This window comes from Streptomyces sp. 11-1-2, assembly GCF_003595545.1.
Lineage (GTDB): Bacteria > Actinomycetota > Actinomycetes > Streptomycetales > Streptomycetaceae > Streptomyces > Streptomyces hygroscopicus_B.
In genome coordinates this window covers 3,562,930-3,620,204 of sequence record NZ_CP022545.1, presented here as the reverse complement: position 1 = coordinate 3,620,204, position 57,275 = coordinate 3,562,930, and the positions used below count along the sequence as shown (strand labels likewise).

The window sequence follows — 57,275 nt, the reverse complement described above, 5'->3', positions numbered from 1 at the left end:
ACGGTTTCACCGACGCCTCGGCCGCCCAGCGGCTGCTGGACGCGCCCGAGCTGGCCGCGGTGCGCAGCGATTCGGTGCTGTTGGAGGCGCTCGGCGCGACCGCCGACCCGGATCTGGCGCTGCTCGGGCTCGTACGGCTCGTCGAGGCGCTGCCCGAGGAGGAGGCGGCGAAGGGGAAGGACGGCGCGGGGGAGAACGGCGGGCAGCGGGCCGGTTCGCGGCAGGCGCTGCTGGACACCCTCGTCACCGCCAAACCGCTGCGCGACCGGCTGCTCGGGGTGCTCGGCGCCTCCGAGGCGCTGGGCGACCACCTCGCCCGCCATCCGGGGGACTGGCACGCCCTGGTGACGTATGAGTCGGTCGATCTGCATCCGGCCACCCCCGAGTTCGAGCGGGCCCTGGCCGAGGGGGTCTGGGGCGCGCCCGGGGCGGGGCTGCCCCGGGCCGACGCGTTGCGCGTCGCCTACCGCCGGGCGCTGCTGGCCATCGCGGCCCGCGATGTGTGCGGCACCATCGACATCACCCAGACGGCCGCGGAGCTGGCCGACCTGGCGACCGCGACGCTGCGGGCCGCGCTGGAGATCGCGGCCGAGGAGCAGCCGCAGGACGCCGCCGCCTGCAAGCTGGCCGTGATCGGCATGGGCAAATGCGGCGGCCGCGAGCTCAATTACGTCTCCGATGTGGACGTGATCTTCGTGGCGGAGGCGGTCGAGGGGGTCCAGGAGGACGAGGCGGTGCGGGCCGCCACCCGGCTCGCCTCCCGGCTGATGCGCGTCTGCTCCGATGTCACCGTCGAGGGCACCATCTGGCCCGTGGACGCCAACCTCCGCCCCGAGGGGCGCAACGGTCCGCTGGTGCGGACCCTCTCCAGCCATCTGGCGTACTACCAGCGCTGGGCCAAGACCTGGGAGTTCCAGGCGCTGCTGAAGGCCCGTCCGATGGCGGGCGACGCCGCGCTCGGCCAGGCGTATGTGGACGCCCTCGCGCCGATGGTCTGGCAGGCCGTCGAGCGCGAGAACTTCATCCCCGATGTGCAGCAGATGCGCCGCCGGGTGGTCGAGAACATCCCCGTCGCCGAGGTCGACCGCGAGCTCAAGCTGGGCCCCGGGGGGCTGCGCGACGTCGAGTTCGCCGTCCAGCTACTGCAGTTGGTGCACGGGCGGTCCGATGAGTCGCTGCGCAGCGGTACGACGCTGGACGCGCTCGCGGCCCTGGCCGCGGGCGGCTATGTGGGGCGCACCGACGCCGCCGCGCTCGACGCCGCGTACCGCTTTCTGCGCACCATGGAGCACCGCCTCCAGCTCTACCGGCTGCGCCGCACCCATCTGATGCCCGAGGGCGAGGCCGATCAGCGCCGCCTCGGCCGGTCGCTGGGGTTCCGCACCGAGCCGGTGACCGAACTGGGCACCGCCTGGCGGCGGCACGCCCGCGAAGTGCGGCGGCTGCACGAGAAGCTCTTCTACCGGCCGCTGCTGGACGCCGTCGCCCAGCTCCAGCCCGGCGAGATCCGGCTCAGCCCCAAGGCGGCCGGTCAGCGCCTCACGGCCCTGGGGTACGCGGACCCGGCCGGTGCACTGCGCCATCTGGAGGCGCTGGCGTCCGGTGTGACCCGAAAAGCCGCGATTCAGCGTACGTTGCTGCCTGTGCTGCTGGGCTGGTTCGCCGATTCCGCCGACCCGGATGCCGGGCTGCTGGGCTTCCGCAAGGTCTCGGACGCGCTCGGCAAGACCCCTTGGTATCTGCGGCTGCTGCGCGACGAGGGCGCCGCCGCCGAGAACCTGGCCCGGGTGCTCTCCGCCGGGCGGCTCGCCCCCGATCTGCTGCTGCGCGCCCCCGAGGCGGTCGCCCTGCTCGGCGACCCGGAGGGGCTGCGCCCGCGCGGCCGGGCCCATCTGGAACAGGAAGTGCTGGCCGCCGTCGGCCGCGCCGACGGCGCCGAACAGGCGGTCGCGGTGGCCCGCGGGGTGCGGCGGCGCGAGATGTTCCGTACGGCGGCCGCGGACGTCATCGAAAGCGCCCGGCTGGCCAACGGCGAGGTGCGCCCGACCGTGAGCTGGCCGCTGTCGGACGAGCGGACGCCGGGCCGGGCCACGGGACCGGCGGCGACGGCGCCCGCCGCCTCGCCGGGCAAGACCCCCGAGGTCCCCAGCGCGCTGCGGGAATCCGAACCCCATATGCCGGCCCGGCCCGCCGTCCCCGCCGTCTCCGCCGCCGAACCGCCCGTGGACGCCGCCGCGCTGATCGACATGGTCGGCGACGCCCTCTCCGATCTGAACGCCGCGACCCTCGCCGGCGCCCTGCGCGCCGCCGTCCGCGACACCTGGGGCGATGAGCTGCCGACCCGCTTCGCCGTCATCGGCCTCGGCCGCTTCGGCGGCCATGAGCTCAGCTACGGCTCCGACGCGGATGTGCTCTTCGTCCACGAGCCGCGCGAGGGGGCCGAGGAACAGGAGGCCGCCCGCGCCGCCTTCGCCGTGGCCAACGAGATGCGACGGCTGCTCCAGCTCCCCACCGCCGACCCGCCCCTGCTCATCGACGCCGATCTGCGCCCCGAGGGCAAGTCCGGGCCACTGGTGCGCACGCTGGGCTCGTACGCCGCCTACTACCGCCGCTGGGCGCTGGTGTGGGAGAGCCAGGCGCTGCTGCGCGCCGAGCCGATGGCGGGCGACCCCGGGCTCGGCCGGCGGTTCATCGAGCTGATCGATCCGCTGCGGTATCCGGCCGAGGGGCTGGGCGAGGACGCGATCCGCGAGATCCGGCGGCTCAAGGCCCGGATGGAGTCCGAGCGGCTGCCGCGCGGGGCCGACCCCACCACCCACGCCAAGCTGGGCCGGGGCGGTCTCAGCGATGTCGAGTGGACCGTCCAGCTGCTCCAGATGCGGCACGGCTGGGCCGAGCCCGGACTGCGCACCACCCGCACCCGCGAGGCCCTGGCCGCCGCCCACGCCGCCGAGCTGATCTCCACCGAGGACGCCCAGACCCTGGATGAGGCATGGGTCCTCGCCAGCCGCGTCCGCAACGCCGTCATGCTGGTCCGCGGCCGCGCAGGCGACACCTTCCCCACGGACGTCCGCGAACTGGCCGCCGTGGGCCGCTACCTGGGCTACGGCCCCGGCCACGTCGGCGAGATGCTGGACGACTACCGCCGCACCACCCGCCGGGCGCGGGCGGTGGTGGAACGGCTCTTCTACGACTACGAGAGCTGATACGGGGCCGGGGCCGGGCTGGGTGGCCCTTGGTGCCCAGCCCTGCCCCTGCCCCTGCCCCGGCTCACCCCTCCGCGGGCAGCGTGATGTGCAGGGGCCCGCAGCCGACGCGGTCCGCCTCCGCCGCGACGAAGCGGGGGAGGAGCGTACGGATCTCGGCACGGCTCCGGCCGCTGTCCGCCCGGATCAGGAAGGTGACCGGGCCGGTCTGGCACTCGGCCTGGAACATCCCCATGTCGTCGCGGACGAAGCCGTATCCGTCGTGCTCACCGGCCTTGATCGGCTCCTTGGCGCCGTCCCGGGACAGCCGCGCGTAGAGCATGGCCAGCCGGGGGTCCTCCACCGTCATCAGCCGCAGTTCGGGATGGTGGAAGAGCACCCGGCGGTCGCAGGTGCGCACCGGCCCCGCGCCCCGGGTCACCAGGGTGCGGCCCAGCGAGTCGCGCCCGTACCCGCGGGGGAGCGGCAGCCCCTTGACGCCGCACATGGCGTCCTTCTTCTCGTCCAGGAACCGCGGCGGCTCCGGCATCCGGCCGATCGGATCGGCGATGGTGCCCGTGCACCCCTTCTCGGTCATGTAGTGGTTGACCAACCTGACCACGGCACGCGCGAGTCGATCGCGGGCCTCCGTGTTGACCTCGTCGTCGTAGATCGTCCAGCCGGTCGCCAGGTCGATCACGGTCGGACCGCCGGTGACGTCCGCATCACGCGGCCGGCCGATGCAGCCGTCGGGCACCGCGAGCCAGGCCCGGGTGTCCGAGGCCATGCCCAGCAGTCCGCCGCCCAGCGGGGTGAGCCGCGCGGACAGGAACTCATCGGCCCACTGATCGCCCGCGCCGCCGAACCGGGTGTCCAACTGATGCGCCTGGACGGTGATCCGCGAGCCGTCCGAGGTCAGCAGGCATTGGCCGGACGAGCCCTCGGCGCCGGTGCGATCGCCGGTGATGGGCACCTCGGAGCTCTTGACGTCCGCTTTGCCGCCGACTTTGCCTTCGAACAGCGCCGCCGCATCGTCCCGGCTGAAGGCGCCCCAGCAGGCCCGGTCGTCCGCGAACGGACCCGCCTCGGCCTGCCAGGCCACGCCCGCGCCACCGAGCAGCGCCCCGGCGAGGACCCCGATGACGCCCGTGGTCACGGCCAGCCGCGGCCGACTGCCGGTCAGGCGCTGCCAGTGCCACCAGGGGCGGCGCCGCTCGTGCAGGGGCACGCGCTCGTCGCTCGTCCCGCTCTCGTCGCTGTTGTCGTTCTCGGAGTCGCTCATCGGTCGGATCCCCCAGGTGCGACGGGTGCGCAACCGAGGCGTCGCGCCACGGCGTTGGCGAAGGTGGCGAAGTACGGAGTCGTCTCGTGCAGCGACGGGGCGAGCATCAGCACGGTGAACGGGCGCCCCGCGCAGTCGGCCCGTACGACCTTGTAGCCGTCGGCGAAGACCCCCGTACCGCGCCAGCCGCGTGCGGGCGCCTTGCTGCCGGTGGCCCCGTCGAACAGCGCCGAGAGCCGGGGCTGGGCGACCATCAGGGCATCGAAGTACCGCCCGTCACCGCGTACCTGCCGCACCGAACAGGACTGGAGATCGCGGGTGACCGGGCCGACCTGGTAGGCGAGATCCTCCGCCTCCTTGCCCAGCTCCAGCCCCCTGATCCGGCAGGCGCGGGTGAAGAACGTTTCGCGGCTCTCGGGCAGCGTGAGCACGGGCGAGTCGACTTTGAGTGGTTTGTCCGGGGCGCAACCCGCCTTCTCCATCGCGTGGTTGGCGACCGCGACGAGCAGCCGGGCCACCGATGGGGAGCCGCCGAGCCCGGCGTCGCCGGGCATGGTGGAGTCGCTGTAGACGCTCTCCGCCGCCGAGTCGAGTGTGACCGCGGTCGGCCGCCCGTCGCGCGTATCGCACCCCTTGGGCAGCACCAGCAGCGCATGACCGCCGTCGGTGGCGCCCGGCAGCCCGTCGGGCAGCGGCATCGCCCGGTCGCCGAGATATCCGCCGATCCACTCCATGCGCCGCGCGGCGCCCTCGGGAGCGGGGCCGTAGGTGACCGTGACCTCGGTCCTCTCGACGACCTTGTCGCCATCGCTGCTGTAGCGCTCGGAGTGGAGCGCCACGGCGCACCGCCCGCGCGGCTGCCGCGGTGTCGGCGCGGTTTCCTTGGACGTACGGCTCGCGTTGTCCTCGTCCAGCGCCTCGCGGCTCAGAAAGTCCGGCCCGCTGTCCTCTTTCCAGGCACCCCAGCAGTAGCTGTCTTTCCCATTGAACGGCCAGGTGTCCGTGGCCCAGGTCCCGACCCCGGCCGCCACCAGCACCACGACGGCGCCGCCGACCAGAGCCGCCCGGCGGCGCGCGCCGCCCAACAACTTTTTCATTTACGCCCTTCCCCCGTGTGGCCGCCGATCCTACTCAGCGGCTCCGCACGCGGCGTGAAGGGGCCATGGCAATTCTGCAGGCGTCAGCGGCCGTTCGCGGCGGGCGGTTCGTCGAGCCGCACGGTGATGGTGACGCGGCCCTTCTCATCGACCCGGGCGACCCCGTGCCCGGTCCGGTCACTCCCGTCCAGATCCAGCGCTATCGGCCAGCCCTCTCCGGTGAAGTTGCGCCACCACAGCTTCCGTTCGGGCATGGCCACGGCGATCGTGACGACATCGGCGGCGCGCTGATAGGCGACCGGCGTACTGAAACTGCGCCCCGACCGCCGCCCCGTATACGTCACCACCGTCAGCCGCCCACTCACCCTCCGCCCCCACCGCGGAGAGGACCGCAGCCCGACCATCCAGGCGTTGAACCGGCCGGTGAGTCGCTTCGGAAGCGGACCTTTGTACCGCACGCAATCCTCCAGGTGCCGAGGGACAGGGGAACGTGGCGTCACGGTAGCTCCGCGGGTGGCGCACACCCGTCCCGTTGCCCTGAATTGAGAGAGGCGAGCCCCGAGCCCTCTCGCATGGCACCCGCGCCAGGGCAACTGGACTGCTTATGAACTCACCCCGTTGACCTGGAACCACACCGCCTTCCCGGGACCCGGTCCGTGGTGGCAGACGCCCCAGTCAGTGGCGGAACTGCCGATGATGAGCAGCCCTCGGCCGTTCTCGGCGTCGGCCGTGTCCCGGGCAAGGCCGCGCTGGGCGGGGAAGCCGGGGGCGTCGTCGCTCACGAGAACGCGCAGGGTGCCGTACGGTCCCCACTCGGCGTAGAGGGTGACGGGCGCCGAGCAGCCGCTGGTCCGGCAGGCGTTGACGGCGTTGGTGACGGCTTCGGAGGTCAGGAGCAGAGCGGTGTCCGTTAAATCGGTGCGGTTCGCGCTGCGCAGGGCGGTGCGGACGGCTTCTCGGGCGGTACGGACCCAGCCGGGGTCGGGCGGGAAGACGAGGGAGAAGTCGGCGCGGGGGAACTGGGCGCTCATGGTGATGTTGCCTCCTTCGGCCAACGGCCGTTGGGCGGACGCCGGTTGGGCGGTTCGGCTTCGACGGTAGAGATGTCGGTTTAGCTAGCGCAACCTAATGTCGGAAATTCCCTCTCCCGAGTGGACCGCTCGCCTCAAAAGCGGGCAGACTGCGCCTGATCCAGGAAGGGAGTCGCGCGATGGGGCTGCGGGCCAACTCGACCCAACGGCAACGACGGCTGGGTGAGGAGCTACGGAAGCTGCGCGAGGCGAGTGGCTTGTCCGCGACGGAGGCGGGAGCCCATGCGGGGCTCGGGCGAGCGCACATGAGTCACATCGAGACGGGTCGCACGGCCATCCCGGAGGAGAAACTACGGGCTCTCGCGGCGGCGTACGGTTGCACTAGCCATCCCTTGGTTGATGGGTTGTGCGAGTTGAGCCGGGCCACGGGTCGGGGGTGGTGGTCGTCCTACAAAGTCAGCCACAACGCCCGAGCCCTCGATCTCGCGGAGCTGGAGGCGAGTGCCGTGGCGCACCGCTCGTTCCAGTGGATGTACGTGCCAGGTCTACTCCAGACGGCGGACTACATGCGCTGCCTCTTCGAGAGCGGGCAGCCGGACAGCCCGAAAGTGATCGACGCAGGCGTTGAGTTCCGGCAGCGGCGACAGCACGTGCTGGTCGACGGATCGCAGCTCTTCCATGCGGTCATCCATGAAGCCGCCCTCCTGATGAAGTTCGTGCCCGGCGACGTCATGCGCCGCCAGATCGAGCACCTTGTCACGATGGCCGAGTTGCCTCACGTGCGCATTCAGCTGCTGCCGTTCAAGTCGGACGTCAACTCGACGACACCGGGAGCCCCTTTCAGCATCTTGGACAGTCGGGTCCCCGAACTGAGCACGGTCTATGTCGAGCATCCGGTCTCGTCCGTCTTCCTGGGGGACCGTGAGCACCTGACCCAGTACAACTCGGCCTTCGAGCACCTCAGCGCGGTGGCCCTGCCACCCATGGCCCTCCAAGGCGAACGCAAGTGCTATACCGAGAGGGATTCACTCCAGCTCATCCAGCACTTGCTGTACACCTTGTGAAGGGGAGCCCTGGGCATGTCCTGTTGGCGGAAGTCGAGCTTCAGCAGTGGTCAAGTCAGCGCGGAGTGCGTCGAGGTCGCGACGCCGTCTCCCGGTCTCATACTCATCCGCGAGAGCGATGACCCGGCGGCCATCATCACCACGGACCTGGTCCCATGGGCTGCCTTTGTCCGGGGGCTCAAGCGGGGCGATTTCGACCACCTATCGGGAAGCGCGTAACTGTCGTGGCCGCGTTCCGGTGCTGGGGCCGGTGGCACGATGCGGGTCTCGTCTCGCGCCTTCGGCGCCATTGAGCATGGGCGCGGGGGACGGGGGCGCGGGCCTCGCCGCCGGCCGACGGGCCGGTGGTGGTGGGCTCCGGTGGCGGCTCCTGTGGCCCTGGGCCAGGACCCGACCGGACTGACGGCCCCTCCGGGTACCCCTTCCGAAAGCGCTTGATCTGAAGCAACTAATTTGTCAAACGTTTTCCAGGGGGTACCCCACCCCCCCCGGCGGTCCGGCATCGGCCCAAGCCCCTGAGCACGGGAGCCGCCACCGGCCGTGCCACCCACGGCCCGCCGCCCGCGCCCCCACCCCCCGGACCCATGCTCAAAGGCGCCGAAGGCGCGAGACGAGACCGTCGGGGGGCGGGACGACGTGGACGCCCGACCAGATCTCGGCTTCCCCGGCGAGTTCCTCGTACGTGGCGCCGGGGAAGTCCGCCCGCTCGGCGCTCTGCCGAGGGCAGAGCGGCTGGGCCATTTCACCAGATTCGCGGCGGCTGTTTTTTCGGGAACCCCTCTGCCTGAGGCATGGGATACCTGGAGGAACCACCCCTGCGCCGTGCCTACGTCGGATTGATCCGGGATTACCTGGCACGCGTTGAAGCACGGGCGCACCGGACGGGGCTCCCGGCGTCAGGGTGAGCGCAGGTAGTTGTAGACCGTGGCGCGGGAGACGCCGAGCAGTTCGGTGACGACCTGGACGGAGTGCTTCACCTGGAGGAAGCCGCTGGTCTTGAGGGTGCGGACGAGTTCCTTCTTCGCGGGGGTGCCGAGGCTGCGCGGGGTCTGGCCGCGGGCGGCGGCGAATTCCTCGATGACGGTGCGCAGCTCCGCGGCGGTGCGGGCGCGGAGGGTTTCGGTGAGTGGCTGTTGCTGCTCATCGGTCCGGACGAGGTTGTTGAGGCTGCGGGCGACGCTTCCGAAGAGGGAGACGTCCAAGTTGAGGCAGATGGCGGCGACGTACTGGCCCGCGCCGTTCTTGATGCCGATCGAGGTGCTCTTCGCCGGGCGGCCGTCCGGGAAGCGGTTGGCGTAGTTCTGGACGATGTCGGGGAAGCCGGGGTCCTGGATCCGGGCCAGGCCCAGCTCGGTGGTGGGCTGACCCACCTCGCGGCCGGAGAGATTGCTCTCGATGGCGCGGATGGACTGGTCGGGGTTGCGCAGATCGTGGAGGACCACCTCGCACAGCCCCGGGAACATCCGGCCGATGGCGACCACGATCTTCTCGGCCTCGCGCAGCAGCAGCTCGTCCTCGGGTGTTCCCGTCGTCTCCTGAACCTTCTCCTCGGTCAACCGAAGAGCTCCGTCATCGTGGGCGCCGCCTTCAGGCCCGACCCGGTCAGCAGCACCACCGTGGTCTCCCCGGGACGGATCGCGCCCCGGGCCCGGAAGACCTCGATCGCCGCGGCCGCCGTCGCGCTGGTCGGCTCCGCGTACAGCCCCATCGCGGCCAGCCGGCGGACCGCCGCGGCGATCTCGTCCTCCGGGATGGCCGCCATGTCGCCGTCCGAGCGGCGGATGGCGCGCAGCACTTCGGGGAAGCGGACGGGCTCCCGGATCGCCGTGCCCTCGGCGATGGTCGGGGCGTGGTCGAACGGCACCGGGGTCTCGGTGCCCGCGCGGAACGCGGCGTGGAGCGGTGCGCAGTGGGCGGGCTGGGCCACGAGCAGCCGGGGGCGGCGGGCGATCTGGCCCGCGGCGAGCAGCTCGGAGAAGCCGAGGTCGCAGCCGAGCACGGTGCTGCCCGCGCCCGCCACGGTCACCACGGCGTCCGGCGCCGTGAAGCCCAGGTCCTCCCACAGCTCGTACGCCAGGGTCTTGGTGCCCTGGAGGAAGAAGGGGTGCCAGTTGTGGCTGGCGTAGTACGTATGGGCCGACTGGCGCAGCGCCTCCGCCGCGGTGGCGTCCCGGTCGCCGGGCACCAGCTCGACCTCGGCGCCGTACGCCCGGCTCTGGAGGATCTTCGCGGGGGAGGTGGTGGCGGGGGCGAGGATCCTGGCCCGGATGCCGGCCGCGGCGCAGTAGGCCGAGACGGAGGCCCCGCCATTGCCGGAGCTGTCCTCGATGACCTCCCGTACGCCTCGCTGGGCGAGGAGCGAGATCATCACGCTGGTGCCGCGGTCCTTGAAGCTGCCGGTGGGGCTGAACCACTCCAGCTTGAAGAGAATCCGATCCTCCCCCCAGTCCTTCTCGACCAGCGGGGTGCACCCTTCACCCAGTGACACCGGGGCGTCGATGCGCACCGGGAGGGCCGCTCGGTAGCGCCAGAGTGACCGGGCCCCGGTGTCCACCTGCTCGCGGGTGATGCCGGGCAGCGCGGAGACGGTGAGGGGAGCCCCGTCGTCACCGCACCAGCGGGGGTCGTCGATGGAGTACGTGGTTCCGGAGCGCTCGTCGACGTAGTGGGCTTCGGCTCGTGGTTCAGCTCGCACCTTGGATATTTTGTTTAGTTCTATATGCCCAGTCAAGGGCGGGGTGGCCGGCTCCAGCGGGTCGCGAGTGCGCTGCGAGAGCCGCTCAAGGGTGGGCGAACAGCCGTTCAAGCACCACCGCGACCCCGTCCTCTTCGTGGGACGGCGCCACCTCATCGGCTATCGCCATCAGATCCGGATGCGCGTTGCCCATCGCGACCCCGTATCCGGCCCAGCCCAGCAGCGGGATGTCATTGGGCATGTCGCCGAACGCGATCGTCTCCGCGGGGGTGAACCCCATCCGGTCGGCGGCCAGTTGCAGCCCCATCGCCTTGTCCGTCCCGGCGGGGAGCACCTCGATCATGCCCTTCTCGGAGTGGGTCACCGCGACCTCGCCCGCGCCCACCCGCTCCGCGGTCTCGGCGACCAGCCCGTCCGCCACCGTCCGGTGGCGCATCAGCACCTTCTCGATCGGCGCCGCCCACAGCTCCTCCCGCTCGGCCAGCCCCCACTCCGGGCGCATCCGGTCGGTGAAGCGGGCGGTGACGACGAAGCGGTTCTCGGGCGCCGCCGTCACCACGGCGAGCTCCAGCGGCCCCGCGCCCAATGCCTCCTCCGTGCGCTCCACCACCGACCGGGCCAGCTCCCGGTCCAGCGACGCCGAGACCAGCAGCCGGTCCGCGGAGGCGTCGTACAACTGCGCGCCCTGTCCGCACACGGCGAGCCCCCGGTAGCCGATCGCGACCAGGAACTCCCGGCAGGACGCGGCCGGGCGCCCGGTGGCCACCAGATGCCGCGCCCCGGCGGCCCGGACGAGGGCGAGCGCCTCACGGGTGCGGGGCGAGACCGTCAGATCCTTGCGCAGCAGGGTGCCGTCGAGGTCGGTGGCCACCAGCGGGAAGCGCGGCCGTCCGGCGGTACGGGGCCGGGGGAGCAGCACGCCCGGAGCGGCGACGGCGCCGGTGGCGGATACGGAGGAGGCAGGTACGGACGTGGATACAGAAGCGTCGGCGGTGTGCACGGTGGCCGGTGGTCCCTTTCGTCACGCTCATCGTGCTCATTCCGCGTCGATCAGCGCGACACATGGAGCCCCTGAACTCATGTCGACCCTTGACCTCATGTCGACCTTGCGGAACAGAGAATGGCGGCTCCGCCGGGGACGATCAAGCCGTGCAGATCACGGCCACCTGCTTCGGCAGCCGGTACGGCAGCGAGCCGTACCACGCGCACGACAGCACGAAACCGAAGGAGAGGCAGACGACCCCGCCGACCGCGTCCATCCAGAAGTGGTTGGCGGTGGCGACGATCACCAGCAGCGTGACCGAGGGGTAGAGCAGCCCCAGCACCTTCACCCACACCGGACGGGCCAGCGTGGCGATGGTCAGACCGCACCACAGCGACCAGCCGATGTGCATCGAGGGCATCGCCGCGTACTGGTTCGACATATCGGCGAGGTTTCCCGAGGCCATCGAGCCCCAGGTGTTGTGCGCCACCACGGTGTCGATGAAATGGCCGCCGCTCATCAGCCGGGGCGGGGCCAGCGGAAAGAAGTAGTAGCCGAGCAGGGCCACGCCCGTGGTCGCGAAGAGCGCCAGCCGGGTGGCGGCGTAGCGGCCCGGATGCCAGTGGTAGAGCCACACCAGCACGCTGAGCGTCACGATGAAGTGGAGCGTCGCGTAGTAGTAGTTCATGCCCACGATCAGCCAGCTGACCGAGTCGATCGCATGGTTGACGCCCCGTTCGAAGGCCATGCCGAGCCGGTGCTCCCACTCCCAGATCCAGCCCGCGTTGCGCAGCGCCTCCGGCCGCTGCTCCGGGACGGCGTTGCGAATCAGCGAATACGTCCAGTAACTGACGGCGATGAGGACGATCTCGAACCAGAGCCGGGGCCTTCTGGGCGTACGCAACCGGTCCATCAGGGTGTGGTGCGGCGCCCGTGCCGCATCGGTGTCCGCGAGAGGTGCCGGGGTGGCCATTCGGCCCGCCGTCGTCCTGATAGTCGCTCCACCCATAGGGCAACAGTCTGCCAGACGACGTCCACCCGCAGATCATCCCCGGCATCGGGTCTTGATTGCTTATGTCCTGATCCGGGGGTCCTCTATGGGGCGTATATGCATCTACGTCCCCCGGCCAGGGTCTAGGTCGCGCCCCCGGCCGCCCGGCCCCGCGCCTCAACGCCGTGGGCCGACGCCGTCGAGCCGCGCACCACCAGTTCGGGGAGGAAGACGAACTCGCTGGGCGGGGCCGGAGTGCCGCCGATCTCCTCCAGCAGCGCCCGCACCGCCGCCTGCCCCATCGACTGCACCGGCTTACGGATCGTGGTCAGCGGCGGATCGGTGAAGGCGATCAGCGGGGAGTCGTCGAAGCCGACCACCGAGACGTTCTGCGGGACCCCCAGACCTCGCTGCCGGGCCGCCCGGATGGCGCCCAGCGCCATCATGTCGCTCGCGCACACCACCGCCGTACAGCCCCGGTCGATCAGCGCGGTCGCCGCCGCCTGGCCGCCCTCCAGGGTGTACAGCGAATGCTGGATCAACTCCTCGGACTCCTCCGGGGAGAGCCCCAGCCGGTCCCGCATCGCCTGCTGGAAGCCTTCGATCTTGCGCAGTACGGGAACGAACCGCTTCGGCCCGAGCGCGAGACCGATCCGGGTGTGCCCGAGCGAGACCAGATGGGTGACCGCCAGCCCCATCGCCGCCCGGTCGTCGGGGGAGATGAACGGCGCCCGCACCTTTGGCGAGAAGCCGTCCACCAGCACGAACGGAACACCCTGGCCGCGTAGCTGGTCATAGCGCTGCATATCGGCCGAGGTGTCCGCGTGCAGCCCCGAGACGAAGATGATCCCGGCCACGCCCCGGTCCACCAGCATCTCGGTCAACTCGTCCTCCGTCGAGCCGCCGGGAGTCTGGGTGGCCAGCACCGGGGTGTAGCCCTGCCGGGTGAGCGCCTGCCCGATGACCTGGGCGAGCGCGGGGAAGATCGGATTCTCCAGCTCGGGGGTGATCAGTCCCACCAGCCCGGCGCTGCGCTGCCGCAACCGCACGGGCCGCTCATAGCCGAGGACGTCCAGGGCGGCGAGGACGGACTCGCGGGTGGCCGTGGCCACCCCCGGCCTGCCGTTGAGGACGCGGCTGACGGTGGCTTCGCTGACCCCCGCCTGGGCTGCGATGTCAGCAAGCCGTGCGGTCATGGAGTGGGACTGTACCGGTCGCGTGTCAGATTGCCCACCACGCGCACGAATCAGGCGGAATGCGTACGGTTCCGGCCCCGTACGAAAGCGGCGCCGACGACAGCAGGGCGCGCCCCGGGGCCGGCAGTTCGACCTCTTCCCCGAGCGTGTTGAGCGTGCACACCAGGCCCGGCCGGGAGAGCGCGAGCACCCCCGCCGGGGCCTCCAGCCAGTTCATCGGCCCGTCCCCCAGGCCCGGCAGCTCACGGCGCAGCGCGAGCGCGCCGCGGTACAGCTCCAGCGTGGAGCCGGGGTCGCCGGTCTGCGCTTCGACGGACAGCCCGGACCAGGCGTCCGGCTGGGGCAGCCAGCTTCCGCCGGGGCCGAAGCCGTAACTCTCGCCGGAGCGGGTCCAGGGCAGGGGCACCCGGCAGCCGTCGCGGAAGCCGTCCTGACCGCTCTGGCCGTCCTGCCCGTCGGGGGAGGTACGGAAGAAGGCCGGGTCCTGGCGCAGCTCGTCCGGCAGGTCGGTCACCTCGGGAAGGCCCAGCTCCTCGCCCTGGTAGAGGTAGGACGAGCCGGGCAGGGCGAGGGTGAGCAGGGCCGCGGCACGGGCGCGGGCGAGCCCCTGCCCCGGGCCGCCGTCGGCGTAACGGGTGGTGTGCCGGACCACGTCGTGGTTGGAGAGCACCCAGGTGGTGGGGGCGCCGACGGAGCGGGTCGCGGCCAGCGACTCGTCGATCACCTCGCGCATCGCGGCCGCGTCCCACGGGCACTTGAGGAACTGGAAGTTGAACGCCTGGTGCAGCTCGTCCGGGCGTACGTAGAGGGCCAGCCGCTCGGCGGTGGGCGCCCATGCCTCGGCGACGCCGATCCGGTCACCGGGGTAGGAGTCCAGCAGCCGGCGCCAGGAGCGGTGGATCTCGTGCACCCCGTCCTGGTCGAAGAACGGCAGCACCTGGGAGCCGATCAGCTTGGCCTGTTCGGTGCGGCCGATGTCGGGCAGCCCGGCGGCCTTGACCATGCCGTGCGCGACATCGATCCGGAAGCCGTCCACGCCCAGGTCCAGCCAGAAGCGCAGCACCGAGTCGAATTCGGCACGCACCTCGGGGGAGTCCCAGTTGAGGTCGGGCTGCTCGGGGGCGAAGAGGTGCAGATACCACTCGCCCGGGGTGCCGTCCGGATCGGTGGTACGGGTCCAGGCGGGGCCGCCGAAGACCGACTCCCAGTCGTTCGGCGGCAGTTCGCCCTGCGCGCCGCGGCCGCGGCGGAAGTGGTAACGGGTGCGGGCCGCGCCGCCGGGCCGGTCGGCGAGCGCCTCGCGGAACCATGGGTGCTGGTCCGAGCTGTGGTTCGGGACGACGTCCACGATCACCCGCAGCCCCAGCTCATGGGCGGTGCGCACCAGGTCGTCGGCGTCGCCGAGGGTGCCGAAGAGCGGGTCCACGGTGCGGTAGTCGGCCACGTCGTAGCCGCCGTCGGCCTGCGGGGAGGCGTAGAAGGGGGTCAGCCAGACGGCGTCCACACCCAGCCCGGCGAGGTGCGGCAGTCGCTCCCGCACCCCGCGCAGATCGCCGATCCCGTCGCCGTCGCTGTCGGCGAAGGACCGTACGTACACCTGGTAGATGACGGCGTCGCGCCACCATCCGGGGCTCTCGGACGGTCGCACCGGCTCGGTGGGAAGGGAGGTCGTGAGCTCCTGGGTCATGGCGCGAACGTAACAGCTCTGCAATGCCTTGCGGAAGAGCTTGCAGGGCGCGCTGGTGCCCTTGGCGGGGGCTCCGGTCGTGCTGTGGACGCATGTCAAGCGCCTGAGCGGGAGCGGAGCGGCTACCGCGGGGACACGCGGACGTAACGATGCCGAGCGCCTTGCAGAAATTTGCCGCAAGCTCTTTCGGCGGGCTTGCGGCCCTGTTACGTTCCTCCGCAACCCGGGGCCGCGACGGAGCGGCCGGCTTTGGAGGAGTTCAGATGCGACGTGGCATAGCGGCCACCGCACTCGTCGCGGCCATGGCGCTCGCGGCGACGGCATGCGGCGGTGACGACGGCGGCAGCGGCGGCGACAAGAAGTCCGGCGGCAAGCTCTCCGGCACCGTGACCTACTGGGACACGTCGAACGAGGCGGAGAAGGGCACCTACAAGGAGCTCGCCCTCGGCTTCGCGAAGAAGCACCCCGACGTCAAGGTCAACTACGTCAACGTGCCCTTCGGCGAGGCGCTGGCCAAGTTCAAGAACGCCGCGGGCTCCGGCGGCTCCGGCGCGCCCGATGTGCTGCGCACCGAGGTCGCCTGGACCCAGGACCTCGCCAACATCGGCTATCTCGCCCCGCTGGACGGCACCCCCGCCCTCGCGGACCAGTCCGACTATCTGCCCAAGGCCCTGGCGGGCGCCGAGTTCAAGGGCAAGACCTACGCCGTACCGCAGGTCATCGACACCCTCGGCCTCTTCTACAACAAGAAGATGCTGAAGGAGGCCGGGGTCCAGCCGCCCAAGGACTGGATCGAGCTCAAGGCCGCCGCCAAGAAGATCAAGGAGACGACCGGCAAGACCGGTCTGTATCTGCGCGGCGACGACGCCTACTGGTACCTGCCCTTCATCTACGGCGAGGGCGGCGACCTCCTCGACACCGGCGCCAAGCAGGTCACCATCGACGACGAGCCCGGCGTCAAGGCGTTCGCGTCCGCCCGGGACCTGGTCACCTCCAAGGCGGCGGAGACCGACGCCACCGATGGCTGGGACAACATGCAGAACGCCATCAAGAACGGCGACGTCGCGATGACGATCAACGGGCCGTGGGCGATCGAGGACACCCTGGCGGGCAAGGCGTTCAAGGACAAGTCCAACCTCGGTGTGGTCCCCGTCCCGGCCGGCAGCAAGGGCCAGGGCGCGCCGCAGGGCGGCCAGAACCTCACCGTCTACGCCGGGTCGAAGAACCTGGACGCCTCCTACGCCTTCGCCCAGTACATGAGCTCGCCCGAGGTCCAGGCCAAGACCACCGAGAAGCTCTCACTGCTGCCCACCCGCACCTCCGTCTACTCCAACAAGTCGGTCGCCGCGAACCCCAATGTGAAGTTCTTCAAGGCCGCCGTCGACAAGGCCGTCGAGCGCCCCTGGATCCCCGAGGGCAACAGCCTCTTCCAGGCGATCCTGGTGCAGTTCCCGAACGTCCTCACCGGCAAGACCTCACCCGAGAAGGCCGCCAAGTCGGCCGGTGACGCGTACCGCAAGCTCCTCAAGGGCGACTGGAAGTAGGGCCGGCGACGATGGCTGTCGACACCAGCCGGCCGCTGGACCCGGCCGCGGGCGCGAAGGGCGCCCGCGGCCGGGGCGGCCGGGTTCACAAGGATGGAACTCCGCCGCCGCGCGGCATCCGCAACGCACTGGCCCGCCATTGGTACGCCTGGGCCATGGTCGCGCCCGTCGTGGTCGTCATCGGGCTGATCATCGGCTATCCGCTGGTCCGCGGCCTCTATCTGTCGCTGACCGACGCCAACGAGGCCAATGTCGAGCGCACCATCGGGATCAACCACATCCCCGCCACCTACAAGACGGTCGGCCTCGACAACTTCAAGGCCATCCTGGAGGACCAGGTCTTCTGGGACCGGCTCGGCTGGACCGTCACCTGGACCGTCTGCTGTGTGGCGCTCACCTTCTCGATCGGCCTGGGCCTGGCCGTACTGCTCAACCGGCGGTTCGCCGGGCGCACCCTCTACCGGTCGCTGCTGATCCTGCCCTGGGCCGTCCCCGCCTTCGTCTCCGTCTTCGCCTGGCGGCTGCTCTACAACGAGAAGAACGGCATCCTCAACAAGGTGCTCGACGGCGGCGGGATCGACGCGGTGCCCTGGCTCAACGACCCCACCATGGCCAAGGCGTCGGTGATCGCCGTGAACATCTGGCTCGGGGTGCCGTTCATGCTGGTCGCGCTGCTCGGCGGGCTGCAGTCCATCCCCGGTGAGCTGTACGAGGCCGCCGAGATGGACGGGGCGAGCCCCTGGCAGCGGTTCCGCCACATCACCCTCCCCGGGCTGCGCTCGGTCAGCTCCACCGTGATCCTGCTGTCCACCATCTGGACGTTCAACATGTTCCCGGTGATCTTCCTGCTGACCCGCGGCGGACCCGGCGACGCCACCGAGATCCTGGTGACGTACGCCTACCGGCTCTCCTTCGTCAACAGCCCGCGCGACTTCGCCGGCGCCTCGGCCTGGGGTGTGCTGATCCTGCTCATCCTCATGCTCTTCGCGGTGGTCTACCGCCGTTCGCTCCGCAAGCAGGGAGAGGTGTGGTAGCCATGCGCGACCAACGACGCGGCCCGCTCGCCTCCGTCGGGCTGCACACGACGCTCGTCATCGCCTCCGCCGTCGCGGTCTTCCCGCCGCTGTGGCTGGTGGTGACCTCGTTCAAGCCCAAGAGCGAGGCGTTCAGCACCGATGTGGTGAAGAACCCGACACTGCGGAACTATCAACACGTCCTGGGCGACACCGAGTTCCTGACCTGGTTCGGCAACTCGCTGTTCATCGTGGTCATCACCACGATCCTGGGCGTCTTCATCGCGGCCACCACCGGCTACGCCGTCAGCCGCTTCCGCTTCCCCGGGATGCGCCCGCTGATGTGGCTGCTGCTGATCACCCAGATGTTCCCGGTGGCCATCCTCATCGTGCCGCTGTACAACATCATGTCGACGCTGGGCTGGCTCAACCAGCCGATCTCGCTCATCGTCACCTACCTCACCGTCGCCGTGCCGTTCTGCGCCTGGATGATGAAGGGCTTCTTCGACACCATCCCGGTGGAGATCGACGAATCGGGCCGGGTCGACGGCCTCAACCCGTTCGGGACCTTCTGGCGCCTCGTCGTCCCGCTGGCCAAGCCGGGGCTCGCGGTGACCGCGTTCTACACCTTCATCACCGCCTGGGCCGAGGTCGCCTACGCCTCCGCCTTCATGACGGGCGAGGACAACCTCACGCTCGCCGCCGGACTGCAGACCTTCGTCAACCAGTACACCTCCGACTGGGGCTCCATGACGGCCGCGGCCGTCATGATCGCCATCCCGGCGGCGCTGGTGTTCTCCTGGGCCCAGCGCCATCTCGTCGCGGGGCTCACGGCCGGAGCGACCAAGTCGTGACGAGCCCACCCGCGGCGGGGCCGCGGCTCGCCGATATCGCCGCACAGGCCAAGGTCAGCGAGGCCACCGTCAGCCGGGTGCTCAACGGCAAGGCGGGGGTGGCGGACACCACCCGGCAGCGGGTGCTCGCCGCCCTCGACGTCCTCGGCTACGAGCGGCCGGTGCGGCTGCGGCGGCGCAGCGCCGGGCTGGTCGGCCTGGTGATCCCGGAGCTGACCAACCCGGTCTTCCCCGCCTTCGCGCAGATCATCGAGCAGGTGCTGGCCGGGCATGGCTACACCCCGATCCTGTGCACCCAGATGCCCGGCGGCGCCACCGAGGACGAACTGGTGGAGCAGTTGGAGGAGCGCGATGTGGCGGGCATCGTCTTCATGTCCGGACTGCACGCCGACACCACGGCCGACCCCGCCCGCTACGCCCGGCTGGCCGGCCGCAAGGTGCCGTTCGTACTGATCAACGGCTACAACGAGCACATCCAGGCCACCTTCGTCTCACCCGATGACCGGGCGGCGGCGCGGATGGCCGTCCGCCATCTGTCCGCGCTCGGCCACCACCGGATCGGCCTCGCGGTGGGGCCCGCCCGCTACGTCCCCGCGCAGCGCAAGGTCGAGGGGTTCCTCGCGGCGAGCACCGAGCTGCTCGGCCGATCGCCCGGCGAGGCGGGGGAGTTGGTGCGGCATACGCTCTTCAGCGTCGAGGGCGGGCAGGTGGCGGCGGCCACCCTGCTGGACCAGGGCTGTACGGGCATCGTGTGCGGCAGCGATCTGATGGCGCTCGGGGTGATCCGGGAGGCGGCCCGGCGGGGGCTGCGGGTGCCGCACGAGGTGTCGGTGGTCGGCTTCGACGACTCCCCGCTGATCGCCTTCACCGATCCGCCGCTGACCACCGTCCGGCAGCCGGTGCAGTCGATGGCGACGGCGGCGGTGGGGGCGCTGCTTGAGGAGATGGCCGGAAACCCGGTGCAGCACACGGAGTTCGTCTTCCAGCCGGACCTGGTCGTCCGCGGCTCGACGGCCCAGGCGCCGCCTGCCGTTGACGGGTCAGCCGGCCGCCCGAGCGGGTGAACACCTCGGCCGGGAGATGACGGGTGTCGATCACATCTCTCCTGGCCGCCGCCTCCCGCACCACCCGGCGTGGCTGCCTGACGTTCTCGGGCCAGTCGTAGGAGGTCAGCGCGCGGGTCGCGGCAGGCCCGGGATCGCGTGCGCCCGCACACCACCACGTACCCTTTGGACCGGTTCCAGGACGCCCTGGACGACCTCGGCGCCGGACGGATCCGCGGGCGCGCCATTCTCGTCCCCTGACCGCCGACCCTGGAACACCGCCGGTCCATGCCAAGGGGCCGGCCGATCCGCGACAACGTGAGGAACCCCCAATGATCTTCATCACCGCGAAATTCCGTGTTCTGCCCGAGCATGCGGACCGGTGGCCCGAGATCGCCGGCGATTTCACCCGGGACACCCGCGCCGAGCCGGGCTGTCTGTGGTTCGACTGGTCCCGCAGTGTCGAGGACCCGGACGAGTACGTCCTGGTCGAGGCGTTCCGCGACGAGGAGGCCGGTGCGGCCCACGTCAACTCGCCGCACTTCAAGGCCGCGCAGCGGACCCTGCCGCCGCATCTCGCCGCGACCCCGCGGATCGTCAACATGAACGTCCCGCAGGAGGACTGGTCCCTCCTCGGGGAAATGGCCGTCGAGGACCGCGACTGATCCACTGATCCACGGCCGTCGAACCGATCCGACCGGCCGGGCGCGTGAGGCCCATTGACTGGACCCCCGGCCGGCCGGACCGGAGAACGTGGTTGAACGTAACACCGCCGCAATTGCTTGCGAAAGGTCTTGCAACTACAAAAACTCGCGAGTACGTTCCCGTCACCACCCCCCACTGACGTCTTGCAGCAAGAACCTTCAACTGGCCTTATGGGCATGGCGCGTTGCCGTACGAGGCTCAATCGGCACCCCCGAACTCCCCCCACGGAGGAACGATGGCCAGCAGCCGTATCCCCCTTGCCACCGCAATCGCCCTCGCGGCGAGCGCGGCGGCGCTCGTCGCCCTGCCCCAGACCGCGCGGGCGACACCGCCCGGTACCAAGGACGTCACCGCCGAACTCTTCGAGTGGAAGTACGACTCCGTCGCCAAGGAGTGCACCAGCACCCTCGGCCCCGCCGGATACGGCTATGTCGAGGTGTCGCCTGCCACCGAGCACATCCAGGGCGGCCAGTGGTGGACCTCCTACCAGCCCGTCAGCTACAAGATCGCCGGGCGGCTCGGCGACCGCACCGCCTTCAAGAACATGATCGACACCTGTCACTCGGCGGGCGTCAAGGTGGTCGCCGACGCCGTCATCAACCACATGTCCGCCGGATCCGGCACCGGCACCGGCGGCTCCTCGTACACCAAGTACGGCTATCCCGGGATCTACCAGGCCCAGGACATGGACGACTGCACCTCGCAGATCAGCAACTACCAGGACCGCTGGAACGTGCAGCACTGCGAGCTGGTGGGCCTGGCCGACCTGGACACCGGTGAGAGTTACGTCCGCACCCGGATAGCGCAGTACCTGAACGACCTGCTCTCGCTCGGCGTGGACGGCTTCCGCGTCGACGGCGCCAAGCACATCCCGACCGAGGACCTGGCCGCCATCAAAAGCCAGTTGAGCGACCCCGGCGTCTACTGGAAGCAGGAGGTCATCTACGGCGAGGGCGAGGCGGTCTCCCCGACGGAGTATCTGCCCAACGGCGATGTGCAGGAGTTCCGCTACGGCCGTGACCTCAAGCGGGTGTTCCAGGGCGAGAAGCTGGCGTATCTGAAGAACTTCGGCGAGGGCTGGGGCTATATGGCGAGCGGCCAGTCCGGTGTCTTCGTCGACAACTGGGACACCGAGCGCAACGGCTCCACCCTCACCTACAAGAACGGCGCCGACTACACCCTCGCCAACGTCTTCATGCTGGCCTGGCCCTACGGCTCCCCGGACGTCCACTCCGGCTACGAGTTCAGCGACAGCGACGCGGGCCCGCCGAACGGCGGCACCGTCGGCGCCTGTTACCAGGACGGCTGGAAGTGCCAGCACAAGTGGCCCGAGATCACGAGCATGGTCGCCCTCCGCAACACCGCCCGGGGCGCATCGGTGACCAACTGGTGGGACAACGGCAGCAACGCCATCGCCTTCGGACGCGGTGACAAGGCGTACGTGGCCATCAACCACGAAAGCGGCTCCCTCACCCAGACCTTCCAGACCTCGCTCCCGGCCGGCGGCTACTGCGATGTGCAGAGCGGCAAGGCCGTGACGGTCGACTCCTCGGGGAAGTTCACCGCCACGCTGGGTGCGAATACGGCGGTGGCCTTGCACACCGGGGCCCGTAGCTGCGGGTAGGCCGCGGCCTTCACCGACGGGCCCGGAGGCAAGGGGCTCCGCCCCTGGCCCGGGGGTTCCGGCTTGGGCCCGGGGGTCCGGCTGGGCCCGGGGCTCTGCCCCTGGGCTGGGCTCGGCCCGGGGCTCTGCCCCTGGGCTGGGCTCGGCCCGTCCCCCGTGCCCCGGCCTCGGGCCTCGGGCCCCGGGCACGGCCTCGGGTCTCGGGCCTCGGGTCTCGGGCCTCGGGTCTCGGGCCCCGGCCCCGGTCTCGGGTCTCGGGTCTCGGGCCTCGGGCCCCGGCCTCGGGTCTCGGGTCTCGGGCCCCGGCCTCGGGTCTCGGGCCCCGGCCTCGGGCCCCGGGCCCCGGCCTCGGGCCCCGGGCACGGCCCCGGGCCCCGGGTTCCGCCTGCCCGGCCGTCGCCCCGGGCATCAGGTACCGCACCAGGCCCCGGGCTCCGCCCCTGCCCCTGCCCCTGCCCCGGGCATCGAATCGCCCCCGACGTCCTCCCCGCTCCCCGGGCGGGGCCGGAGGCCGCCTCCGGCCCCGCCCAGGGAGCGGGGGCGGGGGCGCGGAGCCCGCACCACACCTCAAGGAGCCACCAGCCCCGTGAAACCCCCGAGAGCCACCCTCTTTCGCACCGCCGCCGCGCTCGCCACCCTGGCCCTGGGCGCGGCGGCCGTGCCCGCCGTATCGCAGACCGCCCGGGCCGCGACGCCCGCCACCGCGGAGGCGACGCCCGCCGAGGCGCAGTGGATCGACCGCGCCACCGTCGTGTGGAAAGCCGAGCACACCGCCGCGACCGTCGAAGAGCTGAGCTACGCCGACGGCGGTACCTTGCGGCTGACTCCGGCCTCCCTGACCGATGCCCAGAGGGCCGCCTACCCCCATCTGGCCGGGCGCCCCGCCTATCGCCTCGACCCACGCGACCGCGGCAAGGCCGCCACCGCGCTGCGCGGCCCGCTCGCCGCCGTCCAGCGCGCGGCCGACGACCACGACCACGTACTGCACCGCACCGGGGTGCAGATCCCCGGCGTCCTGGACGACCTCTACGCGGACCGGGCGCGCTCGGCCCGCCTCGGCCCGGTCTTCCACGGGGCCCGTCCCACCCTCTCGGTGTGGGCGCCGACCGCCCGGAGCGTGTCGCTCGACCTCGACGGGCGCACCGTCGCCATGCGGCGGGACCCCGGCAGCGGGGTGTGGAGCGTGACCGGCGGACCCGAGTGGCGGGACAAGCCCTACCGCTACCGGGTCAAGGTCTGGGCGCCGAGCGTCGGGAAGACCGTCACCAACGAGGTCACCGACCCCTATTCGACCGCTCTGACCGCCGACTCCGCCCGCAGCCTGGTCACCGACCTGGCCGATCCCCGGCTCGCCCCCGCCGGCTGGGCGTCGCTGAAGAAGCCCGCGGCCGTCCCGCTGCGCGACGCCCGTATCCAGGAACTGCAGATCCGCGACTTTTCCAGCGCGGACCGCACCAGCGCCCACCCCGGCCAGTACCTCGCCTTCACCGACCGCGACTCGGACGGGATGCGGCACCTCGGGCGGCTGGCCAGGTCCGGCACCTCGTACGTCCACCTGCTGCCCGCCTTCGACTTCGGTACCGTCCCGGAGCGGCGGTCCGACCAGGCCCGGCCCGGCTGCGAGCTGGCCGCCCTGCCCGCCGACTCCGACCAGCAGCAGAAGTGCGTGGCCGAGACGGCCGCGAAGGACGGCTTCAACTGGGGCTACGACCCGCTGCACTACACCGTGCCGGAGGGGTCCTACGCGAGCGACCCGGACGGCCCGGCCCGCACCCGCGAGTTCCGGCAGATGGTGCAGGGCCTGGCCCACGCCGGGCTGCGCACCGTCATGGACGTGGTCTACAACCACACCGTGGCCGCCGGGCAGGACGAGAAGTCGGTGCTCGACCGGATCGTGCCCGGCTACTACCAGCGGCTGCTGGACGACGGCGGCGTGGCCACCTCCACCTGCTGCCCCGGCACCGCGCCCGAGCACGCGATGATGGGCAAGCTGGTGGTGGACTCGATCGTCACCTGGGCCAGGCAGTACAAGGTCGACGGCTTCCGCTTCGACCTCATGGGCCACCACCCCAAGGCCAACATCCTGGCCGTACGCAAGGCCCTCGACGCCCTCACCCCCGCGAAGGACGGGGTGGACGGCAAGTCGATCATCCTCTACGGCGAGGGCTGGAACTTCGGCGAGGTGGCCGACGACGCCCGCTTCGTCCAGGCCACCCAGCGCAATATGGCCGGCACCGGCATCGCCACCTTCAGCGACCGGGCGCGGGACGCGGTGCGCGGCGGCGGGCCGTTCGACGAGGACCCCCGCGTCCAGGGCTTCGCCTCCGGGCTCTTGACCGACCCCAACGGGTCTCCCGCGAACGGGAGCCCGGACGAGCAGCGGGCCCGGCTGCTGCACGCCCAGGACCTGATCAAGGTCGGGCTCTCCGGCAATCTCGCCGACTACACCTTCACCGACACCGGCGGACGCCGGGTCAAGGGCTCCGAGGTCGACTACAACGGCTCCCCGGCCGGTTACGCCGCCGCCCCCGGCGACGCGCTCGCCTACGCCGACGCCCATGACAACGAAACCCTCTACGACGCGCTCGCCTACAAGCTGCCCGCCGCCGCCTCGGCCGCCGACCGGGCCCGGGCGCAGGTGCTGGCCCTGGCCACCGCCACCCTCTCCCAGGGCCCGGCGCTCAGCCAGGCCGGCACCGACCTGCTGCGCTCGAAGTCCCTGGACCGCAACTCCTTCGACAGCGGCGACTGGTTCAACGCCATCCATTGGGATTGCGCGTCCGGCAACGGCTTCGGCCGGGGACTGCCCCCGGCGGCGGACAACGAGCCCAAGTGGCCTTACGCCAAGCCCCTGTTGACCAACCCGGCGGTGCGCCCCGGCTGCCCCGAGATCACGGGCGCCTCGGCGGCCTACCGGGATCTGCTGCGGATCCGCACCACCGAGAAGGCGTTCAGCCAGGCCACGGCGGAGGGGGTGCAGAAGGCCCTGACCTTCCCGTTGTCCGGGACGGGGGAGACGCCGGGCGTCATCACCATGCGGCTCGGCGGGTTGGTCGTGGTCTTCAACGCCACCCCGTCCCGGCAGTCGCAGACCGTCCCCGCCCTGGCCGGGAGCCCGTACGCCCTCCACCCGATCCAGGCGCACGGCGCCGACGCGACGGTGAAGACGTCCCGGTACGAGCGCGCGAGCGGCACCTTTACGGTGCCCGGCCGTACGGTGGCCGTCTACGCGGCCGGGGGCTAGGCGGGGGCCCGGCGGACCGCGTGGCAGGGGCTGCGCCCCTGGACCCCGCCGGGGCTCCGCCCCGGATCCCGCTCCTCAATCGCCGGAGGGGCTGGATTGGCAGGGGCTCCGCCCCCGGATCCCGGGGTCCGGGGGCGGAGCCCCACCACGCGGCGGAGCCGCATATCGACGCTGCGGGAAGGGGCGGGGAGGGGAAAGCTCCGCCGGACACCCCCTAGCGCAACGGGCTCAGCCGGCCACCGTCCGTCAGCCGGGCCCTGAGGTCGGCGCGGGCACCCGCCTTGGCGGGGAGGGTCAGGCCGCGGCCGTAAGAGCGGCCCCGGACGCCGCCGGTGGCGACGATCCCCGTGACCTGACGGCTTCCGGCGGCCAGCAGATACCACCGGCCGGACCGCGCCTTCCACAGCACCCCCGCCAGCACCCGCGGCTCGCGCGGGCCGCAGGCGGGGGAGTTGTCGGCGCTGGAGACGACCGCACCCGCCGCGCCCCGCCGGGTGTCCCACGGCTGGAACTGCGCCAGCACCTTGCTGCCCGTGTCCCGCCAGGTGTCGGCGCGGGTGCACAGCCAGGCCGCGTGGCCGCCCGCCTCCGGCAGGGCCTGGGCGGCGAACCGCCAGGAGTTGACCGAGCGCACCCCTCGCCCGCGCATCATCGCCAGCCGGCACCCGGTCCTGGCCCAGCTCGCACGGGCCGCCCACCCCGCCACATCGCGCACACCGGCGCCGGGGGTGCCGTAGGTGAGCCGGGCCGGGGCCAGTTCGCCCAGGTCGGCCACGAGCCGGGAGCCGAACTGCAGCGCGGGCCAGCCACGGCAGGGCCGGAGCTGCGGAATGGTGCGCACCGGGTCGGTCACCCCGTGCCCGGTGCGGTGCAGCGGACGCGGCGCCCCGCCCGGGTGGAGCAGATCCCGCACCCAGGCATGACGTACCCAAGGGGCGGTCAGATAGCGGACGTTGCCGTCCGTGCGGCTGAGGACCAGTGCGGTCGAGGTGGCCGCGTCGGCCGCGTCCAGCCGGGCGAAGTCCAGCGCGGCCGCACCGCCCTCGCCCGCCTCCGCGTACCGCGCCACCCGCAGCCCGTCGTACAGCAGCACCACCGTGGCCTGGTCCACCTCGCCCGCGAACAGCAGCTGCGGCGGCCCCGAGGGCGGCCCGGACTGCGTGCCCATGGTGGCCGACACGCGCACCGAACGGCCCGGCCGCGCCCAGACGGCCAGCGCGCGGCGCAGCAGCGAGGTGTCCCGGACGCGGTCGCCGCGCGCGGGCCAGGAGGAGAAGCCGGCGCGGGACGCGGTGCGCCAGGCGTCGTGCGCGGCCCGCGTCAACCGCGCGGGGTCCAGGGCTCGTTCGGAGGACGGATTACGGGCGTACGAGGGCGCGGCCGCGCCGGTCGGCCCCCAGCCCCGCCCCGGCACGCCCAGCAGCGTCCCGCACACCACCAGCGCCACGACGGCCACCAGCACCGCGCGCACATGCTGACGGCGGCGCATCAGATCGGTGGGCCGCGCCTGGAGCGAACACGGGTCGAACTCCGGGGACTCCAGCAGTGATTCGTCCTGGCTGCCGGTCTGCTCCGGTACCGACTCCGCCTCGTCCAGCGCGGCCCGCGGGTCGGCGACCCCCGCGGTGCCCAGCAGCGCGCGCGTCGCCTGTTCGCCGAGCTGCTCCAGCTCCAGCAGTACGTACGCGGCGCGGCCGGGCCCGGACAGCTCCGACAGGGCACGCTCCAGGGCGAGTTCATCGGCCCCGCCGGAGCGCGGGAACAGCCGTAGCCCGAACACCTGCGGCAGTGCCGGGGGCCGCTGCCACCAGCGCCGCGGCCGGGCGGCGCGCAGCGCCAGACGCAGCACCCGCAGCCGCACATACGCATAGCCGGTGTCGGCCCCCGGGCCCTTCGTCCCGCGCTGCCAGGGCAGTTCGACATCGGGGTGCGGGTCCGGGCCCATGCCGTAGCCGCGGTTGCGGGGCAGCGCGCGCTGGGCGAGGGCGTGCGCCGCGAGCACCCGGCGGGTGCGCCCGATGCCCGGCGGCAGGATGAGATACGCGAGCCGCACCAGCCGCGGGTAGTGCTCGACGATGGCGGCCTCGGCCTGCTCGACGTCGATCAGGCCGGTGGTCTCGTCGTCGGGGGCGACTGTCGCCTGGTGCTGGTCCACGCTTCGTGAACGAGTGGCGGGCCGGGTTGGTCACCTACGGGTGTCCGGCGGGACTTGGCGCCTGCGGCCGGTTCCTTTCCCCTCCCGCCCCTTCCCGCGGCATCGGTATGCGCTCCGGCGCGTGGCAGGGGCTTCGCTCCTGGACCCCGGGCGTCGACGAGCCGACCGTCTGCGCCGTGAACGCCCGCACCGGCGGGCTGATCGCGTCGGCGCGCGGCGCGGCGGATGACCGGGCCAATGCCCGCGCCCATGCGGGCCCGTACGGCCGGGGTCCGGGGCGGAGCCCCACCACGCGGCGGAGCCGCATATCGATGCTGAGGGAAGGGGCGGGGAGGGGACAGCCCGCCGCAGGCGTCAAGTCCCGCCGGACACCCCCCGAGCCCCGCCCCGCCACTGACGCCAACCCGCTACGGCGTACTGGTCTTCCAGCCGCTGAACTCGACCGTCCCCCGGGCGCCCGTGCCGCCGTTCGCCGCCGTCATGAAGATCCCGGCGTCCTGCGCGGCCGTCGCGCCCGGCGCCGTCACGGTGGCCACCTTCCGCCAGGTCGTGCCGTCGTCGGTGGACAGCTCGCCGGTGTAGGAGGTGGCCGCGGTGCGGGTCAGCCGCAGCAGGACGGGCGCCTTGACGCCGGTGATCCGCTGGTAGGTGTCCAGCGTGCCGTCGCCGCCCGAGTCGTAGGACAGGACGACCCCGTTGGCCGGGGTGACGGAGAGGTTCACAAAGCCGGGGGAGCCCGCCGTGGCGAGGTCGTTGCGGACGATGATCCCGGCCCGCGCCCAGGGCCCGGTGGCCGCCTGGGCGGTCACCTTCACGGTGATGGCCGTGCCCACCGTAAGGACGCCGTCGCGGTAGACGGAGCCGAATTCGGCGGTGCCCTTCCACAGGTCCTGGCCCGCGCCGTCGATCGCGAACCGCTCGTCGAGCTGACCGAAGGCCGCACCGCTGTTGGTGACCGTCCGCAAGCCGTCCGCCAGCGGTCCGGCGATCCACAGCGTCCCGGCGCGCACGGCCCGCACCCGGTCCTCGCCCCGTGGCCCGTAGGTGACGCCCAGCTCGTACGGTAGCGGCTCGAGCGGGTGCTCCAGCGGCTCGTCGGACGCGGTCGCGCGCCAGCGGACCTCGCCCGTGCCGCCCGCGGGGACGCCGGGCAGCCGGGTCGGCCCGTCCGGGTCCGGGTCAAGCCCGGCCACGGTGAGGTCGAAGTCGACGCGGCCGGTGGGGCGCAGCCCGTTGACGTTGCGCAGGGCGGCGGTGAGGGTCGCGGTGCCGCCGGGCGGCAGGGCGGCGGGCTCGGCGGTGACGGTCAGCGTGCCCTGGTACGGGGCCTTGGCCAGCGCCTCGTACACCCGCTGGGCGGTGCGGTGGGCGTCCGTCGTCGGCCGCACCGGATAGCTCGTGCGCTCCCGGGTCCACGGCTCCTCGACGGCGAACCAGTCGAAGGAGCGCGGGGGGCGGCTCTCCGCCAGCGCGTCCTCCAGCTCGTCCAGATAGGACTGCCACTGGGGGAGGTGGAAGTCGGCGATGAGGCCGCTCCAGTCGCGGTTGGCGTAGTTGGCCAGCTTGCCGCCGTCCGCCGTGGCGCGGTCCGCCCAGGTGGTGATGAGGGTGCGCGCGGCCCGCTCGAGCTGGGCCGACTCCTCCTCGCCCGACGCCATCCGCTTGGCGTCCTCGAGCCACGGACCCAGCAGGAACCGCCGGTGGGCGCCGGTCATGTCGTCGCTGAGCCGCATCAGCTTGAGCCACAGCCGGGCCAGCGTCCGGAAGGCCGTGCGGTCCTTACGGTCGTAGGCGTCCTGGAGCTGGGGGATGAGCTGCCAGGAGCGGTTGGCGAGCGCCTGCCGCGCGATATCGGTGAGGTCGTGGCGGTAGGCGTCGCTGTCGCGCAGCCCGGCGCGGACGCCCAGCAGCGCGGCGAAGGCCACGTCGAAACCGGCCGGGTCGAAGGCGGGCGTGTGGGTCGCGTAGTTGGTGCCCGAACGGGCGGTCAGGGAGGGGCGGGCGGCGAAGACCGAGTCATGCGGGCGGCCGTCCTTGCTGCTGATCTCGTACGCGGTGTCGCGCAGCGCGGCGAACGCCTCCCGGGCCTTGGCGTCCCGTCCGCCGTAGCGCACATCGGCGTACGAGCGGAACCACTCCGCCCGGTCCACCGCCTCCTCCCGCCACGCCAACTCGCTGAACAGCTCGAACGCGGCCGGATCCCGTTCGGCCGCCTCCGGCATATAGGCGGTGCCCACCAGCTTGCTGCCCGGCTTGTCCCGCCATACGGTGAACCGCTTCGTCCACATATGGGTCTTGGCGCCGATCGTGGTGCGGCCGCCGAAGTTGGGGATGGTGCCGAACGCGTACGGCACCGCACCCCAGTCCTTCTCCCGGTCGGTGACGGTGTCCAGGTCCGACAGCCCGTCCACCACGAGCATCCGGTCGTGGTCGACGGCGTCCAGCAGATCGCGGCGGGGGTTCTCCTGCCAGCCGAGGATCACCCAGATGGCGCCGGGGCGGGCGGTCCGCAGCGCGGTCTCCACGGCGCGGGCGGCCTCGGGCACCGGGACGTCGCCGGGGTCGCCGCCCTCGTGCAGCAGATCCATCTTGAACAGCCCGGCCTCGCCGAACAGTTCGCGCTGGTGGCGGTAGAAGGCGGCGGCCACCTTCCGGAACGACTCGGTGCGCGGATCGAGCCAGTCGGGCCGCCTGAGCCCGTTCCAGTCGCCCTGCGGCACCGTACGGGCCTCCGGGTTGCGGTCCGCGAAGCCGTCGGGGACGGTGCCGAAGTAGCCGGGGAACACCGGCCGCATGCCCAGCTCCCGCAGCCGGTCGGCGATCCGCCGCCCCAGCTCCGTGCGCTTGTCCAGGAGCGCGGTGGAGACCGGGCCGCCGTATTCGCTCATGTTCTGCAGCAGCCACCACGGCTGGTGGGAGGGGGCGGGGAGCCAGGTGCGCGCCTCGGTCTCGGTGTAGCCGAACTCCTGGAGCAGCCGGTGGTAGACGGCCTCCTGACCGGCGGTGACCAGCAGTTCGTTGCAGCCGTGCAGGGCCGCGACGTCGATCAGGTGCTCCCAGCGGTCCCAGTCGGCGAACGGCGCGGTGTAGCCGTCATGGGTGTCGTTGAACGCGAAGCGGTGCGGCAGCGCGGTCGAGCGCGTGAGGCGCCGGGCGGGCGCGGGCAGCTTCTCCGGCAGGTTCAGCTGATCGCCGGACCAGGTGAGCTGGGCGTGGCAGGTGTACTTGAGATACCAGTGCACGCCCGTGAGCAGCACCGCCGGGCTGGTGCCGGAGACCGTCACCCGCCCCGCGGATCCGTCGACCTCGAACCGTTCCTCATCGCCCCGCCTCGCCAGTGCCACCAGCCGGAACTGCTCGGCGTGCGCCGGCAGCAGCCGCCGCAGGGCGGCCCGTGCGGGGGCGGTGTCGAATGCGGTCACGGCGGTGTCCTGTGCGTCGTGCGGCTCATCGGCCACCGCGGGGACGAGGCTCCCCAGCGTGGCCCCGGCCCCGAGTGCTCCGGCGGTTCCGATCAGCGTGCGTCTGCTCAGGTCGCTCATGCGCCCCCCATCGGACAACGGCCAATGCGTCGTATGGAGAAGGCACTTAACCAGCGTTATGGGGTGGGAGCAATGGGGCGCACGGGGAGGTGCCGGTTCCCGGGGCCGTGGACCATCAGCCGCGGTCCAGGTAGGCCAGCACCGCCAGCACCCGGCGGTTGTTGTCGTCCGACGGCGGCAGACCGAGCTTTCCGAAGATATTGGAGGTGTGCTTGGCCACCGCCCGCTCGGTGACGAACAGCTTGGCCGCGATCGCCGTATTCGACCGCCCCTCCGCCATCAGCTCCATCACCTCGAGCTCCCGCGGCGTCAGCCGCCCCAGCGGCTTGTCCTGGGCGCGCCGGTCCAGGAGCTGCGAGATCACCTGCGGATCCATCGCCGTGCCCCCCGCGGCGACCCGCCGCACCGCGTCGATGAACTGATCGGCGTCGAAGACCCGGTCCTTGAGCAGATACCCGATGCCCCCACTGCCGTCCGCGAGCAGCTCCCGCGCGTACAGCTGCTCCACATGCTGCGACAGCACCAGCACCGGCAACCCCGGCCGCGCCCGCCGCGCCCCCAGCGCGCACTGCAGCCCCTCGTCGCTGAACGACGGCGGCAGCCGCACATCCACCACCGCGACATCCGGCTCCAGCTCCGCCAGCGCCTTGCTCAGCTCGGGCCCGCTCTCCACGGCCGCCACGACCTCGAAGTCGTACGCCTCCAGCATGCGGACCAGCCCGTCCCGCAACAGGAACAGATCCTCGGCGACCACAACACGCACGGCGGCTCCATGACTTCGTCGGGCCCCTGGGGTGGGGGACGTGACCGAATCCGACGAATGTACCGCTGTGCGGTGGGCGGGAGGGGATCAGCGGCCCGGGCGGTCGAGGATGCGCTGGATCAGCCCCAGCGAGTTCTCGTCGACACCGCCGAACTCCTCGGCTCCGAGCTGACGACGAACGCCCCGCGCAACACCGCCACCGACTCGTACGTCAGCGTGGACTGGCAGCCGAAGCCCCCGGACTTCCGCGTCACCGTATGGGACTCGGGCTCGGCCCTGCCCCAGCCGGTCCAGGCCGAGGCCGACGACGAGGGCGGCCGGGGGTTGGCGCACGGCTGAGCGTAAGGGGAAGGCTTCCGCGCGGGGCGGCCCTGTGGGTTGGGCGCCCCGCGCGGGGAACCGTTCTGCCGGATTCCGCGTGATGTCCTCTTGACGTGCTGCTGGCTGGTGGCGGACGAACGAAGGGGGAGCCGGTGCCGGGTCGGATGCGGGTGATGGTGGGCGTGGCGGTGTCGCTTTCGGTGGCGCTGGTGGCGTGCGGGCCGGAGAAGGAGAAGGAGTGGACGGGGGCGGAGCCTTCTAAGGGGTCCGCGGCCGAGGCCGCGCGGTTCGCGCCGTTGGTGCGGCTGGCCAAGGGGGAGTCGCTGTTGCCGATGGACGCGACGCGGTTCATCGGGCGGTCCGCGCTGCGCTTCGACCACGACGGCTTCTGCCGTGACGAGGGACCGGTGGCCGATCCGCCCGACCCGCGGCGGTTGGGGAGTAAGGACAGCCCCTACAAGCACGCGGACGTGCAGCCGGGGAAGTCCTCGTCCCAGCCGGTGTCCTGCCCCGGACACGGGGACAAGTGGCACACCTCGACCGAGGCCGACGGCGGTTTCTATCTCGACCCGCCGAAGGAGGTGCGGAAGGGCGAGGGCACTGACGCGCCGGTCTACTGGGAGTACCACAACCACAAGACCGACCCGAAGCGCGCGGCGTACGTCTACTGGTTCTTCTATGCCTACAACAACCTGATCCCGGGCAACCGGCACGAGGGCGACTGGGAGCGCGTCGCGGTCCAGCTGCGCGACGGCAAGCCGGAGGCGGTGACGTTCGCGAAGCACGGCAAGGACACGTGCGGCGTGAAGTGGTCGGAACTGGATCCGCAGGACGGGCATCCGACGGTGTACTCGGCGCGTGGTTCACACGGCTCCTATCCGACCGACAAGAACCAGTGGGTGAACGGCACGCTCGATCGGCCCTCGAAGGGCGGCGCCGAGTGGCGCACCTGGGAGCACGCCCGCCCTGTCAATCGCGAGCCGTGGTGGGGGTACGCCGGGTGGTGGGGGTCGCAGCAGCATGTGAGCGGATTCAACGGGCCGATGGGCCCGCGCCCGGGGCGTCTGCTGTCGGGCATCTTCACCAACGACAGTTGCGGGCCCGCCGACAAGCCGCCGACGGATCCGCCCAAGGACCAGCCCACGGACCAGCCCACAGACCAGCCCACGGACCAGGCCGCGCCCAGGACGCAGGAAGGGGCGATCCGGCGGTACGAGGAGTATCTGCACGCCGTGGGCCGGGAGGACATCAAGACGGTCTGCGAGGTGGCCGGGCCCGCGGCGAAGCAGGCGGAGGACCAGGGGTTCGGTCCGTGCACGTCCACGTTCCTCGTCACGTTCCAGATGATCTCGCCTACGCAGAAGAAGGCTCTGCAGACCGCGACGGTCGACCCGCAGAAGGTCGTCGTACGAAGCCCCGCCAAGATCGACATTCCGGCCGATGCGGTCAAGGCCTCCGTCACCTTCTCCGAAAACGAGATCGGGACCAGCACCCTGGAGTACATGAAGGACGACTGGTACATCACTGACTGAGCGCGCGCGGAGAGCAGGGCGGCGGCGGTCAGGGCGACGGCGCAGCCGGCTCGTCAGGGCGCTGTCCCGCGCGCCGCCGCGCGGTAGTGGTCGCGTATGTCCTGGCGCAGCAGCGCGCCGAACCCCGCGTGCTCCACACGGGAGGCGAGCTGGTCGCGGCTCACCCCCAGGGCGTCGGCAGTCGCGCCGAAGTGCCAGTCGTGGGCGGCGAGGAGGGTGAGTAGATGGCCGCGCCGGGTCTGGGCCTCGGAGAGGCGGAAGGTCTTGAGGTAGGCCAGACGGCCGTCCTCGTGGGTGATGGTCTCGCCGGTGCGGCGGTTGTTGACCCCGGCCCGGCGCAGCGCGCGGAACAGCCGGTAGACCCGGGGCGGCGGAAGGGCGGCAAGACGCTGGGCAGGAAGTCGAGCGACATGCGCTGCTCGCCCGTGGCGGAGTGGAATTCCCGCTGGCCCGTCGAGGTGATGGCCGCGTTCACGAAGAGCAGGACGTCCTCGGCCGCGACCAGATCGGCCAGCGTCTCCATGGGGGCCTCCGGCGACGGGGTGCGGGAGCCGGCCGGGGAATGGGGCACGAACTGCGAATCGTCGCTCAGCAGGCGGGTTCCGGGAGTCGCACCGGAGTCCCGCGGCCGGCATCGGCACGCTAACACCGGGGCGGCGCGTCCCGCCGCCGGATTTTCCCCGGCGGCGGGTCATCTGGCGGCGCCCTGCGCCGAGAGGGCGCAGGGGATCTCCATCGTCACCATGGTGGGCCCGCCGGTCGGGCTGCTGACCGCGAGGACCCCGTCGAAGGTGCCCAGCCGCCGCTCGACCCCGCTCAGCCCGCCGTCCGGGGTGATCTGCGCGCCGCCGCGGCCGTCGTCGGTCACGGTGATGCGCAGCATGCCCTCCGTATGGTGCACGTCCAGCCACATCCGCGAGGCGCCCGCGTGCTTCGCCGCGTTGGTCAGCACCTCGCTGACCGCGAAGTACGCGGCCGACTCGACCGGTTCATCGGCTCGGCCCGCCAGATCCACGTCCACCTCCACGGGCACCGCCATCCGCAGCGCCAGTGCGCGCACCGCGTCCCCCAGGCCGCGCTCGGCCAGGACGGGCGGATGGATGCCGCGGACCAGGTCGCGCAGCTCGGCCAGGGCCTCGGCGGAGTTCGTACGGGCCGCGGCGAGCAGCTCCTTGGCCTTGGCCGGGTCCTTCTCGATCAGGGCCTCCACGGTGCCCAGGCTCATGCCCATGGCGACGAGCCGGGCCTGGGCGCCGTCGTGCAGATCGCGCTCGATGCGGCGCAGTTCGGCGGCGGAGGTGTCCACGGCGTCATGCCGGGTCTCGGTGAGCCGCTGCACCCGCTGCTCGAGCGCCATCTGCGGGGTCGGGTCCAGGAAGGCGCGCGCGAGCTGGAAGTGGCCGCGCAGCAGGAGGGGGGAGACGGTCGCCCCGAGTGCCATGAACCCGATGCCGACCGGGACGGCCAGCAGGGCGGTCCACAGCGAGTCGATGGGGAGGAACCCGTACCAGTAGGTGCCGCCCGCGTCCACGATCGGCTTCCACACCCCGGCGGCCAGGACGAACCCCTCGATCCCGTACGGCACGAAGACGAAGGCCAGCAGCGCGGTGGCAAAGCCGGCGATCATGTCGACGGCCAGCCACAGCAGATCCCGCCAGGTGGCCGGGTCCTTCAGCAGGAAGGTGCACAGCTCCACCTGCCCGGTGATCCCGGAGCGCCGATCGGCGGGCAGCGGGCGGTACGGCAGCTGGATCCGCACATCGGACCAGGTGGCGGCCAGCAGCCGGCGCTGATTGGCGTGCGCCCGCACCGTGCGGACCAGGAGAGGGGTGGTGAACACCCCCACGCCCAGCGGGATCAGACACACGGACACGACCAACAACGTGAACAGCGTGATGGAGCCCGCGAGCGTGAGCGGGGCCAGGGCAAGCCCCCGCACACAGGCCAACAGCGCTTTGCGTACCTTCATCCTGCGTCCCTCTCGGCGGTCCGTCCCGTCGGTCCCGGTGATCCGGCACCGTCAGTCAACGCCCTCAGTCTGACCGCGCGCCCCCGGCCGGTCACGGGGGGTGCGGACCGTCCGGGGGTGTACCTGGCACCACCTCCCCACCTCGCCCTATGGCTCGGCGACTGGGTGGCTGCCCGGCTGGGGCGCGAACCTGCGGCTTTCTAGCGTCGTGGCATGACCTGTTCCGTCCATACCGCACAGGGAGAGACGCCATGAGCGCAACGAGGAAGGGCCTGGCCGTGCGGCTGGGCGGGTGGAGCACTCGCCACCGCAAGACCGCGATCATCGGATGGCTGCTGTTCGTCGTGGTCGTCGCCGTGGTCGGCGGAATGTCGGGGTCCCGGCAGATGACCAATTCGGAGAACGGTGCGGGCGATTCCGCACGTGCGGAGAAGATCCTGGAGGACGCGGGCCTCCAGACCCCGGCCGGGGAGATGGTGATGCTGCGGGGCCAGGGCCCGGACGACTGGCGGGACGCGGCCCGCGACCTTACGGCGCGACTGGAGCGGACGGGCGAGGCGGTGCGCGTCCAGCCCCCGGTGCGCTCGGAGAGCGGACGGGAGGCCCTGATCAGCTTTGAGATGAAGGGCGACCCGGACACCGCAGGGAAGCGGGTGGAGCCGGTCGTCGAGGCGGTGAAGAAGACCGAGTCGGCCCATCGGGGCATCGTGGTCCACGAGTTCGGCGACGCCACCGCCCAGCACCGGCTCGACGACATGTTCGCCAACGACTTCAAGAAGGCCGAGCTGACCGCCGTACCACTGGCGCTGGGCATTCTGCTGGTGGTCTTCGGGGCGCTGGTGGCCGCGCTGCTGCCGGTGCTGCTCGCGGTGACCGCCTGCGTCGGCACCTTCGGACTGCTCGCCCTCGTCAGCCACAAGCTGCCCATGTTCGACTCCACATTCTCGGTGATGTTCCTGGTGGGCCTGGCCGTCGGCGTCGACTACTCGCTGTTCTATCTGCGGCGGGAGCGCGATGAGCGGGCCGCGGGCCGGGACGCCGAGACCGCGCTGCGGATCGCGGCCGCCACCAGCGGACGGGCGGTGCTGATCTCCGGGATCACGGTCATGCTGGCGATGTCCGGGATGTTCCTGTCCGGACTGCTGCTGTTCCACGGCTTCGCGGTCGCCACCATCCTGGTCGTCCTGATGTCGATGCTCGGCTCGGTGACCGTACTGCCCGCGATGCTGTCCTGGCTGGGCGACCGGATCGACGCCGGGCGGGTGCCGCTGCTGAACCGCCGCCGGAAGAAGGGCGTGCACAGCAGCGGTGGCCTCACCGTCAGGCTGATGCGGCCCGTCCTGGCCAAGCCGAAGCTGTTCGCCGTCGTATCGGGCGCGCTGCTGCTGATGCTGTCCGCGCCCGCCCTCGGGATGAAGACCGAACAGCTCGGCATGGAAAAGCAGTTCGGCTCCGACGCCCCGATCACCGTGGCCTACCAGCAGATCACCGGCGCCTTCCCCGGCGGCCCCGCCCCGGCCGAGGTCGTACTGCGCTCCGACGACATCGCCTCGCCCCGCTTCGAGGCGGCCGTCGCGGACTTCAAGAAGGAGCTCGCCGCCTCCGGACGGTTCGGCAGGACGGTCGACGTCGAGGCGCACCGTACGAAGGGGGTGGCCCGGATCGAGGTGCCGCTGGCCGGGGACGGTCAGGACGCCGCCTCCCGGCGCGCCCTGGACACCCTCCGGGAGGATCTGGTGCCGAAGATCCTGGGACCGGTCTCCGACCAGGTGTATGTGAGCGGTGAACTCGCCGGGAGCCGCGACTTCAACGACCAGCTGAAGACCGACATCGCACCGGTCTTCCTCTTCATCGCCGCCGTGACCTTCGTTCTGATGCTGCTCTGCTTCCGGTCGTTGCCGATCGCCGTCGTCTCGATCCTGCTCAACCTGCTGTCGGTGGGCGCCGCGTACGGCACGATGACCGCCGTCTTCCAGCACGGCTGGGGCGCGGAGCTGCTGGGGATGGAGCCGGCCGGGGCGATCGAGTCGTGGATGCCGCTGTTCGTCCTCGTCATCCTCTTCGGGCTGTCGATGGACTACCACGTCTTCGTGGTCTCGCGGATCCGGGAGGCCCATGAACGGGGCTTTGCCACCCGGGACGCGATCCGCGAGGGCATCCGGACGACGGCGGGCTCGGTCACCGGGGCGGCCACCATCATGGTCGCCGTGTTCGCGGTCTTCGCGCTGCTGCGGATGCAGGACATGCAGCAGATGGGCGTCGGGCTCGCGGTCGCGGTGCTGGTGGACGCCACGCTGGTGCGGATGGTGCTGCTGCCCTCGGTGATGGCGCTGCTGGGGGAGCGCAACTGGTATCTGCCGCGCGCCCTGCGGTGGCTGCCGAGCATCGACCACGGCGAGGAGCCGGTGGAGCGGCCGCGGCCGCCGCTGGTGGGGGCGGGCCGCTGAGCGCGGGTCCGAGCGCTCACCACCTGACGCACACCGCACCCGGGTACGCGCCCGCCGTGCCGGACGGGCTGCTGGCCTGTCCGGCACGGCGGGCGTCATGGGTGCACGGATGCGGTCAGACGGTGGGTACGTACTTGTACCCCACCCGCCGCACCGTCACGATCGTCCCCCGGTGCTCGGGGCCCATCTTGCGGCGCAGCCGGGCCACATGGACATCGACGGTCCGGCCGTCGCCGACATGGCCGTACCCCCACACCGTGGTCACGAGCTGATCGCGGGAGTGCACCCGGTGCGGATGGGCGACGAGATGGCTCAGCAGCTCGAACTCGAGATAGGTCAGGTCCAGCGGCCGCCCCGCGACCTCGGCGGTCCGATGGTCGGGGTCGATCCGGATGAGCTCCTCACCCCTCTCGCCGGTTTCGCCCGTCACCGCCGGTATCCCCTCCGGGGGCGGCCCCGCCGCCTCGGGCCGCTGCCGGTCGGCCGGGACCAGCACCAGATAGCCGACCATCGGCGGGTGGCCGGGGAGTGTGGGCAGGGTGTGCGGGGGAGCGGGCAGCCAGGTGGCGCCGGGGTGCAGCAGGTCGGCGACCGGCGGCACCTCGTCCGGTGCGACGGCTCGCAGCCGCTGGCGGTTCGCCGGGGCGGACGTTGCGGACGCCGCGGACGGGGCGGCGGGAGCGGAGGCGGACAACAGGCTACGGAGGTTCGTCATGAGGTCAGCTCTTTCGCGCGAGAAGGCGTCAGTGGACGTCGTGCGCGCGGGCTGGGCGGCCGGACGGAGAGGTCAGCGGCCGAGCGAGCGGGCCCGCGCATCGGATGCGCGGCAACACTCGCGGTCGAAGTGGTGCGCCTGCCGGGACGGCCAGAACGGCTCGAGGTCGTAACGACCCGTCGCGATGTCACGGAGGCTGGCCATGGGCCTATTGAAGCAGATACCGGGGTCAGGGCTGAAGCGGATACGGAGCCGGAACTGAAGCAGGTACGGGGCCAGGACTGAAGCGGATGGCGGGCCCGGGGTGCTCGGCCATGGAGCGGGAAGAGGTGCGACGATGCCCGCGTAAGAGGCCCGACGCGGCAGCGCCACCGGCCGCCGCGTACCCCTGGAGGAGCGCAAGCCCATGCCGCATATCGTCGTCGAATACTCCGACACCCTGACCGACGCGTTCGACCGCCCCGGCTTCGGTGCCGCCCTGCATCCGGTGGTCGCCAAGACCGTCGACACGGCGGTGGCGGGCTGCAAGACCCGCTTCCGGCGGATAGCGGAGGCCCATCTCGCGGACGGCGCCCCGGACCTCGCCATGATCCATATCGAGGTGTCCATCCTGTCCGGGCGCGATGCCGGGACCAAGCGGGAGCTGTCCGCCGCCGTGCTGGAGGTGGCCCGCGCCCATGTGTCGCCCGTGCCGGGGCTGACCGTGCAGACCACCGTCGATGTCCGCGATCTCGACCGGGACTGCTACGAGAAGCACGAGGTGGTCCATCCGGCCTGACGCTCCCCCTGCCTCCCCCGTGCGCATGCCGTACGGCGGCCGACCGCGAACTATACGTCATTTGATGCGAATCCGACATCTACCTATATACCAAGGCGAGGCGCACAATGGGGGTGCGGTGTTTTTACCGCACTGCGCGGTCAGACTTGCATGGATCGAAGGAGGCGAGTCGCATGGCCGACGTCTCACGTGCGAAAGGTGATCTTAGGGGCCACCCCGATGTGTCCGAGATGCGGGAGCGCTACGCGCGCATGATGGACGCTCGGGATGTTGTCTTCCTCGACGGGCCGGTACTTCTCGCCGGTTTGTACTTCGCCATCTCTCCCTGGGTGGTGCACTTCTCGGGCACCAACCCCAACCTCATGGTCAACAACCTCGTCCTCGGTATCGCGATCGCCCTGCTGGGCATCGGCCTCACCACGGCGCCGAGGAGGATGTACAGCCTGTGCTGGGCCATGTCCGCGATCGGTGTATGGATGATCATCTCCCCCTGGGTGGTCGCCCGGGGTCCCGATATCGGGATGATCGTGAACAATGTCGTCGTGGGTGCCGTCACCTGCCTGTTCGGCCTGATCGCAGCCGGCATGGTGATGCGGAAGGGCAGGGCGACCTGACCGGACGCTGAATCACTGAACCGTCTGCGCATCGGCGAAGGCCGTCCACCGCACGCCCTCGGGGGTCGTGCGGTGGACGGCCTTCGTGCGCTCCCGGTGCTCTTCGTGCCTTGCCGGTGCCCTCGCCGGTGTCCTTGCCGGTGCCTGGGTGGGCCGTCTCAGCCGATCGGCTCGGGCAGCGGGACCACGTCGTACGAGCAGTCGATGGTCCGGCCGGTGGCCGGGTCGCCCAGCTCCACCCGCCAGCGCCCGGCGAACTGGTCCACGTCCTCGGCCATCGGGATGGTGCCGGAGATCAGCACGGTGCCGGGCACCAGGTCACCGCGTTCGCGCAGCACCTCGACCCAGTAGGAGGGCGGCAGCAGCTCGGCCAGGGTGCCGCTCTGCACCTCGGTCTCCTCACCGTCGTGAGTGACCCAGGCGCGGAGCGTCAGGTCGTCCAGGCGGGACTCCACATCGGACAGCCGCCAGGCGCGGGTGGCCAGCACATCGGGGGCCGCGTTCTTGCTCCAGGCCACGCCGTGCACCTCCAGCGCCCGGTCGGTGTGGTCGCAGGCCGCCGTCAGCAGCAGCTCCCCGTCCGCGGCCACCACCAGCGCCCACTCGGCCTCGCCCGAGGTGCGGGCGTGCTGGACGCTGACCTGGCCGGTCTGCTGGGCGAGGTAGGGGGAGACGGGGTAGAGGGCGGGCGTCACGGAGGGTGCGGGCACGCCCAGCTCGGCGAGCTCGGCGACATGGGCGGCCACATCGTCCTGGCTGCGTCCCGCGTATCCCGCGTTGAGCACCTGGACGACCTCCACGTGGTGGAGGGAGCCGTCGGGGAGTTCGAAGGTGAGCGAGGACCGGGCGGGCGGGGTGGGCTGCGACGGCTGCGTTGTCATGGGTGTTGAGCTCTCCAAGGCGGGGGCGATGTGCTGTTTCTGCGATTTCGAAGCGGTTAACTTCCCCCGGAGGGGTTGCGCATACCGTTGGTATACAACAAGTATGCCGGAAGGTCGACCCACGCACACCCCCCGACCATCTCATCGCACCACCGCGCAAACGCCACGTACCATCACGTAACCCTCACGCACCATCTCGAGGACGGAACATGCAGCCCACCGCATCGAGCGCACCGCCCCGGGCCGACCGGTCCGGGGTTCGCCGCGCCTTCGTCGCCAGCCTCACCGGCACCGCCCTGGAGTGGTACGACTTCGCCGTCTACTCCGCCGCCGCGGCCCTGGTCTTCGGCGACCTCTTCTTCCCCTCCAAGGACCCCTTCACCGGCACCCTGCTGGCGTTCTCCACCTACGCCGTCGGCTATGTGTCCCGGCCGCTGGGCGGCTTCGTCTTCGGCCGGCTCGGCGATGTCATCGGCCGCAAAAAGGTGCTCATCGCGACGCTCGTGCTCATCGGCAGCGCCACGCTGCTGATCGGGCTGCTGCCCACCTACGCCACGGTCGGTGTCGCGGCCCCCGCCGCGCTGGTGCTGCTGCGCTTCGCACAGGGCGTCGGCGTCGGCGGTGAGTGGGGCGGTGCGGTGCTGCTGTCCAGCGAGTTCGGGGATCCGCGGCGACGCGGCTTCTACGCCTCCGCCGCGCAGGTCGGCCCTCCGGCGGGCAATCTGCTGGCCAACGGCGTCCTGGCCGCGCTGGGCGCGGCGCTGACGGAGGACCAGTTCATGAGCTGGGGCTGGCGGGTGGCGTTCCTGCTCTCCGGCGCCCTGGTGGGATTCGGCCTGTGGGTCCGCGCCAAGCTGGAGGAAACCCCGGTCTTCAAGGCGATGGAGGCCGTGCAGGACCGCCCGGAGGCACCGGTGCGCGAGGTGTTCACCACCCAGCCGAGGGCGCTGACCGCCGCGATCCTCTGCCGGGTCGCCCCCGATGTGCTGTACGCGATGTTCACCGTCTTCGTGCTCACCTACGCCACCGAGGAACTCGACATGTCACGCGGCTCGGCGCTCGCCGCCGTGCTGATCGGCTCCTCGCTGCAGATCGTGCTCATCCCGCTGGCCGGGGCGCTCTCGGACCGCGTCAACCGGCGGTGGCTGTACGCGGGTGCCGCCGTCGCCGCCGGTGTCTGGCCGTTTCTGTTCTTCCCACTGGTCGCGGACGGCAGTTGGGCGCTGCTCACCCTCGGGGTCGTCGGCGCGCTGGTGATCCACTCGCTGATGTACGGGCCGCAGGCGGCCTTCGTCGCCGAGCAGTTCTCCCCGCGGCTGCGCTACACCGGTTCCTCGCTCGCCTACACCCTCGCCGGGATCATCGGCGGCGCGGTCGCGCCGCTGCTCTTCACCACGCTGCTCGGGGTCTATCACGCCTGGGTGCCGCTGGCCATCTACATCGCGGTCACCGCCGCGGTCACGGTGGCGGGCCTCTGGCTGGGCCGGGACCCCTCCTCCGCCGAAGAGGAGGAGCCGGAGCCGCTCCCCGTCGACCACGCCACCTCCACCACCGTGTCCTGACCCGTCCCGCACCGTCCCGGTCCCGCCCTGGCCCCGCCCCGCCCCGCGCCCGGCTCCCGGCTCCCGGCTCCGCGGAGCTGTAAAGCGAGCCGCGCCGGGGAAGGGGCGGGATGGGATCACGTACGCGGGACGGGACCGCGTACCCCGGCACCCCGCCTACACTCCGACCCTCCCGACCAGGAAATGAGGCAGCACCCGCCATGCCCCTCCGCATCGCACTGAGCCAGCTCACCACGGGCCCGGACCCGGCCTCGAACCTCGCCCTTCTGCGCCAGGAGACACAGCGGGCGGCGGAGGCCGGGGCGCGTCTGGTCGTCTTCCCGGAGGCGGCCATGGCCTGCTTCGGCACCCGGCTCGGCCTGATCGCCGAACCGCTGGACGGGCCCTGGGCCACCGAGGTCCGGCAGCTCGCGAAGGATGCCGGGCTGGTGGTCGTGGCCGGGATGTTCACCCCGGCGCCCGACGGCCGGGTGACCAACACCCTGCTGGCCACCGGCCCGGGGGTGGAGACCTCCTACGACAAGATCCATCTCTATGACGCCTTCGGCTTCGCCGAGTCCAAGACCGTGGCCCCGGGCTCCGAGGTGGTGACCTTCGATCTCGACGGCGTCCGGATCGGCCTGGCCACCTGCTACGACGTACGGTTCCCCGAGCTCTTCCGGGCCCACGCCGACGCGGGCGCGGTGCTCTCCGTGCTGCCCGCCTCCTGGGGCGCGGGGCCCGGCAAGCGCGAGCAGTGGGAGCTGCTGACCCGGGCGCGGGCGCTCGACGCCACCATTTGGCTGGCGGCCGTGGGCCAGGCCGATCCGGCGGCGTCCGGGGTGACCGCCGCGGCCTCCGCCCCCACCGGTATCGGCCACAGCGCCCTGATCGGCCCCGACGGCACCGTACGGGAGCGGCTGGACGCGGGGCCGGGGCTGCTGGTGGGGGACGTCGACACCGAGGAGGTCGCCGCGGTGCGCCGCACGGTGTCCGTTCTGGCCAACCGCAGGCTGGGGGTAAACCCGTGAGCGGCGCCCGCGAGGCCGAAGGGGCCAAACCGGAGCTCGAGTTCCATCTGCCCTCCGGGCCCTGGCAGCGGCCGCCGGGTGCGGGCGCGGGGGTCAGCGAACAGATCCTGGCCGTGGACGGGAGCGGCTCCCACACCACAGCCCTGCTGCGCTGGGAGCCGGGGACGGACACCTCCCCGTCCGGGGTCGCCCGCCACGACGGCTGGGAGGAGGTCTATCTCCTGGAGGGCAGCATGCGCGATCTGACCCTGGGGAGGACCTTCTCGCGCGGCTTCTACGCCTGTCGGCCCCCGGGGACGCCGCATGGCCCCTGGGTCTCCGAGGAGGGCGTCACCATGCTGGTGATCACCTATCCGGAGGCGCCCGCCGAGCGGTGACTCATCGGTCCGGGCGCCGGGTGGTGACTTACCCGTCCGGCCACTGGGCGGTGACTCACCCGGTGAGCAGTACCTTCAGGGTCGACTCCAGATGGGCGCTGATCGCCGTGCGGGCCGCCTCCCTGTCCCCGGAGGCCACCGCGTCCAAGATCGCCCGGTGCTCGCCGAGCACCTCCTCCTGGCGGCCGGTCTGGTTGTACAGGGCCACCACCCCGGCCCGGATCTGGCGGCTGCGCAGTCCGTCGTAGTGCCGGTTGAGGAGTTCATTGCCGACCGCGGCGACCATGGTCGCGTGGAAGAGGTGGTCGATGGCGATGAACTCCTTGGCCTGGTCCGGCCCCATCAGCTCGCGCTGCCGGTCCAGCAGCTCCAGCAGCTTCGCGACCGGCACCGTGCCCGCCTCGATGGTGTGCTCGGCGGCGTAGCGCTCGACGATTCCGCGCAGCTCCATCAGTTCGGTGATCTCCCGACCGGACAGCGGGGCGATATGCGCACCCCGCTTGGGGACGAGCTGGACCAGGTCCTCGGCCGCCAGCAGGAGCAGGGCCTCACGGATCGGGGTCCGGGAGATGCCGATCCGGTCGGCGATCTCCTGCTCGGTGAGGAACCGGCCCTGCATGTCGGGATCGGTCAGCACGGTCTCCTTGAGGAACGCGTACGCCTTTTCTCGTCCGGACTGCGCTGGCACTGGGCCCCCATGCTGCTTCGCATACAACTCGTATACGAAAATTATCACGGACCGGTGGCCGGGTCGGGGATCCAGGAGCCGTGGATCCCCGCGGGGACGCGGTGGGGCAGCTCCACGGTGGCGACGGGGGCGGCCGTGATGTCCCGGGCGTCCAGGACGATCAGTTCGGAGGCGTCCCGGCGGAGGTCGCTGACGAGGGTCAGGAGATAGCCGTCGTCCTCGCTCCCTCCTCCGCCCCCGTCCGCGGGCACGAACACCGCCTCCCCGGGCATCCGGCCCGGTCCGGTCGGAGCTATCTGCCGGGCCCCGGTGGCCGCGTCGTACTTGACCAGTGCGTACTCCTCCAGTCCGCTGCCGGGGAAGGCGACGGCGTAGCCATAGCGGCTGGGCCGCCCCAGCACACTGTCGTTGATCGTGGGGAACTCGGTGACCAGATCATCCAGCGGCTCCTCCCGTGCCGTGCCCGCGGAGGGGTCGAGGACCCAGCGGTGGTGCAGGGAACCGACCAGCGGGACAGAGGCGTGGCCCGGGGCGCCGGTCCACCACTTCCAGGAGGTCTGCCAGGCGGCCCGGTCATAGCGCGGCCCCTCGACGACGATGCGGCCCGCCGGATCCTCATAGGCGTTGGCGATATGCAGCAGGGCGCCGGGCTCCACCTCGCACCAGGTGACATGGGGCGGCCCGGTGCGCGGCATGAGCCCGATGCGCGGCCGGTAGTCATCGGACCAGCGGTAGGGGATCCCGGAGTGCTCGGCGGGGTCGAAGACCACCGGCAGGTCCAGCCACACCACATAGCGCTCCGTCAGCCCGAAGTCGTGCATCAGCGAGGGCCCCGCGCCCTCGATGGTCTCCTCGCGGACGATATGGCCGTCGCGGGACGCGACGTAATAGACGAGATGGGGCGGCAACGGTGAGTACGAGAAGAAGTGCAGCTCCCCGCTGACCGGGTCCTCCTTGGGGTGCGCCGTCATGGCCCGGGTCAGCTTTCCCCCGAAGTCGTAGGCGCCGACCGTGGCCAGCTCGGCGGTCAACTCATAGGGGAGGTTGGCCTCCTGGAGGGCCAGGACGCGGCCCGCATGCTCGATCACATGGGTGCCGGCGACGCTGGCGATGAGATCGGCCGCGCCATCCGCCCCTGCGCCGCCCGGGGCCATTCCCTCGCCGCCCGCGCCCGCCCCTTCGCCGCCCGCGGCCGTCTCCATGGCGCTGTGGAGGGCCGGTGTCCGCACCCAGCGGTTGCGGTACCACTCCGCTCTTCCGTCGCGCAGCCGCAGCCCATGGACCATGCCGCTGCCCTTGAACCAGTGCGACGGCACCACCCCGGGCGGGGGGTTGTGGCCGTTGCGCAGATAGCGGCCGGTCAGCTCGGGAGGCAGGGAGCCGTGCACGGTGAGGCCCCAGACGGTCGACTCCACCGCCATCGGGGCGTAGTGGCCGCTGACATAGGGCTTGCCGGGCTTGTCATGCTCGTCGTGCCTATCGGGCTCGCCGAAGGGCTTGCCGCTCATCGCGCGTCCTGGCCGGCACCCTGGTCCGCGACCAGGACGACCTTTCCGGTGACGGTGCCGGACTCGGCCAGCCGCATCGCCTCCGCGGCATCGGAGAGCGGAATCCGCGCCGCCACCAGTGCGGTGAACTCGCCGCTCGCCAGCAGCGCCAGCACCTGCCCCAGATCGGCGCGGATCCGCGCCTGGTAGGCGGCCAGCCGCCGCCGTCCGGCCCAGAGGTTGTAGAAGTGCGCCCCCCGTCCGTTGGGCAGCAGATTCCACAGGGCGAGGCGGGCAAACAGCTTGAGCACCGGGGTCCGGGACGATCCGGGGATGTCCCGGGTGGCCGCCGTGCCGTAGGAGACCAGCGTGCCGCCGGGGGCGAGCAGCCGGTAGGAGTCCACGATGCCCTCGCCGCCGACGTGGTCGAAGACCGCGTCGACCCCGCCGGGCGCCAGCGCGCGCACCCGGCCGGGCAGATCCGGATCGCGGTAGTCGAGGGGGGTGGCGCCGAGGGCGCGCACCGCGTCGTGATGGCGGGGCGAGGCGGTGCCTATGACCTTGACGCCCGCATGGCGGGCGAGCTGGACGAGTGTGGTGCCCACTCCGCCGTTGGCCCCGTGCACCAGCACGGTCGACCCGGGGCGCACCTTGGCCACGCGGTGGAGCATCTGCCAGGCCGTGATCCCGTTGACCACCACCGTCTCGGCCTCCGCCGGGTCCACCCCTTCGGGGACCTCCACCAGATCGCCCGCGTCGACGAGGGTGTGGCTGGCCCAGCCGCCGATCTTCGTGAGTGCCGCGAACCGGCGCCCCCGCAGGGCCGGATCCACCCCGGGGCCGGTCGAGACCACCCTGCCCACCAGGTCATAGCCGGGCACGAAGGGGAACGGCGGCTGGTCGTAGTACTTCCCGCGGCGCATCTGCTGCTCGGCGAAGGAGACCCCCGACGCCTCGACGGCCACCAGCGCCTGCCCGGGACCGGGCTCGGGCAGCGGGCGGGTGCGGAGCTGGAGCCCCTCCGGCTCCACCTGGCCCGGCAGAACGACTTCGGTGATCATGGCGGATCTCGCTTTCGTGTGAGGAGTTCTCGTTGTTGTGAGAGCTTCTAACGAAACAATGAACCTGTTACTCTCGAAGTGTCAAGTCCGAAATCGACGACCCGTACGAGAGGCCCGTCCATGGCGACAGCACGGCGAGAGCGCTACCGCAAACAGACCCGGGAGGAGGCCAAGGCCGTGGCCCTGGCCCAGCTCTCCGAGTCGGGCACCGCCGGCATCTCGGTGAACGCGATCGCGAAGTCGATGGGCATGACCGGCCCCGCGCTCTACCGCTATTTCGCGAGCCGGGACGAGCTGCTGACCGAGCTGATCACCGACGCCTACCGCGATCTGGCCGAGGCCCTCGCCCGGGCCGTCGCCGACGCCGTCCCCGCCGACCGCTTCCGCGCCCTGGCCCTCGCCCTGCGCGACTGGGCGAAGCGGCAGCCCGACCGCTATCTGCTCATCTACGGCACCCCGGTGCCCGGTTACCACGCGCCGCCGGAGACCATCGAGATCGCGGCCGGAATGATGCGGACCATCGTCGACGCCTGCGCCACCGTCGCGGGTGCGGGTGCGGGTGCGGGTGCGGGTGCGGGTGCGGGCGCGGGCGCGGGCGCGGGTGCCGGTGCCGGTGCCGGTGCCGGTGACGCGAGCGGTGTCGGTGGCGCCGCCATGAGCGGCGAGCAGCCCCTCACCGAGCTCGAGGCCGCGCTGGCGCGTCATCTGGAGGGCGCGGGCCCCTGGGTGGCCGGGGAAGAGCCCGGTGGCGAGCTGAAGGGCCGTGCGCTGCGCACCTGGACCCGGCTCCACGGCGTGATCAGCCTTGATGTGCAAGGCCAGTTCACGGGCATGGGCTTCGATCCCTCGGTCCTCTTCGAGGCCGAGATCGACGCCCTCGTGCGGGGCGGCTGAGGTGTCCAGGTCCGAGCTGCCCGCCCTGCGGGCCGGGCGCACACTGGAAGGACGGCGGAGCGCACGGGTGACCGGAGGCCGCGATGGAGCACGGTGAGTTCGATGTGGTCGTGGAGATCCCGGAGGGGTCCCGCAACAAGTACGAGATGGACCATGACACCGGCCGGATCCGGCTGGACCGGATGCTGTTCACCTCGACGAAGTATCCGGCCGACTACGGCTTCGTCGACCTCACTCTCGGCCGGGACGGCGATCCGCTGGACGCCCTCGTCACCGTCGCCGAGCCGACCTTCCCCGGCTGTGTCATCCTCTGTCGCGCCATCGGCATGTACTGCATGCGCGACGAGCAGGGCCCGGACGAGAAGATCCTCTGCGTCCCGGCCCATGACCCGCGCTATGTCGGCGTCCAGGACATCGAGGACGTCCCCGAATTCGACCGGCGGGAGATCACCCACTTCTTCGAGGTCTACAAGGACCTCGAGCCCGGCAAGTCCGTCGAGGGCTCCCACTGGGAGGGCCGTGACCGGGCCTACGCGGAAATAGCCGCCTCCCGCGTCCGCGCCGCCGAAACCGGCTGGTTCCCGAGCCCCTGACCAGGGTCGACGCTCAGGGCACCGGCCCGCGCGCCGCGGGCGCCCAGGGCGTCTCCCCGCCCAGCGCCGGCGCTCGGGGCGCCCGCCCGCGCAGCGCCCGCACTCAGGCCGTCTCCCCGCGCGGCGCCGGCACCCCGCGGTCGTTCTGCAGCTCCCACAACTCCCGGAACAGCCCGCGGCACCCCGTCAGCTCCGCGAACGTGCCCTGCTGGATCACCCGCCCTCGCTCCAGCACGACGATCCGGTCCGCCACGGCGACGTTCGCCAGCCGGTGCGTGACCAGGACGACGGCGCGGTCCTCCGCCATCCGCCGCAGCCCCGCGAAGATCCGGTGCTCGGCACGGGCGTCCAGCGCGCTGGTGGGCTCGTCCATCACCAGCAGTCCGGCGGGCCGGTGGAACGCGCGGGCCAGCGCGATGCGCTGCCACTGCCCGCCGGACAGCTCCACCCCGCCCCACCACTGCCGGGCGAGCAGCGTGTCCAGCCCGCTGCGCAGCCCGTCCACCACCTCATGCGCCCCGGAGTGGACCGCCGCCTCCCGGACCGCCTCGTCCCCGCCGTGCGGTTGGCCCAGGGTGATGTTGTCGCGGGCGGACAGCGGCCAGTGCGCGTAGTCCTGCGGCACGACCGCCGTATGCCGCCACATCGCCTGCGGATCCAGCCCCGCCACATCCGCGCCGTCCCAGGTCACCGTGCCCTTGGTGGGCAGATAGAGCCCGGTCAGCAGCTTGCTCAGGGTGGTCTTGCCCGAGCCGTTCTCCCCGACCAGCGCGAGCACCTCGCCCCGCCGCACCTCGAGCGTGACATCGTCCAGGGCCGGGGCGTCGGATTCCGGATAGGCGTACGTCAGGCCCTCGGCCCTGATCACCCGCGGCGACGCCGGGATCCGGGTGCCGCGCCGCATCCGGTGTCCCCCCGCCTCCTCGATGAACTCCGCCCAGTCGTCCAGATACAGCCCCGTACGGAACAGCCGCGTCCCGTAACCGACCATCCCCTGCAGCGAAGCGCCCACCGTGCGCAGCGCGAACACCGCCGTACCCGCCGACGCCACCGACATCTGCCCCGCGCCCAGCAGCAGCGCCAGCGACACCCAGACCAGCCCGGACGCCAGCCCTCCGGCCAGCGCGCCCAGCACCGCGTACCGCGCGCCCCGGTGGACCGCCGTGTCGGTGGCCGCGTCCACCCGCGCCCCGATGGCCCGGTACCGCTTCAGCAGAAACTCCGCCATGGTGCCGGAACGGAGCTGATCGGCGATGTCCTTGTCCACCATGTACCAGCGCAGCAGCCCGAGCGTGCGCCGGTCGGCGCTCATCGCACGACTGGTCTCGTAGTGCACCCGGGCCGCCTTCATCCCCGCGATCCCCTGCGGCAACGCGGTCAGCAGCAACAGCGGCAGCAGCGCCGGATGCAGCACGGTGACCACGCCCGCCGCCGCGATCAGCGACGAGAGACACGCCATGAGCTGCTGCGACTCGGTGATCAGATCCTGCGCCACCTCGGCGCCCCGGTCCGCGGCGTCCCACTTGTCGTTGAACCCGGGGTTGTCGTACGCCGCCAGCTCGGCGTTGATCGCCGCGTCCAGCATCTGCGTCTCGGCCTCCCGGGAGATCCGCGGGGAGAGCCTGCTGGAGATGTTGCTGACCGCGATCCCCAGCAGCGCCCGCAGCCCGGCCGCCCCCGCCAGCACCGCGATCGAGGGCAGCGCGTCCCGGAGCCGGTCGGCGATGTGGCCGGAGGAGATGAGCGCCGTGATCGTGCCCGTGGTGGCCAGCAGCCCGAACGCCTCGAAGAAGCCCGACAGCGCCTGGCACACCAGCAGCGTCACCACCGCCGTCCGGTCCACCTTCCAGGCCAACGCCATGGAACGGCGGACGAGTTGGGGCAGTCTGCGGGCCATGGCCCGGGTGGTGACGGGGTTCTTCTCCAAGGCGGTCAGCGCGGGCGGCCGGAACCGTAACTCCTCGCTGGGCCGCTCGGCCGGTTGTTCCGATGGCTGTTCCGACGGCTGCTTCGATGGCTGTTCCGGTGGTTGTTCCGCCTGCTCCGTGGTTCGGGACGTCACAATCCCCCCTGAGGGCGTGTTTTCCGTTCGGTATGGCTCAGATTGCCGCAGACCGAGACTCGGTCGCCCGTGGTTTACGGCGAGGTCCACCGATCGTGGAGCGGCCGCATCGCACCAGGCGCCCCCCTCACCTCAGCCGACCTCAGCCGAGGTCACGCCACCTCGGACGACCTCGGATGACCGGAAAAAGGGCTGGAGCCGCGCCCCGTGCGCGTGCTTCGATGCGCCCCATGGTGTCCACCGACCGGCTGCTCGCCTTCGCGGCCATGTCCTTTCTGCTGATCGTGATCCCCGGCCCCAGCGTGCTCTTCGTGGTCGGCCGGGCACTGGCCCAGGGCCGCCGCGCGGCGCTGACCACGGTCATCGGCAATACGCTCGGGGCGTATGTGCTGGTCGTGGCCGTGGCGCTGGGCGTCGGGTCCGTGGTGGAGCGCTCGGCCGTCGTCTTCACCACGCTGAAGCTGGTGGGCGCCGCGTATCTGGTCCACCTGGGCGTCAAGGCGGTGCGGCAGCGCCGCTCGCTGCACGCCGCCTTCACCGGCGACGGCCCCGCCCGCGGGGGCCTGCGCACCCTGTGGGAGGGGTTCGCGGTCGGGGTGGCCAACCCCAAGACGATCGTGTTCTTCGCCGCCGTACTGCCCCAGTTCGTCGACCGTGACCAGGAGCATGTCGCGCTGCAGATGCTGCTCCTCGGCCTGATCTTCAACGCCATCGCGGTGGTTTCCGACAGCGTCTGGGGCTTGGCCGCGGCCACCGCCCGCACCTGGTTCGCCCGCTCACCGCGACGCCTCGCCCTGGTCGGCGGCGTCGGCGGACTCTCCATGATCGGCCTCGGCGCCACCGTCGCCGCGACCGGCCGCACGGACTAGCCGCGCCCTCTGGCGCGGTGCCACCCTCCGCGCGCCACGCGTGCGCGGGGAGTTGAGGAGAGGCGGCGCGCGCCGTGCGCGAGGTGGGGGGTGCGCTGGGCTGTATGGGGTAATTCGGGGTGTTTCCCTGGCGTTGGGGGTGTGTCGCGCGCCTACTGGTGCTACAGACCGGTGGGTTCCCCATCTGCCGGGGGACGGCGACGCGGGGGATGTTCCCGTGCGGATCGCCGTAGGTGCGCACCCCCTGGCCTCCGATGCGCCGCCCTGCGCGCTCGCGGTCGCGCGTGGCGAGTAACGGCCCACCATTCCAAGCCATTTGGAGGGCCCGTCATGGCTTCACCCACTGTCACCCTGGTCGCGGCGTCACCCAATCCCGCGGTCTCCGGGCAGTCGGTCACGCTCACCGCCACGGTCACGCCGGCCCCGCCCGCGACCGGCACCTCGACCGGTTCGGTCACCTTCGTGATCGGCGGTACGGGCGGGGGCACGTTCACCCAGCCGCTGGCGGGCGGCACGGCGACGTTCATCACCAGCGGCCCGGGCGCGGGGTCGCACACCGTGACCGCCACCTACAACGGTGACACCAACTTCGCCACGTCGACGTCGGCGCCGCTCACGCAGGTGGTGAACCCCGCGAACTCCAGGACCACGATCAGCTCCAACCCCAACCCGTCCGAGGCGGGCACACTCGTCGACTTCGTCGCCTTCGTGGAAGCCATCCCGCCCGGCGACGGCACCCCGACGGGCACGGTCACCTTCACCCTCACCAACGGTGTGGGGGCGATCACCATCAACACCACCGTGGACACCAATGGATTCGCCTTCGTCGAAGTGCCGCTGTCGGCAGGCAACTGGGACGTCGACGCCTTCTACGCGGGGGACGCCAATTTCGGCGCCTCCGGCGTCTCCGAGTACACCCAGGTCGTCGCCGAGCCGGAGAGCGACACGGTGACCACCACTGTGAGCTGATCCCACAGCACTGGGCCCCGCCACCGCCGAAAGGGGCAGTGGCGGGGCCCAGCCACGCACGTCGGACGTCGACCCGCGAGGAAAGCCGGATCCACGCATGAGTGACCCTTATGCGGGTAAATGTGAGGTGTGTCCGTCAAGACGCCGCGATGGGGCGCGCTGCTGCTGGCCGTCCTCGTCGCTCTGACGGCGGTGCTGCTCACCGCCGGGGGCGCTCGTGCCGAAACGGATGTGAACAAGATCGGCAAGGCGTTGCGGCACAGCCCCGTATACGTCGATCCCGGCGCCTCCGACGCACTGAGCGCCGGACAGGCGCGCCGCTTGGTGGCACATATCCGCGACGCGGGCGTACCCGTCTACGTCGCCGTCCTGCCGGACAATCCCGCGTACGGAGGCGAGCGCGTCTTCGGGCGGCTGCGGGCCGCCGTCGACCGTCCCGGCATCTACGCGGTGGCGCTCGGCTCCTCCTTCGGGGCGGCCTCCGACACCTCGGTGCTGCCGGGACGCACCTCGCAGGCGCTGGCGGCGCAGAACCTGCGGCAGCACCCCCGCGACCTCGCGGCGGTCCTGGACGGCTTCGTGACCGACGCGGCCAAGGCGACCCACGACCGGGGCGGCCAGGGGACCGGCGGCGACCAGGGCGCGCGGGACTCCACCGGTCTGTCGGTGGGGGACACCGTGGTGGTGCTGATCATTCTGGCCGCCGTCGGTGGAGGCGGTCTCTACCTGCTGCGGCGCACCCGCAAGCAGCGCCGCGAGCGCGAGCGGGCCGAGCTGGAGCAGGTGCGTGGCGCGGTCGAGGAGGACATCACCGCGTACGGCGAGAAGCTCAGCCGGACCGGCTTCGACCCGGCCGACCCGGCATCCACCCCCGAGATGGCGGACGACTACGGCCGCGCCCTGGACGCCTACGAGGAGGCGAAGGCCAAGTCGGCCGCCGCCCGGCGCCCCGCGGACGTACGGCCGGTGACCGAGGCGCTGGAGGAGGGCCGCTTCGCGCTGGCGGTGCTCGATGCCCGCCGCGAGGGCGGGCCGCTGCCCGAGCGCCGCCCGCCGTGCTTCTTCGACCCGCGCCACGGCCCCTCGGTCCGGGACGTCCCGTGGGCGCCCTCGGGCGGCACCCAGCGCTCCGTCCCGGCCTGCGCCGCGGACGCCACCCGCATCGACGACGGCCTCGATCCGGACGCCCGCACTGTCCCGGTCGGCGGCGACCGGCGACGCCCGTACTGGGAGGCCGGTCCGGCCTACGGGCCCTGGGCGAGCGGGTACTTCGGCGGATACGGCTCGATGCTGCTGCCCGGGCTGCTGATCGGCACGCTGCTGGGCGGGTCCCTCGGCCCCGGCTACGACACCGGCGACTTCGGCGGCGGCTTCGGCGGCGACGGGGGCGGCGGTGACGCCGGGGGCGGCGACTTCGGCGGTGGTTTCGGCGACGGCGGTGGATTCGGCGGTGGCTTCGGGGGAGGCTTCGGCGACGGCGGCTGACCCCTGGCCGACGCGCCCGCGGCAGGCCCCCAGCACACGCGTGTGCGCGGTGCGTACGCGGTGCCCCGACGACACGGAACGCGCGCCGCACGAGGCGGATGGTGTGCGCGGGGAAGGCCGTCGAGCGCTGCGCTATCCGGGGTAATTGGGCGTCAACTCTCTGGCGGTGGCGGCCAGTCGCGCGCCTACTGGTGCTACAGACCGGTGGGTTCCACATCTGCCGGGGGACGGCGCCGCGGGGATGTCCCCGTGTGGATCGCCGTAAGTGCGCACCCCCTCGCCTCCGATGCGCCGCCGCGCCTTGTTCCCGCATGCGTGGCGAGCAACGGCCCACCACCCCACACCACTTGGAGGGCCACCATGGCTACCCCCACGATCACCCTGGTCACGGTCTCACCCCAACCCGCGACGTTCGGACAGTCGGTCACCCTCACCGCCACCGTCATCCCGCTCGGCGCCGGAACTCCCACCGGCACCGTCACCTTCGTCGTCACCGGCGGCCCCACCGTGACCGGGACGCTGTCGGGCGGGACCACCTCGGTCACCGTCCCCAGCCTGAGCGTCGGCGCCCACGCCGTCCTCGCCAACTACAACGGTGACACCAACTTCTCCCCCTCCACCGGCGCCAACGTCATCCTCGTCGTCCAGTCGGCCACCACCACATCGGTGTCCTCGGCGCCGGATCCGTCCACGCTGGGGCAGTCGGTGACGTTCACCGCCACCGTCACCCCGGTCGCACCCGGTGCGGGCGTCCCGACCGGGACGGTCACCTTCATCATCGGAGGCTCCGGCGGCGGCGCCTTCGTCCAGCCCCTGTCGGCGGGCACCGCGACGCTGTCCCTCAACACCCTGGGCGTAGGCACCCACCCCGTGGTCGCCCTCTACACCGGCGACACCAGCTTCCTGCCGTCCTCCGGCACCGACACCCAGACGGTCAACGCCGCCGCGTAACCCCTCCGCACCAAACGCCGAGCCCCCGCCCCGCCCATCGGGGCGGCGGCGGGGGCTCGGCCGGAGCCGGTACGGATCACACGTCGAAGTAGAGCTCGAACTCGTGCGGGTGCGGGCGCAGCTGCAGCGGGGCGATCTCGTTGGTGCGCTTGTAGTCGATCCAGGTCTCGATCAGGTCGGAGGTGAAGACCCCGCCCTGGAGGAGGAACTCGTGGTCGGCCTCGAGGGAGTCGAGGACGGCCGGGAGGGAGGTCGGGACCTGCGGGACGCCCGCGTGCTCCTCGGGGGCGAGCTCGTAGAGGTCCTTGTCGATCGGCTCGGCCGGCTCGATCTTGTTCTTGATGCCGTCCAGACCCGCGAGGAGCAGGGCGGAGAAGGCCAGGTACGGGTTGCCGGAGGAGTCCGGGGCGCGGAACTCGACGCGCTTGGCCTTCGGGTTGGAGCCGGTGATCGGGATACGCATCGCGGCGGAGCGGTTACGCTGCGAGTACACCAGGTTGACCGGCGCCTCGAAGCCCGGCACCAGGCGGTGGTAGGAGTTCACCGTCGGGTTGGTGAAGGCCAGCAGCGACGGGGCGTGCCGGAGGATGCCGCCGATGTAGTAGCGGGCGGTGTCCGACAGGCCCGCGTAGCCCTGCTCGTCGTAGAAGAGCGGGGAGCCGCCCTGCCACAGCGACTGGTGGACGTGCATGCCCGAGCCGTTGTCACCGAAGATCGGCTTCGGCATGAAGGTCGCGGTCTTGCCGTTCTTCCACGCCACGTTCTTGACGATGTACTTGAACAGCATCAGGTCGTCGGCCGCGGCCAGCAGCGTGTTGAACTTGTAGTTGATCTCGGCCTGGCCGGCGGTGCCCACCTCGTGGTGCTGGCGCTCGACCTGGAGACCGGCCTTGTCCAGCTCGAGGCTGATCTCGGCGCGCAGGTCGGCGAAGTGGTCGACCGGCGGGGTCGGGAAGTAGCCGCCCTTGTAGCGGACCTTGTAGCCACGGTTGTCCTGAAGCGCGCCGGTGTTCCAGGCGCCCGCCTCGGAGTCGATGTGGTAGAAGGACTCGTTCGCCTTGGTGTCGAAGCGCACGCTGTCGAAGACGTAGAACTCCGCCTCCGGGCCGAAGTACGCGGTGTCCGCGATACCGGTGGAGGCGAGGTACGCCTCGGCCTTCTTGGCGATGTTCCGCGGGTCACGGCTGTACTGCTCACCCGTGATCGGGTCGTGGATGAAGAAGTTGATGTTGAGGGTCTTGTCCCGGCGGAACGGGTCGACCCGGGCCGTGGAGAGGTCCGCGCGCAGGGCCATGTCCGACTCGTGGATGGCCTGGAAGCCGCGGATCGACGAGCCGTCGAAGGCCAGCTCCTCGTTCGGGTCGAACGCCCCCGCCGGTACGGTGAAGTGCTGCATGACGCCGGGAAGGTCGCAGAAGCGGACGTCGACGAACTTGACGTCCTCGTCCGAGATGTACTTCCGAGCGTCGTCGGCGTTCTGGAACATCCAACTCCTCCTAGCCCGGCCGCGGTGGGACGGGGATTTGTCCGGTCGCGCGGTCCATGTGCGGTGGCGCGCTGTCGCCGACCATAGGCAGACGGGATTTCCCGGGCATGACCCATTTGTTTCACCCAGGTTAACCGGCCCGAGGGGGGTTACGGGGACCTTGTGGCCTCGGAAAAGGCACCGAATGGCCCGCCCGGAACCAGCGGGCGGGGGCCAGGCCCGGGGAACGTATGCGGTCGCAGTAACGTAGACGGGTGGACAAGAGGCAAGCAATCGGATCGTGGCTTTCCGGGCCCCGCGCGGCCGCCGAGGACATGGGCGTCGACTTCGGCTACCGGGGCCAGGGACTCGGGCTCCCCGAGAGCGGACCGGGCGCCATAGCGCCGCTGGGACGCCGTTTCGGGGCGCTCTTCATCGACTGGGCCCTGTGCCTGCTCGTCTCCTACGCCCTGCTGTCCGGCCGCGACGCCCAGGCCGCCGGGAACTGGGCGCTGCTGGTCTTCCTGGTGCTGAGCCTGGTCACCGTGGGCACCGTCGGCGCCACCCCCGGCAAGCTGCTGCTGAAGCTGCGGGTCATCGGCGAGGGCGGGGTGCGGCTGAGCCTGCCGAAGGCCGTGCTGCGCAGTGTGCTGGTGGTACTGGTCATCCCGGCGGTGGTCTGGGACCGCGACACCCGCGGGCTGCACGACCGGCTCTCCCGCGCCGTGCAGATCAGGGTCTGAGCCCCGGGATCACACCCGTACGGATTGCGTACAACGGCGTTACGTACGAAACGGCGGCCCGGACTCCATGTCCGGGCCGCCGTCTCGTATCCGTTTCGGTGCGGG

The 57,275-nt window shown here is 71.6% G+C and carries 47 protein-coding genes and 3 pseudogenes (1 of these 50 running past the window's edge); 26 read left to right on the top strand and 24 right to left on the bottom strand.

Features of this window, described 5'->3' with window-relative positions; translation table 11 throughout:
- Positions 1-3,206: the 3' portion of a bifunctional [glutamine synthetase] adenylyltransferase/[glutamine synthetase]-adenylyl-L-tyrosine phosphorylase gene (locus tag CGL27_RS15290; protein ID WP_119987394.1), read on the top strand. Its footprint begins 52 nt before the window's first position; 3,206 of the gene's 3,258 nt are visible here — the last part of the coding sequence; the start codon falls outside the window, past its left edge; it ends in the stop codon at positions 3,204-3,206.
- A 64-nt stretch (positions 3,207-3,270) separates the two neighbouring features.
- Here the strand turns inward: CGL27_RS15290 and CGL27_RS15285 are convergent, their stop codons facing one another.
- From CGL27_RS15285 to CGL27_RS15270, 4 genes are all read right to left on the bottom strand, one after another.
- The gene (locus CGL27_RS15285; RefSeq protein WP_205587699.1) at positions 3,271-4,467 is read right to left on the bottom strand and encodes a hypothetical protein; all 1,197 of its coding nucleotides are present in this window, start codon (positions 4,465-4,467) and stop codon (positions 3,271-3,273) included.
- Positions 4,464-5,564: a hypothetical protein gene (locus tag CGL27_RS15280; protein WP_119987391.1), complete on the bottom strand. Its 1,101-nt coding sequence runs from the start codon at positions 5,562-5,564 to the stop codon at positions 4,464-4,466. The genes CGL27_RS15285 and CGL27_RS15280 overlap by 4 nt, the downstream gene beginning before the upstream one ends.
- A gap of 83 nt (positions 5,565-5,647) precedes the next feature.
- On the bottom strand, positions 5,648-6,022 hold the full coding sequence (locus CGL27_RS15275; RefSeq protein WP_119987389.1) for a hypothetical protein: 375 nt from the start codon (positions 6,020-6,022) through the stop codon (positions 5,648-5,650).
- Positions 6,023-6,166: 144 nt separating this feature from the next.
- Complete coding sequence (locus CGL27_RS15270) at positions 6,167-6,595, bottom strand: ATP-binding protein (RefSeq protein ID WP_119987386.1); 429 nt, start codon at positions 6,593-6,595, stop codon at positions 6,167-6,169.
- A 179-nt stretch (positions 6,596-6,774) separates the two neighbouring features.
- Here CGL27_RS15270 and CGL27_RS15265 point away from each other — a divergent pair, with 179 nt between their 5' ends.
- Together CGL27_RS15265 and CGL27_RS15260 are read left to right on the top strand one after the other, a co-directional pair.
- Complete coding sequence (locus CGL27_RS15265; RefSeq protein ID WP_119987383.1) at positions 6,775-7,659, top strand: helix-turn-helix transcriptional regulator; 885 nt, start codon at positions 6,775-6,777, stop codon at positions 7,657-7,659.
- Between the two features lie 15 nt (positions 7,660-7,674).
- Positions 7,675-7,878: a DUF397 domain-containing protein gene (locus tag CGL27_RS15260; RefSeq protein ID WP_119987380.1), complete on the top strand. Its 204-nt coding sequence runs from the start codon at positions 7,675-7,677 to the stop codon at positions 7,876-7,878.
- A gap of 369 nt (positions 7,879-8,247) precedes the next feature.
- Here the strand turns inward: CGL27_RS15260 and CGL27_RS51985 are convergent, their stop codons facing one another.
- From CGL27_RS51985 to CGL27_RS15225, 7 genes are all read right to left on the bottom strand, one after another.
- Positions 8,248-8,400, bottom strand: a complete 153-nt coding sequence (locus CGL27_RS51985; protein ID WP_237298854.1) for a hypothetical protein — start codon at positions 8,398-8,400, stop codon at positions 8,248-8,250.
- Between the two features lie 155 nt (positions 8,401-8,555).
- Complete coding sequence (locus CGL27_RS15250) at positions 8,556-9,215, bottom strand: PAS domain-containing protein (protein WP_119987376.1); 660 nt, start codon at positions 9,213-9,215, stop codon at positions 8,556-8,558.
- A complete protein-coding gene (locus CGL27_RS15245) occupies positions 9,212-10,354 on the bottom strand; it encodes a threonine synthase (protein ID WP_119987374.1) in 1,143 nt (380 codons plus the stop codon). Before CGL27_RS15245 ends, CGL27_RS15250 begins: the two co-directional genes overlap by 4 nt.
- Positions 10,355-10,439: 85 nt before the next feature.
- A complete protein-coding gene (locus tag CGL27_RS15240) occupies positions 10,440-11,228 on the bottom strand; it encodes an HAD-IIB family hydrolase (protein ID WP_205587921.1) in 789 nt (262 codons plus the stop codon).
- A gap of 268 nt (positions 11,229-11,496) precedes the next feature.
- Complete coding sequence (locus CGL27_RS15235) at positions 11,497-12,345, bottom strand: phosphatase PAP2 family protein (protein WP_162952985.1); 849 nt, start codon at positions 12,343-12,345, stop codon at positions 11,497-11,499.
- 125 nt (positions 12,346-12,470) lie between these two features.
- Positions 12,471-13,523, bottom strand: coding sequence for a LacI family DNA-binding transcriptional regulator (locus CGL27_RS15230; protein ID WP_119987368.1), 1,053 nt, complete (start codon positions 13,521-13,523; stop codon positions 12,471-12,473).
- A 25-nt stretch (positions 13,524-13,548) separates the two neighbouring features.
- Complete coding sequence (locus CGL27_RS15225; RefSeq protein ID WP_119987365.1) at positions 13,549-15,210, bottom strand: glycoside hydrolase family 13 protein; 1,662 nt, start codon at positions 15,208-15,210, stop codon at positions 13,549-13,551.
- 263 nt (positions 15,211-15,473) lie between these two features.
- Here CGL27_RS15225 and CGL27_RS15220 point away from each other — a divergent pair, with 263 nt between their 5' ends.
- The 8 genes and pseudogenes from CGL27_RS15220 to pulA all read left to right on the top strand — a co-directional run bounded on the left by CGL27_RS15220 (position 15,474) and on the right by pulA (position 25,237).
- Positions 15,474-16,754 (top strand): extracellular solute-binding protein, encoded by a 1,281-nt coding sequence (locus tag CGL27_RS15220; protein WP_119987363.1) that lies wholly within the window; start codon positions 15,474-15,476, stop codon positions 16,752-16,754.
- 155 nt (positions 16,755-16,909) lie between these two features.
- The gene (locus tag CGL27_RS15215) at positions 16,910-17,788 is read left to right on the top strand and encodes a sugar ABC transporter permease (RefSeq protein ID WP_107439338.1); all 879 of its coding nucleotides are present in this window, start codon (positions 16,910-16,912) and stop codon (positions 17,786-17,788) included.
- 2 nt (positions 17,789-17,790) lie between these two features.
- Complete coding sequence (locus CGL27_RS15210) at positions 17,791-18,621, top strand: carbohydrate ABC transporter permease (RefSeq protein ID WP_014060142.1); 831 nt, start codon at positions 17,791-17,793, stop codon at positions 18,619-18,621.
- Positions 18,618-19,685, top strand: coding sequence for a LacI family DNA-binding transcriptional regulator (locus CGL27_RS15205; RefSeq protein WP_119987360.1), 1,068 nt, complete (start codon positions 18,618-18,620; stop codon positions 19,683-19,685). The genes CGL27_RS15210 and CGL27_RS15205 overlap by 4 nt, the downstream gene beginning before the upstream one ends.
- A gap of 126 nt (positions 19,686-19,811) precedes the next feature.
- A pseudogene (locus tag CGL27_RS53475) lies at positions 19,812-19,925 on the top strand (NAD(P)-dependent alcohol dehydrogenase); the annotation flags it as partial.
- A 71-nt stretch (positions 19,926-19,996) separates the two neighbouring features.
- Positions 19,997-20,329 carry a putative quinol monooxygenase gene (locus CGL27_RS15190; protein ID WP_078641034.1) on the top strand — a complete coding sequence of 111 codons (333 nt, stop codon included), beginning with the start codon at positions 19,997-19,999 and terminating at the stop codon, positions 20,327-20,329.
- 275 nt (positions 20,330-20,604) lie between these two features.
- Positions 20,605-21,990: pseudogene (locus CGL27_RS15185) on the top strand (alpha-amylase family protein); the annotation flags it as partial.
- 589 nt (positions 21,991-22,579) lie between these two features.
- A complete protein-coding gene (pulA, locus tag CGL27_RS15180) occupies positions 22,580-25,237 on the top strand; it encodes a pullulanase-type alpha-1,6-glucosidase (protein ID WP_119987354.1) in 2,658 nt (885 codons plus the stop codon).
- Between the two features lie 214 nt (positions 25,238-25,451).
- On the opposite strand, the gene CGL27_RS15175 is transcribed toward pulA, so the two are convergent.
- The 3 genes from CGL27_RS15175 to CGL27_RS15165 all read right to left on the bottom strand — a co-directional run bounded on the left by CGL27_RS15175 (position 25,452) and on the right by CGL27_RS15165 (position 31,697).
- Positions 25,452-27,392 (bottom strand): hypothetical protein, encoded by a 1,941-nt coding sequence (locus CGL27_RS15175; RefSeq protein ID WP_119987351.1) that lies wholly within the window; start codon positions 27,390-27,392, stop codon positions 25,452-25,454.
- A gap of 407 nt (positions 27,393-27,799) precedes the next feature.
- Positions 27,800-30,934 carry an alpha-N-acetylglucosaminidase gene (locus CGL27_RS15170; RefSeq protein WP_119987349.1) on the bottom strand — a complete coding sequence of 1,045 codons (3,135 nt, stop codon included), beginning with the start codon at positions 30,932-30,934 and terminating at the stop codon, positions 27,800-27,802.
- A 115-nt stretch (positions 30,935-31,049) separates the two neighbouring features.
- The gene (locus CGL27_RS15165) at positions 31,050-31,697 is read right to left on the bottom strand and encodes a response regulator transcription factor (RefSeq protein ID WP_119987347.1); all 648 of its coding nucleotides are present in this window, start codon (positions 31,695-31,697) and stop codon (positions 31,050-31,052) included.
- 72 nt (positions 31,698-31,769) lie between these two features.
- On the opposite strand from CGL27_RS15165, the gene CGL27_RS15160 reads away from it, so the two are divergent.
- Positions 31,770-32,036: a hypothetical protein gene (locus CGL27_RS15160; protein WP_240450502.1), complete on the top strand. Its 267-nt coding sequence runs from the start codon at positions 31,770-31,772 to the stop codon at positions 32,034-32,036.
- Between the two features lie 134 nt (positions 32,037-32,170).
- Entirely contained in the window at positions 32,171-33,550 is a 1,380-nt protein-coding gene (locus CGL27_RS15155; protein ID WP_240450501.1) for a PT domain-containing protein, read from the top strand.
- A 308-nt stretch (positions 33,551-33,858) separates the two neighbouring features.
- Here the strand turns inward: CGL27_RS15155 and CGL27_RS51975 are convergent.
- Together CGL27_RS51975 and CGL27_RS15140 are read right to left on the bottom strand one after the other, a co-directional pair.
- Positions 33,859-34,073 (bottom strand): annotated as a pseudogene (locus tag CGL27_RS51975) (hypothetical protein); the annotation flags it as partial.
- Positions 34,074-34,241: 168 nt separating this feature from the next.
- On the bottom strand, positions 34,242-35,519 hold the full coding sequence (locus CGL27_RS15140; RefSeq protein WP_119987341.1) for a sensor domain-containing protein: 1,278 nt from the start codon (positions 35,517-35,519) through the stop codon (positions 34,242-34,244).
- A 251-nt stretch (positions 35,520-35,770) separates the two neighbouring features.
- Between CGL27_RS15140 and CGL27_RS15135 the strand changes: the two genes are divergently transcribed.
- On the top strand, positions 35,771-37,966 hold the full coding sequence (locus tag CGL27_RS15135) for an MMPL family transporter (RefSeq protein WP_119987338.1): 2,196 nt from the start codon (positions 35,771-35,773) through the stop codon (positions 37,964-37,966).
- A 115-nt stretch (positions 37,967-38,081) separates the two neighbouring features.
- On the opposite strand, the gene CGL27_RS15130 is transcribed toward CGL27_RS15135, so the two are convergent.
- Together CGL27_RS15130 and CGL27_RS53140 are read right to left on the bottom strand one after the other, a co-directional pair.
- A complete protein-coding gene (locus CGL27_RS15130) occupies positions 38,082-38,681 on the bottom strand; it encodes a winged helix-turn-helix domain-containing protein (protein WP_119987336.1) in 600 nt (199 codons plus the stop codon).
- A 72-nt stretch (positions 38,682-38,753) separates the two neighbouring features.
- The gene (locus CGL27_RS53140) at positions 38,754-38,885 is read right to left on the bottom strand and encodes a hypothetical protein (RefSeq protein WP_269146383.1); all 132 of its coding nucleotides are present in this window, start codon (positions 38,883-38,885) and stop codon (positions 38,754-38,756) included.
- Between the two features lie 202 nt (positions 38,886-39,087).
- Here CGL27_RS53140 and CGL27_RS15125 point away from each other — a divergent pair, with 202 nt between their 5' ends.
- Positions 39,088-39,459: an isomerase gene (locus tag CGL27_RS15125; RefSeq protein WP_078641023.1), complete on the top strand. Its 372-nt coding sequence runs from the start codon at positions 39,088-39,090 to the stop codon at positions 39,457-39,459.
- A gap of 173 nt (positions 39,460-39,632) precedes the next feature.
- Complete coding sequence (locus CGL27_RS15120; protein ID WP_119987333.1) at positions 39,633-40,073, top strand: SPW repeat protein; 441 nt, start codon at positions 39,633-39,635, stop codon at positions 40,071-40,073.
- A gap of 158 nt (positions 40,074-40,231) precedes the next feature.
- Here the strand turns inward: CGL27_RS15120 and CGL27_RS15115 are convergent, their stop codons facing one another.
- Positions 40,232-40,954, bottom strand: coding sequence for a DUF2848 domain-containing protein (locus tag CGL27_RS15115; RefSeq protein WP_078641021.1), 723 nt, complete (start codon positions 40,952-40,954; stop codon positions 40,232-40,234).
- Positions 40,955-41,163: 209 nt separating this feature from the next.
- On the opposite strand from CGL27_RS15115, the gene CGL27_RS15110 reads away from it, so the two are divergent.
- The 3 genes from CGL27_RS15110 (at position 41,164) to CGL27_RS15100 (ending at position 43,903) form a co-directional block, all read left to right on the top strand.
- Complete coding sequence (locus CGL27_RS15110) at positions 41,164-42,516, top strand: MFS transporter (RefSeq protein WP_119987331.1); 1,353 nt, start codon at positions 41,164-41,166, stop codon at positions 42,514-42,516.
- A 200-nt stretch (positions 42,517-42,716) separates the two neighbouring features.
- The gene (locus CGL27_RS15105) at positions 42,717-43,526 is read left to right on the top strand and encodes a carbon-nitrogen hydrolase family protein (RefSeq protein WP_119987328.1); all 810 of its coding nucleotides are present in this window, start codon (positions 42,717-42,719) and stop codon (positions 43,524-43,526) included.
- Complete coding sequence (locus CGL27_RS15100) at positions 43,523-43,903, top strand: cupin domain-containing protein (protein WP_119987325.1); 381 nt, start codon at positions 43,523-43,525, stop codon at positions 43,901-43,903. Before CGL27_RS15105 ends, CGL27_RS15100 begins: the two co-directional genes overlap by 4 nt.
- 55 nt (positions 43,904-43,958) lie before the next feature.
- Here CGL27_RS15100 and CGL27_RS15095 read toward each other — a convergent pair whose 3' ends face one another.
- The 3 genes from CGL27_RS15095 to CGL27_RS15085 are packed head-to-tail and all read right to left on the bottom strand — an operon-like array spanning position 43,959 to position 47,139.
- The gene (locus CGL27_RS15095) at positions 43,959-44,591 is read right to left on the bottom strand and encodes a GntR family transcriptional regulator (RefSeq protein WP_078641017.1); all 633 of its coding nucleotides are present in this window, start codon (positions 44,589-44,591) and stop codon (positions 43,959-43,961) included.
- 44 nt (positions 44,592-44,635) lie between these two features.
- On the bottom strand, positions 44,636-46,099 hold the full coding sequence (locus tag CGL27_RS15090; protein WP_119987322.1) for a carotenoid oxygenase family protein: 1,464 nt from the start codon (positions 46,097-46,099) through the stop codon (positions 44,636-44,638).
- On the bottom strand, positions 46,096-47,139 hold the full coding sequence (locus tag CGL27_RS15085) for a medium chain dehydrogenase/reductase family protein (RefSeq protein WP_119987319.1): 1,044 nt from the start codon (positions 47,137-47,139) through the stop codon (positions 46,096-46,098). Before CGL27_RS15085 ends, CGL27_RS15090 begins: the two co-directional genes overlap by 4 nt.
- Before the next feature lie 120 nt (positions 47,140-47,259).
- Between CGL27_RS15085 and CGL27_RS15080 the strand changes: the two genes are divergently transcribed.
- Positions 47,260-48,033, top strand: coding sequence for a TetR/AcrR family transcriptional regulator (locus CGL27_RS15080; protein ID WP_119987316.1), 774 nt, complete (start codon positions 47,260-47,262; stop codon positions 48,031-48,033).
- A gap of 83 nt (positions 48,034-48,116) precedes the next feature.
- On the top strand, positions 48,117-48,626 hold the full coding sequence (locus CGL27_RS15075; RefSeq protein ID WP_059143215.1) for an inorganic diphosphatase: 510 nt from the start codon (positions 48,117-48,119) through the stop codon (positions 48,624-48,626).
- A gap of 103 nt (positions 48,627-48,729) precedes the next feature.
- On the opposite strand, the gene CGL27_RS15070 is transcribed toward CGL27_RS15075, so the two are convergent.
- Entirely contained in the window at positions 48,730-50,688 is a 1,959-nt protein-coding gene (locus CGL27_RS15070; RefSeq protein WP_119987312.1) for an ATP-binding cassette domain-containing protein, read from the bottom strand.
- A gap of 230 nt (positions 50,689-50,918) precedes the next feature.
- On the opposite strand from CGL27_RS15070, the gene CGL27_RS15065 reads away from it, so the two are divergent.
- The 4 genes from CGL27_RS15065 to CGL27_RS15050 all read left to right on the top strand — a co-directional run bounded on the left by CGL27_RS15065 (position 50,919) and on the right by CGL27_RS15050 (position 54,962).
- On the top strand, positions 50,919-51,557 hold the full coding sequence (locus CGL27_RS15065) for a LysE family translocator (protein WP_119987308.1): 639 nt from the start codon (positions 50,919-50,921) through the stop codon (positions 51,555-51,557).
- 330 nt (positions 51,558-51,887) lie between these two features.
- Positions 51,888-52,526, top strand: coding sequence for an Ig-like domain-containing protein (locus tag CGL27_RS15060; protein ID WP_119987305.1), 639 nt, complete (start codon positions 51,888-51,890; stop codon positions 52,524-52,526).
- A 129-nt stretch (positions 52,527-52,655) separates the two neighbouring features.
- Positions 52,656-54,011, top strand: coding sequence for a hypothetical protein (locus tag CGL27_RS50035; protein WP_162952984.1), 1,356 nt, complete (start codon positions 52,656-52,658; stop codon positions 54,009-54,011).
- Positions 54,012-54,371: 360 nt separating this feature from the next.
- Complete coding sequence (locus CGL27_RS15050; protein WP_119987302.1) at positions 54,372-54,962, top strand: Ig-like domain-containing protein; 591 nt, start codon at positions 54,372-54,374, stop codon at positions 54,960-54,962.
- Positions 54,963-55,038: 76 nt separating this feature from the next.
- Here CGL27_RS15050 and glnA read toward each other — a convergent pair whose 3' ends face one another.
- Positions 55,039-56,448 carry a type I glutamate--ammonia ligase gene (glnA, locus tag CGL27_RS15045; RefSeq protein ID WP_119987299.1) on the bottom strand — a complete coding sequence of 470 codons (1,410 nt, stop codon included), beginning with the start codon at positions 56,446-56,448 and terminating at the stop codon, positions 55,039-55,041.
- A 254-nt stretch (positions 56,449-56,702) separates the two neighbouring features.
- Here glnA and CGL27_RS15040 point away from each other — a divergent pair, with 254 nt between their 5' ends.
- Complete coding sequence (locus CGL27_RS15040) at positions 56,703-57,170, top strand: RDD family protein (RefSeq protein ID WP_078641008.1); 468 nt, start codon at positions 56,703-56,705, stop codon at positions 57,168-57,170.
- Positions 57,171-57,275: the final 105 nt, after the last annotated feature.

What these genes read in the sequence shown, in the direction of transcription:
- CGL27_RS53140 (WP_269146383.1), bottom strand. Translation starts at nt 38,885, where the DNA reads ATGGCCAGCCTCCGTGACATCGCGACGGGTCGTTACGACCTCGAGCCG.
- CGL27_RS15125 (WP_078641023.1), top strand. Translation starts at nt 39,088, where the DNA reads ATGCCGCATATCGTCGTCGAATACTCCGACACCCTGACCGACGCGTTC.
- CGL27_RS15140 (WP_119987341.1), bottom strand. Translation starts at nt 35,519, where the DNA reads ATGAAGGTACGCAAAGCGCTGTTGGCCTGTGTGCGGGGGCTTGCCCTG.
- CGL27_RS15270 (WP_119987386.1), bottom strand. Translation starts at nt 6,595, where the DNA reads ATGAGCGCCCAGTTCCCCCGCGCCGACTTCTCCCTCGTCTTCCCGCCC.
- CGL27_RS15120 (WP_119987333.1), top strand. Translation starts at nt 39,633, where the DNA reads ATGGCCGACGTCTCACGTGCGAAAGGTGATCTTAGGGGCCACCCCGAT.
- CGL27_RS15285 (WP_205587699.1), bottom strand. Translation starts at nt 4,467, where the DNA reads ATGAGCGACTCCGAGAACGACAACAGCGACGAGAGCGGGACGAGCGAC.
- CGL27_RS15215 (WP_107439338.1), top strand. Translation starts at nt 16,910, where the DNA reads ATGGTCGCGCCCGTCGTGGTCGTCATCGGGCTGATCATCGGCTATCCG.
- CGL27_RS15225 (WP_119987365.1), bottom strand. Translation starts at nt 15,210, where the DNA reads ATGACCCAGGAGCTCACGACCTCCCTTCCCACCGAGCCGGTGCGACCG.
- glnA (WP_119987299.1), bottom strand. Translation starts at nt 56,448, where the DNA reads ATGTTCCAGAACGCCGACGACGCTCGGAAGTACATCTCGGACGAGGAC.
- CGL27_RS15265 (WP_119987383.1), top strand. Translation starts at nt 6,775, where the DNA reads ATGGGGCTGCGGGCCAACTCGACCCAACGGCAACGACGGCTGGGTGAG.
- CGL27_RS15210 (WP_014060142.1), top strand. Translation starts at nt 17,791, where the DNA reads ATGCGCGACCAACGACGCGGCCCGCTCGCCTCCGTCGGGCTGCACACG.
- CGL27_RS15075 (WP_059143215.1), top strand. Translation starts at nt 48,117, where the DNA reads ATGGAGCACGGTGAGTTCGATGTGGTCGTGGAGATCCCGGAGGGGTCC.
- CGL27_RS15110 (WP_119987331.1), top strand. Translation starts at nt 41,164, where the DNA reads ATGCAGCCCACCGCATCGAGCGCACCGCCCCGGGCCGACCGGTCCGGG.
- CGL27_RS15060 (WP_119987305.1), top strand. Translation starts at nt 51,888, where the DNA reads ATGGCTTCACCCACTGTCACCCTGGTCGCGGCGTCACCCAATCCCGCG.
- CGL27_RS15220 (WP_119987363.1), top strand. Translation starts at nt 15,474, where the DNA reads ATGCGACGTGGCATAGCGGCCACCGCACTCGTCGCGGCCATGGCGCTC.
- CGL27_RS15130 (WP_119987336.1), bottom strand. Translation starts at nt 38,681, where the DNA reads ATGACGAACCTCCGTAGCCTGTTGTCCGCCTCCGCTCCCGCCGCCCCG.
- CGL27_RS15235 (WP_162952985.1), bottom strand. Translation starts at nt 12,345, where the DNA reads ATGGGTGGAGCGACTATCAGGACGACGGCGGGCCGAATGGCCACCCCG.
- CGL27_RS15135 (WP_119987338.1), top strand. Translation starts at nt 35,771, where the DNA reads ATGAGCGCAACGAGGAAGGGCCTGGCCGTGCGGCTGGGCGGGTGGAGC.
- CGL27_RS15190 (WP_078641034.1), top strand. Translation starts at nt 19,997, where the DNA reads ATGATCTTCATCACCGCGAAATTCCGTGTTCTGCCCGAGCATGCGGAC.
- CGL27_RS15065 (WP_119987308.1), top strand. Translation starts at nt 50,919, where the DNA reads ATGGTGTCCACCGACCGGCTGCTCGCCTTCGCGGCCATGTCCTTTCTG.
- CGL27_RS15115 (WP_078641021.1), bottom strand. Translation starts at nt 40,954, where the DNA reads ATGACAACGCAGCCGTCGCAGCCCACCCCGCCCGCCCGGTCCTCGCTC.
- CGL27_RS15090 (WP_119987322.1), bottom strand. Translation starts at nt 46,099, where the DNA reads ATGAGCGGCAAGCCCTTCGGCGAGCCCGATAGGCACGACGAGCATGAC.
- CGL27_RS15080 (WP_119987316.1), top strand. Translation starts at nt 47,260, where the DNA reads ATGGCGACAGCACGGCGAGAGCGCTACCGCAAACAGACCCGGGAGGAG.
- CGL27_RS15105 (WP_119987328.1), top strand. Translation starts at nt 42,717, where the DNA reads ATGCCCCTCCGCATCGCACTGAGCCAGCTCACCACGGGCCCGGACCCG.
- CGL27_RS51985 (WP_237298854.1), bottom strand. Translation starts at nt 8,400, where the DNA reads ATGGCCCAGCCGCTCTGCCCTCGGCAGAGCGCCGAGCGGGCGGACTTC.
- CGL27_RS15085 (WP_119987319.1), bottom strand. Translation starts at nt 47,139, where the DNA reads ATGATCACCGAAGTCGTTCTGCCGGGCCAGGTGGAGCCGGAGGGGCTC.
- CGL27_RS15170 (WP_119987349.1), bottom strand. Translation starts at nt 30,934, where the DNA reads ATGAGCGACCTGAGCAGACGCACGCTGATCGGAACCGCCGGAGCACTC.
- CGL27_RS15230 (WP_119987368.1), bottom strand. Translation starts at nt 13,523, where the DNA reads ATGACCGCACGGCTTGCTGACATCGCAGCCCAGGCGGGGGTCAGCGAA.
- CGL27_RS15050 (WP_119987302.1), top strand. Translation starts at nt 54,372, where the DNA reads ATGGCTACCCCCACGATCACCCTGGTCACGGTCTCACCCCAACCCGCG.
- CGL27_RS15280 (WP_119987391.1), bottom strand. Translation starts at nt 5,564, where the DNA reads ATGAAAAAGTTGTTGGGCGGCGCGCGCCGCCGGGCGGCTCTGGTCGGC.
- CGL27_RS15260 (WP_119987380.1), top strand. Translation starts at nt 7,675, where the DNA reads ATGTCCTGTTGGCGGAAGTCGAGCTTCAGCAGTGGTCAAGTCAGCGCG.